The sequence below is a fragment of the Bradyrhizobium sp. KZN70725 genome (assembly GCF_055264925.1).
On record NZ_JBUYWT010000048.1, the window covers coordinates 1 to 55,441 of the forward strand.

At 63.0% G+C, this 55,441-nt stretch carries 54 protein-coding genes, 3 tRNA genes and 1 pseudogene (1 of these 58 cut by a window edge); 27 read left to right on the forward strand and 31 right to left on the reverse strand.

What is annotated here, in order from left to right:
- The 3 genes and pseudogenes from ACZBJS_RS32070 to ACZBJS_RS32080 form a co-directional block, all read left to right on the forward strand.
- Window positions 1-268, forward strand: a pseudogene (locus tag ACZBJS_RS32070) (hypothetical protein); the annotation flags it as partial.
- Window positions 269-629: 361 nt separating this feature from the next.
- Complete coding sequence (locus tag ACZBJS_RS32075) at window positions 630-1,346, forward strand: outer membrane protein (RefSeq protein ID WP_057019633.1); 717 nt, start codon at window positions 630-632, stop codon at window positions 1,344-1,346.
- Window positions 1,347-1,649: 303 nt separating this feature from the next.
- Window positions 1,650-1,889 (forward strand): DUF6719 family protein, encoded by a 240-nt coding sequence (locus ACZBJS_RS32080; protein ID WP_057019632.1) that lies wholly within the window; start codon window positions 1,650-1,652, stop codon window positions 1,887-1,889.
- A gap of 65 nt (window positions 1,890-1,954) precedes the next feature.
- Here ACZBJS_RS32080 and ACZBJS_RS32085 read toward each other — a convergent pair whose 3' ends face one another.
- Window positions 1,955-2,206 carry a hypothetical protein gene (locus ACZBJS_RS32085; protein WP_076831552.1) on the reverse strand — a complete coding sequence of 84 codons (252 nt, stop codon included), beginning with the start codon at window positions 2,204-2,206 and terminating at the stop codon, window positions 1,955-1,957.
- Window positions 2,207-2,716: 510 nt separating this feature from the next.
- Between ACZBJS_RS32085 and ACZBJS_RS32090 the strand changes: the two genes are divergently transcribed.
- The 3 genes from ACZBJS_RS32090 to ACZBJS_RS32100 all read left to right on the forward strand — a co-directional run bounded on the left by ACZBJS_RS32090 (window position 2,717) and on the right by ACZBJS_RS32100 (window position 5,192).
- Window positions 2,717-3,085, forward strand: coding sequence for a hypothetical protein (locus tag ACZBJS_RS32090; protein WP_063790153.1), 369 nt, complete (start codon window positions 2,717-2,719; stop codon window positions 3,083-3,085).
- Window positions 3,082-3,930 (forward strand): alpha/beta fold hydrolase, encoded by an 849-nt coding sequence (locus tag ACZBJS_RS32095; RefSeq protein WP_316397700.1) that lies wholly within the window; start codon window positions 3,082-3,084, stop codon window positions 3,928-3,930. Before ACZBJS_RS32090 ends, ACZBJS_RS32095 begins: the two co-directional genes overlap by 4 nt.
- 101 nt (window positions 3,931-4,031) lie before the next feature.
- Window positions 4,032-5,192 (forward strand): DUF2652 domain-containing protein, encoded by a 1,161-nt coding sequence (locus tag ACZBJS_RS32100; protein WP_168856713.1) that lies wholly within the window; start codon window positions 4,032-4,034, stop codon window positions 5,190-5,192.
- Window positions 5,193-5,228: 36 nt separating this feature from the next.
- Here the strand turns inward: ACZBJS_RS32100 and ACZBJS_RS32105 are convergent, their stop codons facing one another.
- The 10 genes from ACZBJS_RS32105 to ACZBJS_RS32150 all read right to left on the reverse strand — a co-directional run bounded on the left by ACZBJS_RS32105 (window position 5,229) and on the right by ACZBJS_RS32150 (window position 8,919).
- Window positions 5,229-5,762: a hypothetical protein gene (locus tag ACZBJS_RS32105; RefSeq protein ID WP_168856712.1), complete on the reverse strand. Its 534-nt coding sequence runs from the start codon at window positions 5,760-5,762 to the stop codon at window positions 5,229-5,231.
- 134 nt (window positions 5,763-5,896) lie between these two features.
- Window positions 5,897-6,205, reverse strand: a complete 309-nt coding sequence (locus ACZBJS_RS32110; RefSeq protein ID WP_229193507.1) for a hypothetical protein — start codon at window positions 6,203-6,205, stop codon at window positions 5,897-5,899.
- A gap of 48 nt (window positions 6,206-6,253) precedes the next feature.
- On the reverse strand, window positions 6,254-6,433 hold the full coding sequence (locus tag ACZBJS_RS32115; RefSeq protein ID WP_229193508.1) for a hypothetical protein: 180 nt from the start codon (window positions 6,431-6,433) through the stop codon (window positions 6,254-6,256).
- Window positions 6,434-6,488: 55 nt separating this feature from the next.
- Entirely contained in the window at window positions 6,489-6,677 is a 189-nt protein-coding gene (locus tag ACZBJS_RS32120; RefSeq protein WP_057019624.1) for a hypothetical protein, read from the reverse strand.
- Window positions 6,678-6,852: 175 nt separating this feature from the next.
- Entirely contained in the window at window positions 6,853-7,098 is a 246-nt protein-coding gene (locus tag ACZBJS_RS32125) for a hypothetical protein (RefSeq protein WP_076831538.1), read from the reverse strand.
- Window positions 7,099-7,165: 67 nt separating this feature from the next.
- Window positions 7,166-7,399, reverse strand: coding sequence for a hypothetical protein (locus ACZBJS_RS32130; RefSeq protein ID WP_168856709.1), 234 nt, complete (start codon window positions 7,397-7,399; stop codon window positions 7,166-7,168).
- 14 nt (window positions 7,400-7,413) lie between these two features.
- Complete coding sequence (locus tag ACZBJS_RS32135; protein WP_028335372.1) at window positions 7,414-7,671, reverse strand: hypothetical protein; 258 nt, start codon at window positions 7,669-7,671, stop codon at window positions 7,414-7,416.
- Between the two features lie 184 nt (window positions 7,672-7,855).
- Window positions 7,856-8,236 (reverse strand): hypothetical protein, encoded by a 381-nt coding sequence (locus tag ACZBJS_RS32140; protein ID WP_316397699.1) that lies wholly within the window; start codon window positions 8,234-8,236, stop codon window positions 7,856-7,858.
- A 6-nt stretch (window positions 8,237-8,242) separates the two neighbouring features.
- Window positions 8,243-8,317: transfer RNA gene (locus ACZBJS_RS32145), tRNA-Thr, on the reverse strand.
- A 161-nt stretch (window positions 8,318-8,478) separates the two neighbouring features.
- Window positions 8,479-8,919 carry a hypothetical protein gene (locus tag ACZBJS_RS32150; protein ID WP_316397698.1) on the reverse strand — a complete coding sequence of 147 codons (441 nt, stop codon included), beginning with the start codon at window positions 8,917-8,919 and terminating at the stop codon, window positions 8,479-8,481.
- Between the two features lie 194 nt (window positions 8,920-9,113).
- On the opposite strand from ACZBJS_RS32150, the gene ACZBJS_RS32155 reads away from it, so the two are divergent.
- The 3 genes from ACZBJS_RS32155 to ACZBJS_RS32165 all read left to right on the forward strand — a co-directional run bounded on the left by ACZBJS_RS32155 (window position 9,114) and on the right by ACZBJS_RS32165 (window position 11,211).
- Window positions 9,114-9,854, forward strand: coding sequence for a sulfite exporter TauE/SafE family protein (locus tag ACZBJS_RS32155; protein ID WP_057019619.1), 741 nt, complete (start codon window positions 9,114-9,116; stop codon window positions 9,852-9,854).
- A 365-nt stretch (window positions 9,855-10,219) separates the two neighbouring features.
- Complete coding sequence (locus ACZBJS_RS32160) at window positions 10,220-10,693, forward strand: hypothetical protein (RefSeq protein ID WP_057019618.1); 474 nt, start codon at window positions 10,220-10,222, stop codon at window positions 10,691-10,693.
- Window positions 10,694-10,788: 95 nt separating this feature from the next.
- Window positions 10,789-11,211, forward strand: coding sequence for a hypothetical protein (locus ACZBJS_RS32165; RefSeq protein ID WP_316397697.1), 423 nt, complete (start codon window positions 10,789-10,791; stop codon window positions 11,209-11,211).
- A gap of 60 nt (window positions 11,212-11,271) precedes the next feature.
- Here ACZBJS_RS32165 and rlmB read toward each other — a convergent pair whose 3' ends face one another.
- Entirely contained in the window at window positions 11,272-12,096 is an 825-nt protein-coding gene (gene rlmB / locus ACZBJS_RS32170; protein WP_168856706.1) for a 23S rRNA (guanosine(2251)-2'-O)-methyltransferase RlmB, read from the reverse strand.
- Window positions 12,097-12,405: 309 nt separating this feature from the next.
- Here rlmB and ACZBJS_RS32175 point away from each other — a divergent pair.
- Together ACZBJS_RS32175 and ACZBJS_RS32180 are read left to right on the forward strand one after the other, a co-directional pair.
- Window positions 12,406-12,491 (forward strand) — tRNA-Tyr (locus ACZBJS_RS32175).
- A gap of 495 nt (window positions 12,492-12,986) precedes the next feature.
- Complete coding sequence (locus ACZBJS_RS32180; protein WP_229189346.1) at window positions 12,987-14,057, forward strand: glycosyltransferase family 87 protein; 1,071 nt, start codon at window positions 12,987-12,989, stop codon at window positions 14,055-14,057.
- A 40-nt stretch (window positions 14,058-14,097) separates the two neighbouring features.
- Here the strand turns inward: ACZBJS_RS32180 and ACZBJS_RS32185 are convergent, their stop codons facing one another.
- A complete protein-coding gene (locus tag ACZBJS_RS32185) occupies window positions 14,098-14,958 on the reverse strand; it encodes a sterol desaturase family protein (RefSeq protein ID WP_246786611.1) in 861 nt (286 codons plus the stop codon).
- Window positions 14,959-15,122: 164 nt separating this feature from the next.
- Complete coding sequence (locus tag ACZBJS_RS32190; RefSeq protein WP_316397696.1) at window positions 15,123-16,049, reverse strand: LysR family transcriptional regulator; 927 nt, start codon at window positions 16,047-16,049, stop codon at window positions 15,123-15,125.
- Between the two features lie 118 nt (window positions 16,050-16,167).
- Between ACZBJS_RS32190 and ACZBJS_RS32195 the strand changes: the two genes are divergently transcribed.
- The 3 genes from ACZBJS_RS32195 (at window position 16,168) to ACZBJS_RS32205 (ending at window position 20,306) form a co-directional block, all read left to right on the forward strand.
- Entirely contained in the window at window positions 16,168-17,523 is a 1,356-nt protein-coding gene (locus ACZBJS_RS32195) for an MFS transporter (protein WP_057019613.1), read from the forward strand.
- Window positions 17,524-17,556: 33 nt separating this feature from the next.
- Window positions 17,557-18,801 (forward strand): metal-dependent hydrolase family protein, encoded by a 1,245-nt coding sequence (locus tag ACZBJS_RS32200; protein ID WP_141339679.1) that lies wholly within the window; start codon window positions 17,557-17,559, stop codon window positions 18,799-18,801.
- Between the two features lie 314 nt (window positions 18,802-19,115).
- Window positions 19,116-20,306 (forward strand): adenylate/guanylate cyclase domain-containing protein, encoded by a 1,191-nt coding sequence (locus ACZBJS_RS32205; protein WP_316397695.1) that lies wholly within the window; start codon window positions 19,116-19,118, stop codon window positions 20,304-20,306.
- Between the two features lie 72 nt (window positions 20,307-20,378).
- Here the strand turns inward: ACZBJS_RS32205 and ACZBJS_RS32210 are convergent, their stop codons facing one another.
- From ACZBJS_RS32210 to ACZBJS_RS32220, 3 genes are all read right to left on the reverse strand, one after another.
- Window positions 20,379-20,579: a hypothetical protein gene (locus ACZBJS_RS32210; RefSeq protein ID WP_057019610.1), complete on the reverse strand. Its 201-nt coding sequence runs from the start codon at window positions 20,577-20,579 to the stop codon at window positions 20,379-20,381.
- Window positions 20,580-20,916: 337 nt separating this feature from the next.
- Window positions 20,917-22,230: a chloride channel protein gene (locus ACZBJS_RS32215; protein WP_316397694.1), complete on the reverse strand. Its 1,314-nt coding sequence runs from the start codon at window positions 22,228-22,230 to the stop codon at window positions 20,917-20,919.
- Between the two features lie 1,155 nt (window positions 22,231-23,385).
- Window positions 23,386-23,781 (reverse strand): NUDIX hydrolase, encoded by a 396-nt coding sequence (locus ACZBJS_RS32220; RefSeq protein WP_026192922.1) that lies wholly within the window; start codon window positions 23,779-23,781, stop codon window positions 23,386-23,388.
- Between the two features lie 340 nt (window positions 23,782-24,121).
- On the opposite strand from ACZBJS_RS32220, the gene ACZBJS_RS32225 reads away from it, so the two are divergent.
- The 4 genes from ACZBJS_RS32225 (at window position 24,122) to ACZBJS_RS32240 (ending at window position 26,664) form a co-directional block, all read left to right on the forward strand.
- Window positions 24,122-24,418: a hypothetical protein gene (locus ACZBJS_RS32225; protein WP_028339395.1), complete on the forward strand. Its 297-nt coding sequence runs from the start codon at window positions 24,122-24,124 to the stop codon at window positions 24,416-24,418.
- A 63-nt stretch (window positions 24,419-24,481) separates the two neighbouring features.
- Window positions 24,482-24,709, forward strand: a complete 228-nt coding sequence (locus tag ACZBJS_RS32230; RefSeq protein WP_016843397.1) for a hypothetical protein — start codon at window positions 24,482-24,484, stop codon at window positions 24,707-24,709.
- A gap of 663 nt (window positions 24,710-25,372) precedes the next feature.
- A complete protein-coding gene (locus ACZBJS_RS32235) occupies window positions 25,373-26,170 on the forward strand; it encodes a lytic murein transglycosylase (protein WP_038383190.1) in 798 nt (265 codons plus the stop codon).
- Between the two features lie 86 nt (window positions 26,171-26,256).
- Window positions 26,257-26,664: a hypothetical protein gene (locus tag ACZBJS_RS32240; protein WP_463439734.1), complete on the forward strand. Its 408-nt coding sequence runs from the start codon at window positions 26,257-26,259 to the stop codon at window positions 26,662-26,664.
- Window positions 26,665-26,736: 72 nt separating this feature from the next.
- Here ACZBJS_RS32240 and ACZBJS_RS32245 read toward each other — a convergent pair whose 3' ends face one another.
- Entirely contained in the window at window positions 26,737-27,123 is a 387-nt protein-coding gene (locus ACZBJS_RS32245) for a YciI family protein (protein ID WP_076831500.1), read from the reverse strand.
- A 493-nt stretch (window positions 27,124-27,616) separates the two neighbouring features.
- Between ACZBJS_RS32245 and ACZBJS_RS32250 the strand changes: the two genes are divergently transcribed.
- Window positions 27,617-27,690, forward strand: a tRNA-Gly gene (locus tag ACZBJS_RS32250).
- Between the two features lie 72 nt (window positions 27,691-27,762).
- Here the strand turns inward: ACZBJS_RS32250 and ACZBJS_RS32255 are convergent.
- Window positions 27,763-28,047 (reverse strand): hypothetical protein, encoded by a 285-nt coding sequence (locus ACZBJS_RS32255; RefSeq protein ID WP_210263018.1) that lies wholly within the window; start codon window positions 28,045-28,047, stop codon window positions 27,763-27,765.
- A 123-nt stretch (window positions 28,048-28,170) separates the two neighbouring features.
- Between ACZBJS_RS32255 and ACZBJS_RS32260 the strand changes: the two genes are divergently transcribed.
- Window positions 28,171-29,106 (forward strand): hypothetical protein, encoded by a 936-nt coding sequence (locus ACZBJS_RS32260; RefSeq protein WP_168858779.1) that lies wholly within the window; start codon window positions 28,171-28,173, stop codon window positions 29,104-29,106.
- A 17-nt stretch (window positions 29,107-29,123) separates the two neighbouring features.
- Here ACZBJS_RS32260 and ACZBJS_RS32265 read toward each other — a convergent pair whose 3' ends face one another.
- The 3 genes from ACZBJS_RS32265 to ACZBJS_RS32275 form a co-directional block, all read right to left on the reverse strand.
- Window positions 29,124-30,506 (reverse strand): hypothetical protein, encoded by a 1,383-nt coding sequence (locus tag ACZBJS_RS32265; RefSeq protein ID WP_168858780.1) that lies wholly within the window; start codon window positions 30,504-30,506, stop codon window positions 29,124-29,126.
- Window positions 30,507-30,533: 27 nt separating this feature from the next.
- A complete protein-coding gene (locus ACZBJS_RS32270; protein WP_316397692.1) occupies window positions 30,534-31,655 on the reverse strand; it encodes a type II toxin-antitoxin system VapC family toxin in 1,122 nt (373 codons plus the stop codon).
- A 90-nt stretch (window positions 31,656-31,745) separates the two neighbouring features.
- Window positions 31,746-32,624, reverse strand: coding sequence for a hypothetical protein (locus tag ACZBJS_RS32275; protein WP_057019602.1), 879 nt, complete (start codon window positions 32,622-32,624; stop codon window positions 31,746-31,748).
- Window positions 32,625-32,753: 129 nt separating this feature from the next.
- Between ACZBJS_RS32275 and ACZBJS_RS32280 the strand changes: the two genes are divergently transcribed.
- Entirely contained in the window at window positions 32,754-33,383 is a 630-nt protein-coding gene (locus tag ACZBJS_RS32280; RefSeq protein ID WP_316397691.1) for a hypothetical protein, read from the forward strand.
- Window positions 33,384-33,439: 56 nt separating this feature from the next.
- Here the strand turns inward: ACZBJS_RS32280 and ACZBJS_RS32285 are convergent, their stop codons facing one another.
- The 9 genes from ACZBJS_RS32285 to ACZBJS_RS32325 all read right to left on the reverse strand — a co-directional run bounded on the left by ACZBJS_RS32285 (window position 33,440) and on the right by ACZBJS_RS32325 (window position 45,407).
- A complete protein-coding gene (locus ACZBJS_RS32285; protein WP_168858783.1) occupies window positions 33,440-35,026 on the reverse strand; it encodes a class I SAM-dependent methyltransferase in 1,587 nt (528 codons plus the stop codon).
- Window positions 35,027-35,031: 5 nt separating this feature from the next.
- Window positions 35,032-37,668, reverse strand: coding sequence for a type VI secretion system ATPase TssH (tssH, locus tag ACZBJS_RS32290; RefSeq protein ID WP_141339672.1), 2,637 nt, complete (start codon window positions 37,666-37,668; stop codon window positions 35,032-35,034).
- A 97-nt stretch (window positions 37,669-37,765) separates the two neighbouring features.
- A complete protein-coding gene (gene tssG / locus ACZBJS_RS32295) occupies window positions 37,766-38,830 on the reverse strand; it encodes a type VI secretion system baseplate subunit TssG (protein ID WP_316397690.1) in 1,065 nt (354 codons plus the stop codon).
- Window positions 38,794-40,761, reverse strand: coding sequence for a type VI secretion system baseplate subunit TssF (gene tssF, locus ACZBJS_RS32300; RefSeq protein ID WP_316397689.1), 1,968 nt, complete (start codon window positions 40,759-40,761; stop codon window positions 38,794-38,796). Before tssF ends, tssG begins: the two co-directional genes overlap by 37 nt.
- 1 nt (window position 40,762) lies before the next feature.
- Window positions 40,763-41,311 carry a type VI secretion system baseplate subunit TssE gene (tssE, locus tag ACZBJS_RS32305; protein ID WP_092082332.1) on the reverse strand — a complete coding sequence of 183 codons (549 nt, stop codon included), beginning with the start codon at window positions 41,309-41,311 and terminating at the stop codon, window positions 40,763-40,765.
- 68 nt (window positions 41,312-41,379) lie between these two features.
- Window positions 41,380-41,865 (reverse strand): Hcp family type VI secretion system effector, encoded by a 486-nt coding sequence (locus ACZBJS_RS32310; protein WP_016843423.1) that lies wholly within the window; start codon window positions 41,863-41,865, stop codon window positions 41,380-41,382.
- 52 nt (window positions 41,866-41,917) lie between these two features.
- Window positions 41,918-43,420: a type VI secretion system contractile sheath large subunit gene (gene tssC / locus ACZBJS_RS32315; protein WP_057019596.1), complete on the reverse strand. Its 1,503-nt coding sequence runs from the start codon at window positions 43,418-43,420 to the stop codon at window positions 41,918-41,920.
- Between the two features lie 17 nt (window positions 43,421-43,437).
- Entirely contained in the window at window positions 43,438-43,965 is a 528-nt protein-coding gene (tssB, locus tag ACZBJS_RS32320) for a type VI secretion system contractile sheath small subunit (protein ID WP_316397688.1), read from the reverse strand.
- Window positions 43,966-44,093: 128 nt separating this feature from the next.
- Window positions 44,094-45,407 carry a type VI secretion system protein TssA gene (locus ACZBJS_RS32325; protein WP_316397687.1) on the reverse strand — a complete coding sequence of 438 codons (1,314 nt, stop codon included), beginning with the start codon at window positions 45,405-45,407 and terminating at the stop codon, window positions 44,094-44,096.
- A 349-nt stretch (window positions 45,408-45,756) separates the two neighbouring features.
- Here ACZBJS_RS32325 and ACZBJS_RS32330 point away from each other — a divergent pair, with 349 nt between their 5' ends.
- From ACZBJS_RS32330 to tssM, 6 genes are all read left to right on the forward strand, one after another.
- Window positions 45,757-47,625, forward strand: coding sequence for a type VI secretion system Vgr family protein (locus ACZBJS_RS32330; protein WP_316397686.1), 1,869 nt, complete (start codon window positions 45,757-45,759; stop codon window positions 47,623-47,625).
- Between the two features lie 5 nt (window positions 47,626-47,630).
- On the forward strand, window positions 47,631-48,194 hold the full coding sequence (locus tag ACZBJS_RS32335; protein ID WP_057019592.1) for a DUF6931 family protein: 564 nt from the start codon (window positions 47,631-47,633) through the stop codon (window positions 48,192-48,194).
- A 12-nt stretch (window positions 48,195-48,206) separates the two neighbouring features.
- A complete protein-coding gene (gene tagH, locus ACZBJS_RS32340; RefSeq protein ID WP_463439735.1) occupies window positions 48,207-49,580 on the forward strand; it encodes a type VI secretion system-associated FHA domain protein TagH in 1,374 nt (457 codons plus the stop codon).
- A 48-nt stretch (window positions 49,581-49,628) separates the two neighbouring features.
- Window positions 49,629-50,966 carry a type VI secretion system baseplate subunit TssK gene (tssK, locus tag ACZBJS_RS32345; protein ID WP_316397684.1) on the forward strand — a complete coding sequence of 446 codons (1,338 nt, stop codon included), beginning with the start codon at window positions 49,629-49,631 and terminating at the stop codon, window positions 50,964-50,966.
- 287 nt (window positions 50,967-51,253) lie between these two features.
- Window positions 51,254-52,489: a type VI secretion system protein TssL, long form gene (gene tssL / locus ACZBJS_RS32350; RefSeq protein WP_256527869.1), complete on the forward strand. Its 1,236-nt coding sequence runs from the start codon at window positions 51,254-51,256 to the stop codon at window positions 52,487-52,489.
- 45 nt (window positions 52,490-52,534) lie between these two features.
- On the forward strand, window positions 52,535-55,441 hold the 5' portion of the coding sequence (gene tssM / locus ACZBJS_RS32355; protein ID WP_316397683.1) for a type VI secretion system membrane subunit TssM. Its footprint extends 645 nt past the window's final position; only the first 2,907 of its 3,552 coding nucleotides appear in the window; the start codon lies at window positions 52,535-52,537; the stop codon falls past the right edge of the window.

Here is a 55,441-nt window from a genome sequence, read left to right on the forward strand (position 1 = left end):
GGCCGCGTCGCTCAACACCAAACGCTCCATCACACCCAAGGCCGCCTCCCAAAAAGAAGCCTTGAATCTGATTTGCTCTCAAAAGGGAATCCTTAGAGTCCACACCACCTACAGCGCGAAGGATACCGACGGCAATTACCGCCCCGCCCGGGAGCGCGGTGTCCTGTTTGTCGACGGCCGGCTCGACCGCATCCTCGACAACCCCGCCGAGCCCTGCGCCGGCGCGTCCTACGCGGCATTTCCGGAACTGGAAAAGATGCCGCGCTAAGGCATGATCCGGAAAAGTGTGAAGCGGTTTTTCCGAAAGGATCATGCCCGAACAAGAAGCAGGAGCGCGATCTGATCTCGCTTCTGCGCGGCGGCTTGTCGCAAGCCTGATCGAAACGTTAGCGAACTCCGATCACTTTTCGGGGAGCGTTGAACTTCACTTTAGCCGTCTGCGACTTACATCCAGCCGAGATGCGGCTGCTTAACCGGTGAAAAAAATCTTCTGTGCCAGGGAACAAACGGGCGTTGTTGCGACCCTGTCACAGCTCGGAAACATCACGGGTGCGGCATTGCCCCAAAGCAACCTAATTGAGGTCACGTTGTTTGGCTTTACAGCGCAGCGTTAGTAACGGGGATCAGAAATGAAGAAGTTTTTGCTCGGCACAGTCGCGCTGGCCGCCCTTGCGGGCCCTGCGTTTGCGGCTGACATGCCGGCCCGCACCTATACCAAGGCACCGCCGCCCTATACCGCCCCCGCCGTCGTCTACAACTGGACCGGTTTCTATATCGGCGGCCATGTCGGCGGCGCGTTCACCGACGGCAACAACCTGATGGGCAGCGACGCGCGCTTCATGGGTGGCGTGCAGGGCGGCTTCGACTATCAGTTCGCCCCGAACTGGGTGATGGGCGCCGAGGCGCAGTATTCCTGGCTGCCCAGCTCCTCGAACAATGGCGTGCTGCTCCCGGGCGGAACGCTGGTGACCGGCAACACCGACCAGATCGGTTCGGTGACCGGCCGCCTCGGCTACACCTGGGGTCCGGCGCTGCTCTACGCCAAGGGCGGTTATGCCTGGCGCGACAACAACAACATCACCGCGTCGGTCGGCGGCGTGCCGGCGTCCTTCACCACCGATGGCGGCCACAAGGACGGCTACACGGTCGGCGCGGGCCTCGAATACATGTTCGCCCCGAACTGGTCGGCGAAGGCCGAGTACCAGTACTACAATTTCGGCAAGACCAACTTCACCAGCGGCCCGGCCGACCTCGTCGGGACGAGCTTCCGGAACGACGAACATACCGTCAAGCTCGGGGTCAACTACCGCTTCGGCTGGGGTGGCCCGGTCGGCTCCCGCTACTGATCGCGGCTTCATCGCATCAATGAAAGGCCGGCCTTCGGGTCGGCCTTTTTTGTTGGCCAGCCGCTCGCCCCGGAATGACGACGGATGCGGTGAACCCGTAGCCCGGATGGAGCGCAGTGTAATCCGGGGCAGCCGACCCGACGAAGGAAGTCTCGGATTTCGCTCCGCGCCATCCGGGCTACGACCCCACATTCACCTGATGTTCAGGCCTGATCGTGCAATGCAAAAAATAATTCCTGCATTGCACGGAACTTTCATCGTGCTGCGCTATTATGCGATCGCCGGGCTGGTGGACAAACGAACATGCGTAGTTTTGCGTTAGGGCTGATCCTCTCTGCGGTCTCCGTGCCGTGCCTTGCCCAGACTATCCTCAAATCCGAACCCCTGGCGCTCGCGCCCTATGAGGTCGTGTTCGTGCAGGATGCGTCCTGCTCGGCTGGCAAGGTGCTCAAGGTGACCGGCGCGATCCGGGGTCTGCATCGGCGGAAGATTTGCGTTTCGGTCGCCGCCGAACAGGCCTCGCTGGCGACGGCCACGCCGTAGGCGCGGGCGACCGCACCGATTGCATCCTCGGCCCGCCGCTGCGCGCCGGCCAGCCTGCCGTCTGATCAGTTCAACCGCGGCTCCAGGCGTGCTTCGCGATCGGCATCGGCCTTGTTCTTGGCCGGATCCTCGTTCGGCTCGAGCTGACAGGGCCGGATTTCGTAGTCGTTATCCAGCACCGGGCGCGGCGCGGACTCCTCCTCTCCGGAGATGGCATCCACCACCAGGCCGGATTTCCTGGCCAGTGTCCAGACATCCGCCTCGGTCGGGTAGGCCTTGCTCAGCTTGGCGTCCTGATAAAACAGCGCGTACGGCATTCGTCGTTCCCCAAACAACCGACAACGCCAGCCCCCGTTTTGGGTTTCAGGCAATATCGCCGTTCCGGTCACGGAACCGTGAGCGAGCATCCGCGGCAAGCATCTGAAAATATGAGTCATTTCGGTTCTTTCGCGGAAGGGCCTTGAGTCCTTAACGGGTGGTAAACCCCCGAAAAAAGAATCCCCGGGACTCTCCGGGTAGAATCGCCGGATGCTCCGGCCCATGAGAGCAATCCACCAGCCCCCTTACGAACGCGTGCAGCTCGCGCTTGCGGTTGCGCTGCTCGCGGCCTGCGCCGCCAATGTGGCGCTGGTCTGGTCCTGGCTTTAGATATCTTGGCTTTAGATCACCCGGCTCTCGCCAAAATCTGTATGTGGCGGCCACGCGAAAACGCCGGAGCCGCGCGGCGCCGCTGGCGATTGACGGCACCGGCATTCCTCCCATCATTGCCGGCAGAACAAGCGCCCGCCGCGCCCTGCGCGGACGGGCCGCGATCGGGGGGAGCTGATATGATCGACACGCTGAAGGAACGGGTCAACGGCGACGCCGGCCTGGTGCGGCGCGGCCGCTACCTCACCACGACATTCCTGCTCGAGATCGGCGCGGCCGCCTGGCTGATCGCGATCCATGAGGGCCGGATCGTCGCGGTGACGAAGGGCCCGTTCGTGATGCCCTCGTCGTCGTTTGCGCTGCGCACCTCGCAGGCGGAGTGGGACCGGTTCTGCGAAAAGCGGCCGCCGCCGGGCTCGAACGACCTGATGGCGCTGATCAAGCGCCGCGTGCTGAAGGCTGAGGGCGAGCTGCAGATCTTCATGGCGAACCTGCGCTACTTCAAGGAGGCGCTCGGCAAGCTGCGCCGCGAGGGAGTGGCCGCATGAGCGCCAGGTTCGAACCGATCGTCGGCCGTTACATGCATCTGGAGCTGTTCGGCCGGGCCCACCGCGTCTATGTCGAGGAGGCGGGCGAGGGCACGCCGCTGCTCTGCCTGCACACCGCGGGCGCGGACGGGCGGCAATATCGCGGCCTGATGAACGATGCGCGCGTCACGCGCAACCATCGCGTCATCGCCTTCGACATGCCCTGGCACGGCAAGTCGTCGCCGCCGCAGGGCTGGCACGACGAGGAGTACCAGCTCACCTCCGCGCAATATACGACCATGATCCTGGCGGTGATGGACGCGCTCGACCTCGACAGGCCGATCGTGATCGGCTGCTCGATCGGCGGCCGGATCGCGCTGCATCTCGCGCTCGAGCATCCCGAACGTTTCCGCGCCATCATCGGCCTGCAGGCCGGCGCGCATGTCGATCCCTATTACGACCTGAACTTCCTGCACCGGCCGGACGTGCATGGCGGCGAGGTCGCCGCCGCCATCGTCTCGGGCCTCGTCGGCCCCGACGCGCCCGACAAGGAGCGGTGGGAGACGCTGTGGCATTACATGCAGAGCGGGCCCGGCGTGTTCAAGGGCGACCTCTATTTCTACAAGATCGACGGCGACATCCGGGCCCGCGTCGCCGAGATCGACACCAGACGTTGCCCGCTGTTTCTGTTGTCGGGCGAGTACGACTATTCCTGCACGCCGGAAGAGACGCTGGCGGTGGCGAACAGCATTGCGGGAGCTGAGGCCACCATCATGAAGGGCCTCGGCCATTTCCCGATGAGCGAGAATCCGGGCGAGTTTCTCACGCACCTGCTGCCGGTGCTGGAGAAGATCGGCGGCCGCTAGCGCACGCCCAGGGTTGCTTTGGTCCTCGACCTCGGGCGGCGCGGTATGACAGACTGCGCGTCCGCCCGATTGGGCGTGAACCGGTTGCGCAGGAGGTCCCCATGCTTCCGAAGGCTGAAGCGGCCTATTTCGCGATTGCCGACATCTCCGGCTATACCAACTTCCTCGCGGCGGTCGAGCTCGACCATGCGCAGGATATCATCGCCGATTTCATGGATACGGTGGTGAAAGCGCTGCGCCCGCCGTTCCGCCTCGCCAAGTTCGAAGGCGACGCCGCGTTCGTCTACACCACCGCCGAGACGATCGACGGCTCGCTGCTGCAGGACGCGATCGAGGGCGCCTATTTCAAATTCCGCCGGCGCCTGCGCAGCGTGCGCCAGGCCTCGACTTGCGAGTGTCAGGCCTGCGTCGCGATGGGCGATCTCGATTTCAAGTTCGTTATCCATCATGGCGAGATGGTGAAGCAGAAGATGGGCGGCAGGGAGGAGCTCGCCGGGCGCGACGTCATTCTGGTCCACCGGCTGCTCAAGAACACGGTTGCTGAGAAGATCGGCGGGCGCGCCTACGCGCTCTACAGCGACGCGGCCATCCGCGCGATGGGTGTCGATCCGGTCGCGCAGGGTCTCATCGCCCATCGCGAAACCATCGACGTCATCGGCGACGTGACGCTGTGGGCGCGCGATCTGGAAGCGGCGTGGCGGCAGGAAGACGCGCAAACCCGGATGCAGGTGACGCGCGACGATGCCTACGTCATGCTGGAATTCGACATCGCCGCGCCGCGGCAGACGGTTTGGGAGTTTTTCACCGTGCCCGGGCAATGGCAGAAATGGTGGGACGCCGACACCATCGTCGAGGATTCCGGCAAGGGACGACGCGGTCCCGGCACCAGGAACCACTGCATGCACGGCAACCATACCGTCGTTGAGGAGATGCTCGATTGGCGCCCGCCCGATTATTTCACGGTGGGCATCACGCTTCCGATTCCCGGCGCGCCGCGGATCGTAATGACTCGCGCCGTTCTGGACGGTCCAAACGGAATGACGCATCTGGAGCTGCGGGTCGCCAAACCTAAGCCAAAGGATCGAGAGTTCGTCGACGGCGCCGCGGTGAAATACGCCGAACGCATGACCAAGGCGATCGCCGGATTGCGATCCATGCTGGAAGGGGAGCAGCCCGCCCTCGATGCAGTGGAGGAGCCGGCATTGACGCGATCGAGCGGACGCTTCCTGACCGAGCCGGTGAAGTCGGGCGCGCGCGGCTGATGCCCAACGCACAGTCCGGGGTCTAATGGGGCTGCGTTACTTGCCCGAGCGCGGCAGCTCGTCGATCGCAGCGCGGACCTTGGCCATGGTCGTGGTGCAATATTCCTCGCGCTCCTTCAGGAAGCGCTGCTGCTGTGCGCGGAAATTGGCAACCCGCTCCCGCACCTCGGATCCGAAGTCGCCGCTGATGTCGAGCCTGGCAAAGTGCGGCAGCTGCGCCGGTTGAGGCGGGACTTCGACGACCGTCACCGCCAAAGGCGACGGAGCGGGGGGCAGGCCCTCGATCACGGTCGGCGCCGGAAGCGGAGGCGGCACGACCGCAGCCCGCACCTCAGCCTTGACGCTGAGCGTGGCGACCGCCTCGGCCAAGGCCTGTTCAGCGGCGATCGGCAACGCGGCGGCGGGGGCAGGTGTAGCGGCAGGCGGCGTGGCGGCCGGCTGGGCGGCAGGCGCCGCCGCCGTCCGTGGGGCAGGCGCCGGCAGCTCGGCGTCGGGCAGCTTGCCCTTCACCGACTGTACGAAAGCCATTGTCTGCGCGATCAGGAGATCGCGTTCTTTCATCCACTTCATGGCGCACCCTGAGCGCGCGGATTCCAGCAAAGCAACCGCGCGGAATCAAGCGCTCGCCATCATGATGGTTGACGAAGACGCCTGTTTGGTAGGCGCGGTGACATAATTGTGACACGCCGCGCGGGCGTGGACGGTCAGCGTTGACGGGGATTGGTGTTCGGGACGAACGGGGTACCGACGATCCGGACCGGAGGCTGACCGTCCGCCGATGCTTGATTCGCGGCCGGCCGCGGTGCGGGGTTCGCCGGCGCGGGCGCCGGATCGAACAGGGCGACGAGGCCGGCAGCGGCCACGCTGAGCAGCGTGAACGTGCCCAGAAGCAGCAAATTGCGGTCGGATTCGCGGACCCTCATGCGAGGAAAATCGCGTGAAAGGGCATAACGTTCCGAACAAATCCTCAGGGCGTTGTCGAGCGGATTTGGCCTCACCTTGAGGACGAGCATCAGGAGAGGACGAACCGGTAAGCCGTCCGGAACGGGGCGGGGGCCAGCCTAATGGGCCGCTACCGCAGCGGGTACCCGCTCGATGCTGCGGGCCTCGATCAGGTCGGCGTAGCGGCCATATTCCTCGGCCATTTCGAGCAGCTTCTCGCGCACCGCGGCGTCGGTCACCTGCCGGGCCAGCCGTCGCGCCTGATCGGATTGGAAGCGGTAATGTGCTGTGTCGGACATGGTGGCGGCTCCTCACATATCTGTAAGGGCCACCCGGCAAAGGTTCATCAAAGCGTCATTGCAGCGTCGGTGGACGATCCGCCGGGGGAGCCGACGTGACCGGCGCCGTCTTGTCCTCGCGGACCTCGACTTCGAACCAGCCCATCTCCTTCAGCTCGCGAGCCTTCTTCTCGGCCGCGTCTTCGCTGTCGCGCTTCAGCACGATTCGGCTGGTGCCATCTCGGGCAAGGATCAAATAGGTCATTGGCAGAGTCCCACCCCGCATTCTGCATACCCCGTTTGGGGCCGCAAGGACAGAAGCAAGGCGAGGGATGGGTGATCCTACGGGAAGGATCCCACGATTCCTGCCAGGGGAGTGTCGCAGCGGCTTTCCGAACCGGCCCTGCGGCGCAGCGCCGGTTCGGAAAGGGCGAACTGCCTCAGCGCTTCACCACCACGTCGATGTGGCGATTCCTGTCGTCCCACCGGCCGCTCTGCAGGCAGCTCTCGCGGTAGCTGTCGCAGATGGCGAGGTCGCCGCCATGGGTGCGATTCCAGGTCTTGCAGGTCGACGCGATGTAGGTGCAGGTGCATTTGCCCGACGCGCATTGGCGCTCGACAGCGGTTTCGGCGGTGGCCGCCGAAATGGTGGCGGCGAAAGTTGCGAGCAAGATCAGCAATCTCATGGTGATTCCTCAAATGGTGAAGTCTGGTCGGCGATAATTTCAGGCCGATCAGGATTGGCGGTGTGCCTTAGCGTTGGGTGCAGACGAAGCGGGTGCCGATCTTCGTCGTGCCGGTGGCCCGGCTGCCCTTCTTCGCGACAGGATAGTTGTTGCCGTTCGGGAAGCCGGTGAGATGGATGTAGGCGCTATCGCCGCCATCATACGACCCGGAGATCAGACCCGGGGCGGAGCAGGTCCAGCCTGCGGCGCTTGCCGGGATGCAGCCGATGGCAAGGAAGGCAAGGGCGAGTCCGATTTTCATCTCACCCTCGAGCATCATCGATAGCCCGCGCTGAAGTTATGGTCGCGAATGCCGATCGCCTTGGCCTGTGCTGCGGACACCCGATCCCGACACTGGATGTATCTCAGGACCTGCGCGTCGGTGCCTGCGGAGTGCGCGCGCCACATATCGAGATTGAAGCCGTTCTTGGCCATGCAGGCCTGGGAGTGAGGGCTGTCATTGCGCTCCCTGGCGCTCGCCGGAGCGACGGCCAGTGTGGACAAGACAATCGCGGTGCAGAAAACAATCTTCATTTTGAAATTCCCAAAGATGAAAGTGCCGGAACAATAGCCAGCGGGAACAAAATCACAAGTAGTCGTTGCGAGATGACTCAACGTTCTCGCTAGCGCTTCCTGCAAAACATTGCGAAGCGCAGGGTCGTTGCATTGGCTAGCGGTGAGCGCGATCGACGACGTGGCACTCCCGGCGACCGGAATACTACGGCTCGCTCTGTACATTGTGGGCAATCAGGCGATGCGCTTTGATTGAATCGCGACGACGTGTCGAATCGCACCGGGAACGACGCGGCATAGGCCGCGCATATCTGATGGAGGACGCGATGCCCAGGCACTTCAGTTTGAAGGCAGCATCGGCCGCAGGACGGTCGGCGTTCACGGGGTCATCAAGGGATTTGCAGCAGCGGACTGCTTCGGCGTCGGCATCGAAGAAGCATGCTCTGGACAGCGCTGCAGCGTCGAAGCACGCTTCCCCATGCTCGGAACTGCCGTATTCGCCTGCGAGCTGGCGGGGCTGCTGCGGTCGACGGTCGATCTCGGCAGACTGAAGCTGTGTCGCGGCGGCCAGATGGCGGAAATCCAAGCCAATTGGTGCCGGCTGAGGGGATTGAACCCCCGACCTTCAGTTTACAAAACTGCTGCTCTACCGCTGAGCTAAGCCGGCGAATTGGGAATGATTTGCGCGCTCGCATAGCAGACTTGGCGCGCCAGAGCCAGAACCAAGGTTGAACCGAGCAGGCGAGAAGCGATCGCGCCCCCGTATCGGCCCGACAGCAAAAGGCGGCCCGCGGGCCGCCTTTTGCGCCGTCGGCCTAATCAGCTGAGCTACTGGCAGGGATGCTGGCGGCCGTCGCTGCCGCGGAACCAGGTGCCGGGGGTGCAGACAAAGCCGTTCTGCCGCGCATATTCGGCGCCGCCGATCGGGGCGCGGGCATAGTCGGGGCCGCCGAACGGGGCGGTGGCGACCGCAGCCGCCGTGCCGACCGCGCCGCCGACGACGCCACCGGCCACGCGGGCCGCGGCGTCGACAGGCGCGAACGGGCCGGGGTCATAGCGGTTGTAGCTGCCCTGCCAGCCTTGGTCCCGCCGATCGATGCGCTGGTGATAGGCGGTGCGGGTGGTGGCCGGTGCCATAGCCTGGCATCGGGCGTCCGGCCAGGCGTTCGAGCAGCGCGCGGGGGTGCCGATCGTCTGTTGCGCCATCGCCGGGCTCGCCAGCGCCGAGGCGAGCAGGGCTGCTGCGCCGAGGATTTTGAATTGTGTCATGCGAAATCTCCTCTCGTCGTCGAGAGCTAATTTCGCGGTGCCGTGCCTGTTCCAGCGCGGCCTTGCCCTGTGTTTAAAGCAGTGTGAAGTTCTGCAGGTTCGTGCGCATGATGCGTTCCGGAGCATGCTGCCTTTGACGAGAATTGCGTGTACAGCGGTGAACGGACTGATGTCGGTGCCGACGCGGGGGATTGATGTTCGGAATTTTGAGTCTTGGCTTTCTGCTCGGCATGCAGCATGCGCTGGAGCCGGATCATATCGCGGCGGTATCGAGCATCGCGGCCCGCCGCAGCCATGTCGGTGACATCGTCAAGCACGGGCTGACCTGGGGACTTGGCCACACGCTCACTTTGTTCATCTTTGCCGGCGCCGCGATCCTGCTCGGGCGCGCGATCCCGGAAACGGTCGCACAGCCGATCGAGACCGCGGTCGGTATCATGCTGGTCGGCCTCGGCGCGCATGTGTGGTGGCGGCTGTGGCGCGACCGCGTGCACTTCCACACCCATTCGCACGGCGACGGCACCACGCACTTCCACGCCCACAGCCATGCCGGTGAAGCCGCATCCACCGTGGCGCTTGCGTCCACCGTGGCGCGTGCGTCCACCGTGCCGCACGTCCGCGCCGCGCACAGCCATGCGCACGGCTTCCGCTGGCGCACGCTCCTGGTCGGCCTGATGCACGGCATGGCCGGCTCGGCGGCGCTCCTGGTGCTGACGGTGTCGCAGGCCCCAAGTCCGGTGATCGGGCTCGGCTATGTCGCGCTGTTCGGCATCGGCTCCATGATCGGCATGGGCGTGCTGTCCAGCGTGATCGCGGTGCCGCTCGCAGCCTCGGCGCGCTGGCTGACCTGGGCCAATCGCGGCCTGCAAATGGCGGTCGGCGCGGTCACGATCGCGATCGGCGTCCACGCGATCGTCGAGAACGCCTTCACCTGACGGGTCGGCGGCTTCCCGAAGCAAGATGACGTTGCGTCGATTTGAGCGACAGAGTCTGCGTCACCTCGCCCCGCGTGCGGGGAGAGGTCGGAACGCATCGTCAGATGCGTTCCGGGTGAGGGGGACTCTCCGTAAACGTAGCTATCACCGTATCCGCGGAGCCCCTCACCCCAACCCTCTCCCCGTAAGAACGGGGAGAGGCGGCACTTCGGCGCCCGTTAACGATTTCTGATTCCGCACGGCCGCATTGACCGGATGCCGATGCTTACGCGTTAGGCTTACCGGCAGTTTGGCCGGCGTCCTTAACCCTTCCGCCAAGCCGTTGGATTAGGTTGTGGTGGAACAATTCGGGACGCTGGGTGAACATGCGCGCAAGTCTTGCGCTGGCGATATTGGCTGCGATGAGCTCGACGGCGCTGGCCGGCGGCGGCTTCGACATTGTCGTGCCGGTGCGGCCCGGCGTGCCGATCATCATTAACGGCGTCGACGCCTCCTACGCCGTGGTCGAAAGCGCGATGGGGCTCGCTCGCAACGAGTCGATGGTGCCGACCGTCTATGGCGGCCGCCCGATCGATCCCCAGCCAAATGTCGGCCACTATTATCCGAGCCTCGGCCGCATGCCGGGTTACGGCCGCCTCGAGATCGAGCCGCCGGCCAACCGCCGCCTGCCCAAGCCGGCCGAGAGCTACCATCAATCGTGGGGGGCGGAATCGGCTCCGCTGCCGGCACAGTCCAACGTGCCGGTCGATCCGCCGCCGGTGATCTACGCGCCGGAGTTCAACGGGCCGCGGCCGCTGCCGCGCCCATTCCCGCGGCCACCGCGACCCCGAGGATTCTGACATCGACTGCCCGAAATCAAGAGCCCCGCGAAACGGGGGTTCTGAATAGCCATCAAGAGCTACGCGACGAACAGAGAGACCTACAGGAGAGAGTAATGCGTCAAATGATCAAAGGACTGATTGCGGCGGTGGCCGTCATGCTGAGCGCGCCCGCAATGGCGTGCGGTTTCAACCCTTGCGGCTATTCCGCGCCCGTCGTGAATTACGGCTGCGGTGGTTGCGGCGGTGGCTACTATGGCGGCTACGGCTACGGGACCGTCGAACGTCTGCCCGACCCGGATGCCGCTTATCCCAGCGCGGCGCAGCAGTACTATTACGTCAACCAGGGACCGACCTACACCGGTCCGGGCAACTGGGCGCCGCGCCCGTACTACCGCGAAGGTTACGGCCGCCCGTATTACGGCTATCGCCGCTATGGCTACCGTCACTACGGCTACCGCCATCACTACGGCTATCGTTCGCACTACGGCTATCGCTACGGCCGCTACGGCCATCCGGTGCTGCGCCGCTACTACTGATCCGATCGTCAGTTCGAGACATCAGCGCCCGTTCGCGTCACGCGAGCGGGCGTTTGTCGTTCACATCAGCCCGAGCCGGCTGGCGCCGATATAGAGCGCGAGCACACACGCGTTCGAGACGTTGAGGCTCTTGATCTCGCCGGGCATGTCGAGGCGGGCGACGACGCGGCAGGTCTCGCGCGTCAATTGCCGCAAGCCCTTGCCTTCGGCGCCGAGCACCAGCGCGAGCGGCGCTTGCAGCGCGGCCTTGCCGAGATCCTCGGTGCCCTCGCTGTCGAGGCCGACGGTCTGGAAGCCGCGCTCGTTCAACTCGTTCAGCGCGCGCGCCAGGTTCTGCACGGTGACAACAGGCACCAGCTCGAGCGCGCCGGAGGCGGACTTCGCCAGCACGCCGGTCGCCTCCGGGCTGTGACGGGCGGTGGTGACGATCGCCTTCACCGCGAACGCCGCGGCCGAGCGCAGGATGGCGCCGACATTGTGCGGATCGGTGATCTGGTCGAGCACCAGCACGATGCCCTCCAGCGCCAGCGTGTCGATGCCGGGCGAGGGCAGGGGATCGGCCTCCGCCAGGAGGCCCTGATGCACCGCATCGGGGGTGAGGCGCCGGTCGATCTCGCTGGGCCGGACGATCTCGGGGGTGACGCGGGTCGCGATGTCTTCGTCGGCGAGGCGCTTGGCCGCGTTCTCGGTGAGGTAAAGCTTGCGGATATGGCGGTCGGGGTTGGCAAGCGCCGCCGACACGGTGTGCCAGCCGTACAGAATCACCGGCCCGTCGGAACCGGATTCGCGTTCCCGCCGGGCCGGCGGGCGGCCGAATTTCGGCCCTTTTTGGAAGGGTTTACCGCCCTTGCCTCGGAAATTGGGTTTGCGGTCGCGATCGCTCATGTGAGGCTTGTGTCACGGCTCCTGAATATTGGCAATTTTACACAGCGTTTTCGAGCGAAGTGGGGGTCCGGTTCGCGTGAAGAAAGCGCGACAAAACAAGAATCTAGCCGCAAGACTCGCTACTTTGGAACAGAGATCGCCCGAGCCTGCAAAAGTATCCCAATTAGATGGCTGGCTTGGTTGACTTTGGGGACCGCCTTCCCCCATAAACGCGCCCGACCGCGCACCCGCTTCGGGTCGGCCGGTTATCAGCGTCATTTCGATGACCGGTCCGCCGCCACTCGCGCGGCCGGTCTGATGCTGTTGGACGGGGGAGTGTCCCGAGTGGCAAAGGGAGCTGACTGTAAATCAGCCGCCTCATGGCTTCGCAGGTTCGAGTCCTGCCTCCCCCACCAGCCTTCGCTCGCTTCGCGAGCTACGGCTCGGCAGGCCGGGAAAACTCCATCGTAGCGAAGTGAGTGAAGGCTGCCACGCCATAGCCCGAAGGGCGACGGCGGGCTGTATCGGCGAGGCATGAGGCGCTTCGCGACCCACGGCTCGGCAAGCCCGGAAAACTCCATCGTAGCGACGTGAGCGAAGCTAGGCCACAGCCCGCTCATCCATTCGACACCCGCTTCTTCACCCTATCCGCGCAAACAGCTCCAGCCGCCGCCGGCGTTCCGTTGCTCGGCCCGCGAGTGCAATGGTAGATTGCGCCATTTCATGATTGAGCCGTTTCAGAGGATATGAAGAAAATTTTGCACTGGGACGCTTCTGCAGGAGATGACCCGGCGCTGATGGTTGCCTGCGCTGTCTTGCTCGGGGTCTCGATCCTGGTTTCGATACCGGCATTTGTCGGTGGTGGCGGCCAGGCCGGAATCGATTTTTCATGTTTCTGGGGCGCGGGCGCGATGGCGCTCGAAGGCCATGCGGCGGCGGCCTACGATTGGGAGCAGCTGCATCAGCAACTTGTTCTCCGGCTGCAATCCCTCAATCACGCTCCGTATCCTTACGATCAGGTACCGGTTCCGTTCTTTTATCCGCCGGTGTTTTTCCTGGTTGTGGCGCCGCTGGCGCTGCTGCCGTTTCCGATCGCGTTCTGGGTCTGGAGCGCAGCGAAGCTGTCTTGCTGGCTGCTCGTCGTTCATGCCATCCGGCCGCGCTCCGCCGCGCTGCTGCTGGCACTCGCTGCTCCGCCAGTATTCTACGACTTCATTTCCGGCCAAAGCGCACTGCTCGCCGCATCGCTGCTCGGCGGCATCCTGCTGACATTGGACAGGCGTCCGCTTCTCAGTGGAATCCTGATCGCGCTGCTCATCTTCAAACCTCAGTATGGCGTGCTGCTTCCCTTCGTGCTGATCGCCACCGGACGTTGGCGCGTCGTCATCACCGCCGCTCTGGTGATTCCGGTCCTCCTGCTGCTCGCCGGGCTGATCTTCGGTTGGGATACCTTCGATGGATTCCGCGCCGCCGCCACCTTCGCCACGACGCAATTCCACCTCAGTGGCGCGCTGCCATGGTACAAACTGCAGAGTGTGTACGGGCTCTTGAGAGACGCCGGCCTTGGCTACGGTTTGGCGATGGCGGTCCACGTCGCCATCGCATCGGTCGTTGCGATCGGGGTGCTGATCATTTGGCGCAGCCATGTCAGCTTCGCCGTAAAGGCCGCGAGCCTCCTGGCGGCAACGCCGCTGATTTCTCCTTACTTCGCGATCTACGATATGCCGATCCTGGTGGTCGCGTTGCTCTTTCTCATGAACGCCAGCGCGGGCCGCCTCGCGTCGCGTTCGGGTCGAAGCGCCTTCCGGATCGCTGTCAGCGTCGTCTTCGTATTGGGATACGCTTTCCCGTTCGTGCGCACGCCTCTCGGCCCCATGATGTGCGCAACCGTGATCGCGCTGATCTGGACGAGATACCGGCAAGAGGCCGGCGAGACAGCTACAGGCGAGGGATTGCGAAAATCTGCAACCGTTGGAGGCTAGTGTCCTGATCGCGAACAGTCCGCGGCGAAGATCATCACGATCAGCCGTCCTGGTGCGCCGGCGGCGTTGCCGTGCCGGGCACAGCCTCCGCGCCAACCGGGCGCCTGGTGCCCGACGGATCGTCGCGCTTGAGCATCGAGGCCCATGCGAAAAATGGATAGGCCAAAAGCGCCAGGTATCTCGTGGGCATCGGATGATCGACGCCGAATGCCGTCGGCTTCTGCCCTTCCGGAAGATAGAGGCTGCCGAACAGCACATCGTAGAACGAGAACAGCCCGGCGTAGTTCTTGTCCCTGGCTTCCCGCTCGCTGCTGTGGTGCCAGTGATGAAACTCCGGCGATACCAGGACGTGGCGTAGCGGGCCGTAGCCCAGGCGCACGTTGGCGTGCGCGAGCCAGGACTGCCAGTAGTAGATCGCAAGATAGGTCCCGATCGCCTCCGCGGAGAAACCGAGCGCGAACAGCGGAAACAGCGAACCAACCTTCATGAAGGTCACGTCAAGCGGGTGCTGGTGGATCGCGGCGAGCCAGTCCAGCTCTTCGACGGCGTGATGAACGGCATGGATGCGCCACATGGCGGGCACGACATGCAGGATGCGGTGGGTCCAGTAGACGCCGAGATCCCCGATCACGATCGCGATGGGCGCCTGAGCCCAATACGGGAGATCGCTGACCGCCTGCTTGACGGCCGAGGGCAGGATCGATTGATTGACCAGCGTCGCCAGTGCGATGATCGCGGTCACGCCGACGAACACCAGCCAGCCGTTGAGAAACAGGAAGGCCATATCGGTCGAAAGACCACGCCTGAAGATCTTCTGCTGCCTCGCTGCAAAGAGTTGCTCGAACGGCACGAAGATCAAGGGCGCCAGCAAAAGCTGATATTGTTCCAATAACTCGCGCATTCAAATGGCCACATGAAATGGCGACAACCTACCACCCCGGTCCCCGATGCCGTCAATCGGAAACCAAACCCGGGTTGTGGGAGCGTTAATCAGCATCCCGTGCCGCTACGGGGATCACCGGTGTCCGGGAGCCGGGTTCGTCCGCATGCCCCAATCCCACCGCGTCACTCCATCCTTGCGAACATCTCCACCAGCGTCTCGCGCAGCCAGCGTTGCGCGGGGACGGTGTCGTTGCGCTGGTGCCAGAACAGGCTGACGATGCGCGGCGGCGCCGGCAGTGGCACCGGCATGGCGTGCAGATGGGGCGCGTGGCGGGACTGGGCGCTGAGATCGCGCGGCAGCACGGCGATCAGGTCGGACTGGCGCACGATCTCGTAGGCGGCATTGTAGTGGTTGACGGTCGCGACCAGATTGCGCGACAGCCCGCGCGAGGCGAGAAACTGGTCGTAGGTCGGCAGCGTCTTGCCGGCGAGGCTGACATCGACATGCTTGGCGGCAAGGAAGCTCCGCGTGTTGAGCCGCTTCTGCCTGGCCAGCGGATGGTCCCGCCGCATCGTGCAGGCATATTCGACGGTCCACAGCGAGCGTGAGCGGATCACGGCCGGCGGCTGCTGCGCCTCGTTGACATAGACGCTCAGCACGCAATCGACGCGGTTGTCCTCGAGCCGGTCGCCGATCTCCAGGATGGTGTTGGGCACGGTGTGGATGCGCGCGGACGGCGCCACTTCACTGAAGCGGTTGAGCAGCCGCGGCATCACCAGCGAGGCCACGTAGTCGGACATCGACAGGATGAATTCGGCCTGGGTCTGTCGCGGATCGAAGGCGTCCTCATCGAGGGCGTGGCGGACATGTTCAAGGGCATCGCCGATCGGCTGCCACAGCGCCACGGCGCGCTGCGTCGGGCGGATCCCGCTCGAGCTGCGCACGAACAGGGGATCGCCCAGCGCGTCGCGCAGCCGCGCGAGCGCGTTGCTGACCGCGGGCTGCGTCATGGTCAGCGCGCTGGCGGCGCGCGTGACGCTGCCCTCGGTCATCAGCGCCTCGAAGACTTTCAGCAGGTTGAGATCGAGCGTGCGGAAGGACACGAGCAATATTCACAAGGGTGATGTGCCAGATAACGATTATAAATTATTCGGATAATATTGGTTTGTCTATCATTCCCCGGCTGCCCCTGTGGCGCGTGCCGCCGCGGGGCGAGGGGGGACTTTCATGTCGATGATCTCGGCGCGCATCGAGCGCCTGCCGTTCGCGCGGTTCCACGTGCACCTGCTGCTGATGGGCGGCCTCGGCTATCTCTTTGACGCGATGGATGCCGCCGTGCTGGCGTTCATCCTGCCGGTGCTCCGCACCGCCTGGGGACTGACCAATGTGGAGACCGGCGTGCTCGGCAGCAGCACCTTCGTCGGTTATCTGTTCGGCGCGCTGCTCGCGGGGACGCTGGGCGACCTGATCGGCCGCCGCGCGGTGATGATGTCGGCGCTCGCGCTCTACAGCGCGGCCTCGCTGGTCAGCGCGGCGGTGGATAGCTGGCCGGCGTTCTTTGCCGCCCGCGTCGTCGCCGGCATGGGCACCGGCGCGGAGAGCGCGATCATAGCGCCTTACCTCGCCGAGTTCGTGGCGCGGCGTTACCGCGGCGCCTTCACCGGCGCGCTGGCGGGCTTCTTCTCGTTCGGCTTCGTCGCCGCCGCCTTGCTCGGCTATTTCATCGTGCCCGCCTATGAGAACGGCTGGCGCATCGTGCTCGTCATCACGGCTATACCGGTCGTGATGCTGCTGTGGTGGCGGAGATCGCTGCCGGAATCGCCGCGCTGGCTGGAAAGCCGGGGCAGGGCGAAGGAGGCCGAAGCGGTGCTCGACCGGATCGAGGCCGGCTTCGCGCGCGAGGGCCGCGCGCTGCCGCCGGCGGTAGCCGAGCCAGCCGCGCCAGTCGCCTCGTCGGGAACGCTGGTGAGCAATTTTGCCGCGCTGCTCGCCGGCCGGCAGGCGCGCATCACCACCATGACCTGGATCATGTGGCTGTCGATCACCTTCAGCTACTATTCCTTCTTCGTCTGGATTCCCGGCCTGCTGGTGCAGAACGGCATGAGCATCACCAAGAGTTTTGGCTATTCGCTCGCGATGTATTGCGCGCAGGTGCCGGGCTATTTCACCGCCGCTTTTTTCAATGAGCGGATCGGACGGCAGGCGACGATTGCGACCTATATGCTGCTCGGCGGCGCCAGCGCGCTCGGGCTCGCCTTTGCCAAGAGCGATGCGGAGATCATGGCGGCCGGCCTGCTGCTGTCGTTCTTCATGAACGGCACCTATGCCGGCGTCTATGCCTACACGGCCGAAGTGTTTCCGACATCGATCCGGACCACGGGGGCGGGGCTCGCATCCGCGATCGGCCGGATCGGCGCGATCGCAGCGCCGATCCTGGTCGGCTACCTCTATCCGAATTTCGGCTTTGCCGGTGTGTTCGGCGTCACCACGTCCGTTCTCCTGATTGGCGCGCTGACCGTCGTGCTGATGGGCGTGCCGACGCGCGGCCGGTCGCTGGAAGACATCGCAAGCGAAGCCGCGTGATCATACGAGCTACGCGCTGACAGGAGACCTTTCATGTCCACCATCCTCTTCAAGAATGCCGCGCTGCTCGATCCCCTGCGCTCCGATCTGCTCGAAGGACACCACGTGCTGGTCGAGGACCGCTTGATCAAGGAAGTGTCCGATCGGCCGATCGAGGCTTCCGCCGATCGGGTCATCGACCTCAAGGGCAAGACGCTGATGCCCGGCCTGATCGACCTGCATGTGCATGCGGTCGCGGTCGAGCTCGATTTGTCGCAGCAGGCGCGGATGGCCAACGTGCTGGTGACGCTGCGCTCGACCATGCTGTTGCGCGGCATGCTGAAGCGCGGCTTCACCACCGTGCGCGATGCCGGCGGCGCCGGCTATGCGCTGAAGCAGGCGATCGACACCGGTCTCACTGATGGCCCGCGGCTGTTCGTCTCCGGCCGCGCGCTCAGCCAGACCGGCGGCCACGGCGACGGGCGCGCCCGCTCGGACTATCTGGCCGACCCGACCTGCTCCTGCTGCGTGCGGGTCGGCGCCATCGCGCGCGTCGTCGACGGCGTCGATGCGGTGCGCAAGGCGGTGCGCGAGGAGCTGCAGATGGGCGCCGACCAGATCAAGATCATGGCGTCCGGCGGCGTTGCGTCGCCGACCGATCCGATCGGCGCCTACGGCTATTCCGAGGACGAGATCCGCGCCATCGTCGCGGAGGCGAGAGCGCGGCACACCTATGTGCTGGCGCATGCCTACACGGCGGAGGCGATCGAGCGGGCAATACGCTGCGGCGTGCGCACCATCGAGCACGGCAATCTCATCGACCTTCCGACCGCGCGGTTGATGGCCGAGCAGGGCGCCTATGTGGTGCCGACCCTGGTCACCTACGAGGCGCTGGCCAATGAGGGCGCGAAGTACGGCCTGCCTGCGGCGAGCGTCGCCAAGATCGCCGACGTTCGCGACGCTGGGCTACGCTCGCTTGCGATCTATCGCGAGGCCGGGGTCAAGATGGGATTTGGCACCGATCTGCTCGGACCGTCGCAGCGGCTGCAGAGCGACGAGTTCCGGATCCGCGCCGAGCTGATCGGCCCGCAGGCAGTGATCGCCAGCGCGACCATCATCGGCGCCGAGGTGCTCGGCATGGAAGGCAAGCTCGGCCGCATCGCGCCGGAGGCGTTCGCCGACCTGCTGGTAGTCGAGGGCAACCCGCTGCGCGACGTGGGTTGCCTGCTCGGCCAAGGCGAGCACATCCCGCTGGTGATGAAGGCCGGCAAGGCCGAGGTCGACCGGCTGGACGGCTAGGGCGGGAAGGGGGGTAGGCTGAATCGATACGATTTCTGAATAATGGAATCGTACCGCTGATTTGCCCGACGAGTCAAGTTGCGGTGTCGCCGGACAGTTGCCGTGTCCGCCGGCACCTTTGCATGGGGTTGTTTTCGATATTTTGGCAGTGCGGCGTCCGTCCTCACCACACCACGCGCAGTGCAGGACAGGGCGGGCATTCAGAGCCCTGACCACCGGTACGCCCGATCACGTTACCGCTGGTGGCGTTGACGTTGCCGGGCAGAAGCACGACATATCGCGTGCCGATCCCACCTGCCGCTCCGGAGCAAGCCATGAACGCCCCCAACATCGAGTCCGTCACGCCGCAGTCTGGCGGCGACGTGGTGGCCTGGCTGACCAACGAGACCCGCGACGAGCGCTTCATCGACAATATCTTCGCCGAGCTTTGCATCCGGTTGCAGGGCAGGGGCATCCCGCTCAAGCGGGCGACGATGAATCTGCTGATCCAGCATCCGCAATGGCTCGGCGCCCGGATCATCTGGGGCGACGGCAAGCGCGAGGCCGAGATCACGCGGGTCGACTACGAGGTCAGGGAGCGCTCGGAATATATCGGCAGCCCGGTCTACGAAATCCACCAGGGCGCTGGCGAAGTGCGCGAGCGGCTCGAACGGGCGCCTGGCCGCACGCATGCGCTCTTTGACGAGATGCGCGCGCAAGGCCTGACCGACTATGTGGCGTGGCCGCTGCTGCATACGCTCGGCAAGCGGCATGTCGTGACCTTCGCGACCGACCGGTCCGGCGGTTTCGATGACGCTGACATCGCCGAGCTGCGCAAGGTGCTGCCGGTGCTGGCGCTGGTCAGCGAAATCCGGATGAAGAACCGCCTGGCGCGGACGCTGCTCGAGACCTATGTCGGCACCCATGCTGGCGAGATGATCCTGGCGGGTGCGACGCGGCGGGGCAGCGGCACCACGGTCCGCGCCGCGATCATGATCTGCGACCTCAGGGACTTCACCCGGATCTCGGACTCCTGGCCGCGCGACGATGTCATCGATCTCCTCAACGACTATTTCGACGCGATGTCGGAGCCGATTGCGCGGCACGGCGGGGAAATCCTGAAATTCATCGGCGACGGTCTGCTTGCGATTTTCCCGCTCAGCGATCCCGGGGCCTGCGCCAAACTGCTGCACGCGGTGTCCGAGGCGCGGCAGGCGATGGCGGCGCTGAGCGAAAAGAACAGCATGATGGGCCGGGCGCCGATGAATTACGGCATCGGCGTCCATGTCGGCGACGTCATGTACGGCAATATCGGATCGCGCAGTCGGCTCGACTTCACGGTGATCGGCCCCGCGGTGAACATGGCCTCGCGGCTCGAGGCTCTGACCAAGCAGTTGGGACGAAACGTGCTGCTGTCGCGCGCCTTCGCCGATCTGGTCTCGCACGATTTCGCGCTCGAGCATGTCGGCGAGCATTTGGTGCGCGGTTTCAGCGAGCCGATCGAGCTGTTTGCCTATCGGGGCTGAGGCTCGATTGGCCAGCGTGACGTGCGGCGCACGCACCGGCTAAGACGGCCCAATGTCCAAAGGCTCCTGCCGTTAAGGAGATCGGCCGGACAGGTTTACTCTCGGTGCGCGCAGTAATTGCTGCTCGGCATAGTTGGCCAGACGATCGTACTCTTCGGCGATCTTCAGAAGATTCGCACGTGAGTTTTGGTATCTGAACAACTCCGCCTTGGCACGTGTCTTGGCGGCTCGATCCCGCCAATAGCCGGCGTTGGTCATGACGTTCTCGACCATGGTGCTTCCCCCTTTCTCAGGGATTGCCCATAGACCAACGTCGCCGCGACAAGTCCGCTCCCCGAGGAACCCCGGAACTCCGTTCACGCATGAAGAGTCACTGAAACATTCCGTTTGTCCCAGACGAAATTTATTCAAGCTGGATTCACACCCGTTATTTTCCGAAACGCCGGATCGCGCGAATTCGGATGCTGGGCAGGCTTTTTCATTAAGGAAATTTTTCAAGGCCCAGAGGGTCCGCCCTGATTATCGACACCGGCGGTTCGCCGTGAGCATGGGAATAGGACGGCCCCGGCAACGCGAGATGCCGGGGCCGTTTTCCCTTGGTGCCGGGAATTCAGATCGAGGTGATCTTCTGCGCCGGCGCAGCGCGCTCGACGAAGCCCTTGGCGAGGGCGTGATAGACGCCTTCCTTGCAGATCAGGCGCGAACTCGCGTGCGCAATCAGGGCCGCGGTCATCAAGGGCACGACCATCGCGTGATTGTCGGTCATCTCGGTGACGATCACGAAGGCGGTGATCGGTGCCTGAACCACGCCGGCGAAATAGGAGACCATGCCGAGCAGCATGATGGCCGACAGCGGCGCGCCGTGAAACAGCGGCGCGATGTTGGAGCCGAGCCCGGCACCGACCGCGAGCGAGGGCGCGAAGATGCCGCCCGGCATGCCGCTGATCGAGGCGAACGTGGTCGCCAGGAATTTCCAGACGCTGAAGCTCGCCGGCAATTGTGTTCCGGCTTCGAGCGCGGATTTGACCTGCTGATATCCCGTGCCATAGATCGCGCCGTCGGACGCAATCCCGCAAATCGCAGCCGCTAATCCGCAGATTGCGGCAAAACCGACTGGATAACGCTTGATCGCGCTTCCGACCGGATTGGCAAACCCGCGTGCCATTGTGATCAGGATGCGACTGAACAGGCCGCCCGCAAGACCTCCGGCAACGCCGCAGAGCGGGACCGCGAGCCAGTCGGTGCCGTTGCGCAGCGCCGTCGCGCTGGTGCCGAAATACGTATAGTTGCCCATCAGCGCGAGCGAGGTCAGGCCGGCGGCGATCACCGCGCCGATGATCAGGCTGCTGGTTCTCGTCTCGAAGGCACGGCTCATTTCCTCGATGCCGAACACGATCCCGGCCAGCGGGGTGTTGAAAGCGGCCGCGACACCAGCGGCCGCGCCGGCAAGGATCAGGCCGGGCTGGCGCCGCGGCGAGAAGCGGCCGAGCGCGAACATGATCGAGGCGCCGATCTGCACCGTCGGTCCCTCGCGCCCGACCGACGCGCCACACAACAGGCCAAACAGCGTCAGCAGGATCTTGCCGGCGGCAACGCGCAGCGAAACCAGGCTTTCGCGCGCGGTCTGGTCGGTCAGATGGCGTGCGGCGATCGCCTGCGGGATTCCGCTGCCTTGCGCGTTCTGAAAGAAGCGGTTGGTCAGAAACACCGACAGCGCGAACCCGGCCGGCGTCAGCACCAGCGAGGCATAATGGAAACGGGATACCACCGCGCCGAACGCGATCTGTGCCAGATCGGCGAGCTGTGCCAGCGCGACGGCCGCCGCGCCGACCGCAATGCCGCCCAGCAAGAACAGGGCGCGGCGCTGCCAACGCGCGGAGACCAGTCTGAACAGCCGCCTCTGGCGGTTGGAGGGGAAGGTCATTCTGACGAGTTCTGGCTCATGTCGTGGTCCGATACGCAGCGGATCACGTCATTCCTAGCACGCGTCGGCGGTATGCGAAGCTGAAGAAATCAGCACGGTGTGCCGGCGCAGCCGCCAAACTCCACGGCCGAAATCCGCGATACCGCCTGAGGCCTCAATCTTCGGCGATCTCCGGGAGGCTCGCGCGTGAGTTTTGGTGTCTGAACGACTCCGCCTTGGCGCGTACTTTCCCGCCGTGACGCATGGTTGAGGGACGCGGAAAATCGGGCACAAACTGCACTTTGCGCTGCTTCCGCTGCGGCGTATTTTGATCGCCCCATTGAAGGGCGCATGTCATGTCCGAAGTGATTGTTCGAGCGGGCATCGTCGTATTGGGACTTTGCCCAATCGCAATGGTTGCCGTTGCTCTGTTCATTTGATGGAAGCTCACCTGGCCCGACCGCGCCAACCGGGCCGGTAGACGGCCCCAGCGCCTGCCCTCCCAGGCCCCCATAGGTTGCTGGGGCCACTCAACAAGGAGGCCGCCGGTTGGCGGCCTCGTTCTTTGCCTGGTACCGATTTGGGTGCGTCACCGGGATCGTTTGCCGCGCGAAGACATGGGGCACTGAATCGAAAAGGGCCGTCGCATCGGCGGCCCTTTTCTGCCGGTCATAATAGGTCTGTAAAAACTCAGTCGTGAAAAAAATGCTCTGCAAAGAACGGTAACGCCGGCAGGGTTGGTATTACGACCGTCCTATCTGTCCAGAAATCCGGATCAGTACGGTGTTCCTGCGGTGGAACTCTTGGTCTGCGGATGCGTATCCGACGATCATGATGGGGCACCAGAAAGGGTGCCGCACCCATCAGGACATTCGCCTTGGGGAATCAGGACATCCCATGTCGCCGCGCTTCGCCAAGCATCATGTTGAGCATCGAGATGTGCTCGGCCGTGAGCTGCCGCTGCATGAGGCTCACGGCCCATCCTTCCGGGATCGCGTCCAGGCGCGCCGTCGAGGAACGGACGCGGCGGAGCATGATTGTCACAGGTTCGGTGCTGTCCCTGCCGGCAGCGCCTGGACGATCAAGGTAAACTCGCGGCCCCAGCTTGTACCCCCTCGCTGGGGCCGTTTCTTTGGGGTGGAAGCGCGGCGCTTTCAAGCAGCGATGATCCCGCCGCTATCTCCGGCGGCGCTGCTTTCTCGGAAACAGCCGGTCGCGGATGTAGCGCGAGGTCGGTGTCAGGCGAAGGCCCCGCGGCTTCTGCCAGGCGGCGCGGTCGATCTCCTTCTTGTCGCCGATCGCCAGTCGGCCCTTGGCGTTCTTGGCGATGAAGATCGCGTCGCTCATCCTGCGGCCGGAACGCTTGTTCCTGGCCGTCACTTCCTTCCACAGGCTCAGCCTGCCGAGCTTGAGCTTCGGCAGCTCCTCCTTGATCTCGCGCTTGAGGCAATCCTTCCCGGTTTCTCGCGCGCGCCTGCGCCCGCCGGGAAACATCCACAGCCCGTCAGATCGGCGTCTAACCAGAAGAACCTTGCCGCGCTTCGCGGCTACCAGCTTGGAGGACTTGGGCATTAGAGTACTTGGGCATTTGCTGCGCAATGATCGAAATAGAATCGACCTATTTTAACTTGTCTATTTGTGTAGACAAGTTCGATGCCGCATTGTTCCACAGTCGTATGTCGGCCGTTTGTCTTTGACGGCTGCGATCCTCGCCGCGCGCGGTCGGCCGCGGCTTCTTGATCTCGCTTGATGTCCGGTACCTCACGTTGAATTCATGAAAGCTGTTACGGCCGGTGACTGCAACTCACCCGGTTGCGTCGTGATAACGATACCCATGACGGACGGCTTTCGCTGCTTGACTCAATGTTCTTGTTTTGTTCTAATTGCCCTCCACCGGGAATTGGAGGACGCCATGGACAACCGCATCAGCGAAATTCGCAGGCAGATCAGGGCGCTGCGCGTCAGCATGCTCGAGGCCGAAGCCATCATGCGCCAGCAGATCAACCGCGATGAGGACTGCGCCTTCGTCGCCGGGGATCTCCTGAAGATGCGGCTGGTCATGAGCCGCCTGGTCGAGGAGCGGGAGGTCCTGGGCGACCGCGATCCGATCATCGTGCATGCGAGCGTTGCACCGCGCCGTCGCGCCGCGACGCCGGCCTTCATTCGCCCGGCGAAGCGAGAGCTGGCCGCCGGCGAAGCGCGTGCATGACGGCGCGCCCGGGATGCGGCGGCTGTGCGCCGAACTGCAAGACGTGATGTGCCGGAGGAAAAGATGAGAGAGCCGCTTCGGTATTTCCACGACAGCGATGATCACGCGCCCTGGATCAAGGCGCTGGCCGAGGTCCGGCACATGGCGACGCGGGAAGGCTGGTGCTTTCACCACGTGCAGGCGATCATCGTGGCGATCGACCAGTATGCCGAGGCCGCGCTCGGCAACCGCGAGTTCTTCCTCAACCGGCCGCAGACCGTCGGTCCAGTGAGAAGAGGCGACGTGCCCTAACACGCGGACCGGCAGGCATACGCATTCGACGTCGCGGTAGCTCGACGTGCTGTCCGCGGCGGTGAAAAGCCTCGCTCGGGAAGTGCCGACTATTTCGTGTAGCCTTGACTGCTGCAGTACCACCAGGATTCGGCGGGCGATGCGCCATGCTCGATCACGTATTTCCGGCAGGCTTCGTAGCTGACCGCATACCGCTTCCCGCACGGTACTGCAGAGATGCCGAAATTGCTGGTCGAGCATGTGGATGCGGCGTGGCCCGTCGACATCGACAGGACGCCCGATAAAGGGCAGGACCGCTAGAAGTGACAGGGTCTTCATCATAGCCATCGCCTCCCAAGTTGGAGGATAGCGGGGCCGCCGTCCCCGCGGAGAACCTACTACATCGCACGCCGTTCACCACCGGATTTCGCGGGTCTCATGCGCGATCCGCATCGTCACGCACGCCGTGTTCGTCGTCTTGCCGGGCGCGTGACGCCTTCCGGGCGTAGGGGCCAAATGTCCCGGCCTGCCTGAGGCGGGCGGGATGGCCAATCCGCTGCCAGCGACATATCGTGACGGTCCGAGGCCGAATCTGAGGCGGGCCGTTCATCGCCGGGTCATGTCCATCCGGCCATCGTCAGCGCCGCGCCCGCGAGGGCGGCATATTTGCGGAGGAGGTTTCGGATGATCAGGGGCTGGCAGGTTGCGACGTCGGCGCTCGCCATCGTCGTGATGGTTGCAACGCTGGGGGCTGAGGCGAACGCGGCGCAGTGCGGCAACGGGCCCGGCGGGTTCGAAGCCTGGAAGCAGCAGTTCTCGGGCGAGGCGAGCGCCAAGGGCATCGGCGCCACCGCGATCGCCGCGCTGATGCAGACCCATTACGCCAGCGCGACGATTGCCGCGGATCGCGGCCAGCGCAGCTTCGGCCTGTCGCTCGAGCAGTTCATGGCCAAGCGGGGATCTGCGACCATCGTGGCGCGCGGCCGATCGCTGAAGCAGTCGCAAGCCGCGCTGTTCGCCTCGATCCAGCAGCGCTATGGCGTGCCGCCGGGACCGTTGATCGCGATCTGGGGCATGGAGAGCGGCTTTGGCAGCCAGCGCGGCAACCAGAACATGCTGTCCTCGATCGCAACGCTTGCCTATGACTGCCGCCGTCCGGAGTTCTTCACCGACCAGCTCTATGCGGCGCTGAAGCTCGTCGACCGCGGCACGTTGTCTGGAAGCACGCGCGGCTCGATGCATGGCGAGATCGGCCAGACCCAGTTCATGCCGAAGAACGTCCTCGCCTACGGCACCGGCAATCTCGACGTCGCGGCCAACGCGCTGAGCTCGACGGCGAACTTCCTGCGCGCCCATGGCTGGCGCGCCGGCGCCGGCTATCAGCCCGGGGAACCCAACTTCGCCGCGATCGAGGCGTGGAACGCGGCAGGCGTTTACCAGAAGGCGATCGCCATCATGGGGCGGCAGATCGACGGCCAATGAGCGTAGGCGCGAGTTCCTTCATCGCCTGTTAACGCAACGGTGCCCAGATCGTGCGCTGTGAAACGGAGCAGATGGAGACCGGCTCCATGCTCAAGAACGGCACCTACGCGGCGTGGTTTCGAACGTCGCTTGCGGACGGCACCGGCATCGTGCACGTCGCCGATGGCAGGCTGTGGGGCAGCGACGCGGTCATGCTCTACAGCGGCACCTATGAGGTCGACGGCGAGTGCTTCTCCGCCGTGCTCACCACGCAGCGGCACTCGAGAGACGGCACGACCGTGTTCGGCACCGACGACCTCGTGGTGCGGCTCGAGGGCACCTGCACCGGCGCGATCGCGACCTGCACGGGCAGGGTGGATGCCGTGCCCGATCTCGCCTTCGAGGTGACGCTGATTCCGAGCCAGGAGGTGGCACCCGAGCCGCCGCCGGATCTGCCGCTGCCGAAGTTCGACCCGAGCAAACTCCCGAAGCTGCCGAAGCGCTCCAGCCGCTAAGGCATGATCCGGAAACGTGCGAAGCGGTTTCCCTCGCGACAAGCGCCAAAGCCGTTTGCGCGGGGACACGCGCTACGCGTCTCGCGGGCCCGCGGTCTCCGGAAATGGCGCGCCGGGGATGTAGAGCTTCAGCGCGCGGATCTCGTAGACCGCCGACGGGTTGACGCTGCGCAGGTCGCGCGCCGCGGCGATCGCCTCCGCCTCATCGGTGCAATCGATCACGTAGAAGCCGAGCAATTGCTCCTTGGTTTCGGAGAACGGCCCGTCGATCACCATGCCGTGGCCGGGCCCACGCAGCGTGCTGGCATTGCGGGTATCGCCGAGCCGCGCAGCCGGACCGAGCTTGCCCTTCAGCCGTTGATGGACCTCGCGCAGACCCGTCATCACGGCAGCGTCCTCCTCGGCGTTCCACGATTTGACCTCGGCTTCGACGTGATAGGCCAGGATGGCATAAAGCATCTGATGTGCTCCTTATTTCTGATGCGACTGGCCCAAGGACGTCTCGCGGCGATCCGAGCCGACATTTCATCTGTAGCGGATCGGACGGTCTCTGTGTTGCGACAAGGTATCCCGCCGTCCGGCATGGCGGCGGCGAATCGCACAGGCCAAGACAGCAAAAAGGCGCGGCGGATGAGCTTCCGCCGCGCCCCCGATTTTGATGTCTCGCTGGTCCAGGGCTGAGAGCGCCCCGATGCCAGGCTGATTGCTCAGGGCCTAGCGGGCGATCCCAGCGAGGTGACAGCGCTTGAGACAAGACACTAGATCACCTCCTTTCTTTGTTGATGGGACTTCGAATATAGGTGCCGAATCCGCCGCTGTTAAGGCCGCCTCCGGCCCCAGCCGCGCCAGGAAACCGGCCGGATTGCGGCGAAATGGTTTCGTTTGCCGGAGAACACAACGCACGCCGGGGCAGTTGAGGCCGCCGCCCGGCCGTGTTAGGTGAACCCGAGATGCGGGTGTAGCTCAATGGTAGAGCAGCAGCCTTCCAAGCTGAATACGAGGGTTCGATTCCCTTCACCCGCTCCAATAATTTCAGGTACTTATCGGAATATTTGATTTCCGTTCCGACAACAGCGCCGAATCCATTCCGATAACCGTTCACTTTCTGGCCGCCTGCTTGCGCCGCTTGATCTGTGCGTGCTTGGCCTCGTCGTCATGATGAAGGTCGTGCTCCATCGCTTTGGTCGATGACCATTGGCCGTTCTTCATCAGTCGCGTTCTTGTGGGGCCGGACGTGCTCGCCTCGGTGGTCCCGCCATGCCGGCCAAACGACGTGAAGGTCAGCTCAGGGCGCAAGCCCGCAGCCGGAAAGATATTCTTCGAAATGCGCTCCACTTGAGTCGGCATTCGCCCTTGCTGCTCAACGACACCAAGCGAAATCAACTGCCTCGCAAGGCCAATTTCCGCTATCTTGCGCGCTCAACCGGACGCGATCCCGGATGGATATGCTCGGCGCGATGGACCGGGCGAGATCCCGTCCGTGGATTAGGAGGGGTGGGGGAAGCCATGCCGAGCTTCGTTCAGTTCCTGCAGAATTCGGGTGTGTACGCTACGCAAAATTTCATGATCGTTCCTCGGGGAGGCTTCAACCTGGTCTGCCTCCGCGACAGCAAGGACGTTGGCCTGTCGTATGATCGCAATCGACTCCTGGTCGAGGATGTGCGGCTCGATGACGTCGAACGTGTCGCTCAGGAATACATCAAGACCCGCTTCAGGGAGCAAAAAGGCCAGGAGCGCGACGACCAGTTGCTGCGTCTGCGTACAGCGCTGTATGCCACTGCACGGCCGGACGGCCCTGCGCGCGGCCTCAAGGTCTCGCCCAAGGATAAAGGCATTCCCGAGCTTAAAGCCGTACGCGGCAGCACAAGCATCAAGTTGGATGTCGCCATTCTGCCGCGCAAGGATTTCACGATCGCGTTCAAATTCCTCAAGTACCTCGATCAATCCGGCAATCTGATCAACGCCACGAAATGGACGCCGGACGACGTGCCCTGGTTCCTCACCAAGCTGAACTGGACGTTCGGGGCTCAGGCAAATATCTTCTTCACCCCGGCAGAGGCGACTTGGATGACGGTCCGGAAAGCCCTGGGGCCAAAAATCTCGCGGGATGTTTTCCGCAAGGAGATCGTCCCGTTCAAGGTGCGCGGCGCCGATCTCACGTGTTTTCTCGTCGGCGACTATGACGCAATGGATAACGAGGCGGCTGGAGAGTATCTGCCCGACGAGCAGGCCTTCGTGGTTGTCGATCAGGGCAATCCACCCGTGTTCGACTATGGCGAGGCGTTCATTGGCGTCATGGCGCACGAGGTCGGTCACTTCCTGCACCACAAGCGGAACATTCCCGGGAGTGGGCACCATAATCGAAGCGGCATTTTGCTTTCCAGCGGCATGGAAAGCTTGTCCCTGGACAAGCAACTCGTCACCGACCTCAACGCGTGGTGAGAGCGCTTGTTCTCCACTCACGCTTTGGCAGCAATGTACCCGTAATAATTCATAAGGAAGTCCCCAATCGAGAGAGGCTTCTGAGCGCCACCCTTGCCCGGATGCGGGATCGCGTAATCTCCTTTGCCCCATGTGAAGATCGTTGTCGTCACGTTTCCGTTCGACACTTGTATCCTGTCACGCAAGACGACCCAGTGCCGCGTCAACACCGAGCCTTCATCCGACTGGTCGTCATATTCGATCATGTTGGCGCTTATGAACAGGCATACGCGGTATCCACTGGCGAGCAGGGCGTTGGCTTCGTTGACGCTGTCGATGCCTTTGCTGAATTTCAGATTGGTCTCCTCGCGTACGTCCTGGTATCCGGCCTTGCGGAACCATTGCTCCATTTCGCTCGGCAAGGTGATCCCCGCGACATCGCTTATTCTGCCGGTGTCGTCAAAATCGAGGAACCAATTTTCCGAGTCGCGAATGGAGGCGCAAGTCAGCCAATCGACGTGGTCCAGCGAGTAGGGCGGCGTGTAGTTTTTCACGTCCTTTCCCGGCTTGATCAGCAGGCGGCCGAGGTTCGCCTGCCCCTTCTGATACAGATCGATGGCGAACCGCGCATATTGCCCCGGCTTGTCGGATGCGTAGCTGAACATCAGCGCGGAGGGGCCGCACATGCTCGCTTGATCCTGATCTATGAGGCTCGGCTTCGCAATTCGCCTGAGAATGCCGATCCCGACGCGGTGCGGGTCGAGCTTCGGAAAGAATGTGGTCCTCGTGTTCTTGAGGAAATCGCAGACCATCTCCGCGGCGAGCTTCTTTTGATCCGAGTTGAGGTCGTACGGTCCAACCCCGAGCCACTTCTTCTTTTCGTCGCCGACGAAGAGCGTGATGAGCTTCTTCGAAGTCGGAGAAAGCGTTCTGGAGGTGTTTGCAATGGTGGTCAGGTCGTCCAGCTCGAATGCGGTGACCATGCCATCCGTGACGGTCGCCCTGATAATGTCGACGACTTCCCCATAGTCCAGCTTGGAATCGTCGAGCAGACCCTTGCGAAGTGCGGCATCGACGGATGGCGTCGCGATCCCGTCCCATTGACCCTTGGGAGGAGGAGGCTTGGCGGCTGCCTTGGTCGCGAGATCAACGAGCCGAGTGAATGTTGGCCCACCAGGCCGGATATAGCCGTCCGGCGTGCCCGGGAAGTTCTTCTGCTGGAAATACAGGATCGAGTTGTAGAGGCTGTCGCTGGCGTGACCCGTCACGACCATTTGCGGTTTGAGCGTGGTCTCGGCTCCTCCGTCGGAAATGGCGATCTTGTTGAGCAGCGAGATGACCAGTTCCTGGTCCTGCTTCCAGTTTTGGCAGCTGCGACCCGTGGCGGCAAACCGTCCTACTTTGTCTTTCAATTGCGGCATGAGCAATCACCAGCAATATGATCGTTTTCAGTGGCGGATTGTGGGCTCAACTATCGCATTGGTGGTCGGCTGAAGCGTCCACGCTAGCTTGTCGATGAACTCGTACTCAAATAGCGCCTGCGGATCGGTTCCGAAATAATATCCATACTGATGCAGAATCTTGGAGCCCTTGGCGACCATCTCGCGCTTCCATTTCAGGTCCTTGGCAGAGCTGAACTGAAATCCAATCACCACCGCATAGTTTTCGTACGCTTCGGCCACTTGCAGAATGGTCGCGCGCGTCAGGATGCCAGCAGGGTCTTCCAGACCTTGAACTCTGAACGCGGTGATGCGGTTCATCAGATTTGATGCAACTTCCTCCTCGGACCAACCCATGACGCCCGCTGCAACGCCCTTTGCAAACCCCTCCTTGATGAACTTGACTTGAATGTTCTTGAGTGCCTCTCGGGCCGCGACCTTGTCAGCCACCATAAGGACCAGATCGGGGATCATCGCAGCGATGTTCTCGGCCTTGAAAGCCTCCTTTAAACCCGCCTTGAAGCCGGCCTTGGCCGCGCTCCAAAATCCTTCGCCAGCGACGGAGCCTGCCGGCGGCGGCGGGACCTCTGGCGGGGTCGGTGTGTTCCGCGGGACCTTCAGTCTCACCTCCGGTGCCCGGAAGTCGAGCGCTTGAACGCCTCTCCTGCGCATCGCAATGAGCGTTCCTCCGCTGTCCCTGGTCAGCAACACCGGATTCTTGATGCCGCGAGCCACTCCGCCTGCCCTGACCTGGGCGACAACATCGGAATCGAACGCGGAAAGCCCGTGATTCAAACCCTCATTGCCCCACTTCCAAACTTGCGCGCGGGGCACCTGGGTCATCATTTTGTCTTCGACGATCCGCAAGTCAGTGAGCAATTTTTCGCCGGACTGAGCACGCGCTCCCTTTAGAAATTCAAACTTGACCCGCGGTGAGATCAGAACCTCGTGACCGTCCTTGGCCAGATTGAGAATTTCATTCTCGAAGCGTCGGCTGAGCGCTTTCTCGGCGGTGCTCGCCGCAGCTCTTTGCCCGTTCTGTATGTCTATAAGAATATTGGTATCGAGCCAGACGGGGGGCTTTAAGGGCGCCATTGCAACAACACCATTGGCATAAACTGTAGGACGCATTTTGCGTCGGCGAGCCTATCCCTCAGTCGCGTCTGCTGAAGCGCCGGTTCAAGCGGCTCTGCCGCACCCTCGATCGCAGACATGCGATCGTCAGCGCGCGCCTTTCGGCTTGGAGCCAAGCAGATCATGCGTTCCACTGACGCTTAACGTTCCCGAGCACTCGAATCCTCCGAAAATGCCGCAGGAGCCGGTGACGGTGACGCGCAAGTCCTTGCGTTGATACAGGTCGACCGAAACGCCAAATCGCGAAAAATCGTTGGCGCTGTTCGGCAGGATCAGGTCGATGTGATCGATCGCCCAGCGCGGCAGGTGAGGATTGCTCTTCCAGAACAGTTCATTGACGGCGTGGTGGCCGAAATTCGGTCCGACCGTGAGGGCGCCGTCTGCGCCCTCAAACACGAAGCCGGTCTCGTCGATGTGAACATTGACCCGGTCCGGCGCTACCGCGAAATGCAGCGACGTGATGTCCTGCGGCTGCGGGTCCTTGCCGAACTGCGCGCTATAGTCGTCGCTCCATTGCCCTCGGCCGCGCCCGAGCCCGAAGCCGTGCCGGCCCGGAAGGTCTCGCGTCGAGAGCGGCCGGTCGGATAGTTTTGGGCGCCAGATCTCCCGGAATCCCTTGCCGATTGTGGCTGCCATCGACAGATCGAGGGCCCAATGCGACGGCTTCTCCGGGCTTTTGCCTTCGGCGAAGGCGTCGAATCCGTCCGACGTCTTGGCAATGCGCAGCGTCTTGATCAGGTCTTCCCAGTCCTTGGGCAGGAACGTGACGCCGTCGAGCGTGCTCGTCGCGGCCGCGACGCCATACTTCTCCAATTGGCGTCGGATATAGGCCTTCTCGTCATAGAGGCGGACATTGGGATTCGGCCCCGCGAAATATTTCGACAGATCGATCTGCGGCCGGAGCATGGTCAGCCGCGCCGCGATCTTGCGGTAAGTGTCGGTCGTGGTCGGGTCGGTGGTCGTCACGGGGCTGCCCTCCGAGTGAAAGCCAGTCCCCGATTTGTCTGATCCGGCCGGGGCCGGGTTCAACTGAACCTCCTAACCGGAAACGCCGACCACCATTCGTGGAGCAGTGTCAACAGCAAGGACGATCCGATGTCACTTCGGAGCAGGGTGCTAGACGTACTCAATGGCCCGGCGGTCGCACGCATTCGCTTCCGGTTTCCGATCCGTGGCAGCCACGTGACGATTGCACCGCAAACGTTCCATCACGTCGCTCGCGCGATCCGGTTGGGACAGGTCAGCGTCAGAGTTCCGACGGACCTCGCGGCAAATGTTGCGGCACAATATAACGACGTCGCGCGGACCCGGGCGGACGGTACGGTCGTCGCGGCGAATACGCTGGAGGTCGTGTCGGCGACGGGGCGAATGGACGAAGCCTATATCGTCCACGAGGCCTTGCATGCGGCTTACGATCTGCTGCGTACCGGCCTTGACGGCAATGCGGAGGAGGCGTCCGCCTATGTCTGTACCGCGCTCTACTGCCGCATGACGGGCCTGCCGCGACCCCGCTGGGCGAACGGCACGATCTACGCCAATGCCGCGGAAGTCGCCCGAACGTTGCTGTCGCAATACCAGAAGGGTGATCCCGGCATTCCCTGGGTCGGCGAGCATGAATGGCAGATGCTGCGCGCCGGTGTCGGCCTTAGCGCGGTCTATGCCAGCGGACCCGGCGGCATTCTCACCGGGTGGCTGCTCGGCCAACAATACACCCACGACGGCTGATGGGACGTGGGGCGTCCGCTCCACAAAATGACGGGCCGGCTCCTTGCCGCCCGTCCTCAGGCCACCAGCAAACCCAGTTTGCCGACCGTCGCCAGCGAACGGTCAACGCTTTGTCGGGTTGACAGCAGCAACGGCTCGGCGGGCTGCCCGGCATCATCCAATTGCTTGACCTGGATGGTCGGTCCGAAGATTTCAGTCATTTCGGCTGTGATTTGCTCGATCGTCCGGGAGCCGTCGAGCAGTTGCAGAAAGTGGCGCGTCCTGTCGTCCTCCAACTGCACGGTTTGGTGAAGCAGATTGGTGACCAGCGGGCCGCTCTGCGCCTGTCTGCGGGCGAGCAGACTCGCCTGCGGACAATCCGTGACTTCCTTCACGAGAAACGGCCGTGATTTCAGAAAGGAGACCTCGCCGCTGCAGGCCAGGATATAGAGCGCTTCCGTCAATATCCGTTGGTCATCGGCTGTTTGCCGGCCGTCCAGCAGCGTCCGGGCGCCATCGAGCAGTTCAGTGAACGAGAGTGCGCGCGGCCAGGCCCGGCCGAGACAAAGATGTGCGGCCTTCAGGAGCGGATTGGTCACGGTGATTCGGCTGCCGTCCTGATTTTCAAATTCCATCTCGGAATCGTCGGTCAGGCAGGCGTCGGGGCGACGTGGGCTGGTGGTGCTCAGCAGATAGAAGGCGGTGATGAAGTCGAGATCGACCTTGCGGTCAAGGGAGATGCCTTCGTGGCAGAGCAACGTACGCCGAAACCCGTTGCCGTCGATGAAGTCCTGATACTGATCGCGCGCCATGAACTCGCTTTCGGGAAAGCGCTGCAGCGTGGCGCGGACCTCTTCGGTGTAACCGGCAAGATAGCGTCGTGAGAAATCGGCGTCGCTCAGATATTGCAGCCCATGTCGGCCGGCGTCTTCGACGACTTCGTGCAGCAGGAACGCCGTCGCGCCAGAATCGAGATCGTCGTGAAAAAGCAACTCGTCCGGAGCCTTGAGCACGCGGTTGCACTGGTCACGCATGACTGTACCGTGCACCGAGCTGGACTTCGATCCTTCGCTGAGAAATTTCACGATCGCGCGAGCTTGTCCGACTTTCTCCTTCATCCCGGTGATGCGCCGGGTGTGGTAGCGCATCATGTCGCGGACCATGTCGCGAAGATGCGAGAACGGGTGCGCGTTGTAACTGACATAGCAGAGCCCCCGTGGCGCCAAATTCCGTTTGAAGATGGACATCATCTTCTCGCGCACGACCGGTGGCACCCATGAATACACGCCATGGGCGATGATGTAGTCGAACTGTCCGAAGGCAGCGTCGACATCCATGATGTCGCAATGCAGAAGCCTGATGTTGCCCAAGCCCAACGCGGCGATGTTCCGCTGTCCGCGTTCGATCGTAACGCCGCTCAGGTCGATACCGATGAACTCGCTGTCCGGATATTGAAAAGCCATCGGCAACAGATTGCCGCCAACGCCGCAGCCGAGCTCCAGGACCCTGCAGCGCTCGACCGGAGCCGGCTGCATGCCGTAGACCGTAGCGATCGTTGCCAGATGGTTCGGGTGAGTGAGCCCGTAGACATGCCCGGGATAATACACCTCATCGTATGCTGTGGTGCCGGTGGTCGGCTGGCGGTGCTCGGTCTGGATGTTCATCGCAGTCAGTTCCACGAATATGCAAACTTGTCGTTCACGATCGAGACGCGCGTCTGCTTGACCTCCTCCTTGGCGAGAGACTTGCTGAGGAATTCACGCGACAGTTCGGGCAGCAGCGTGTTGGTGATGATGTTGTCGATCATCCGCCCGCCGGAGTCCGGATCGTTGCAGCGGGATACGATGTGCTCGACGACTGCATCGTCGTAGCCGAAGGCAGCCTTGTGATTATCGCGGAGGCGCTGTCCGATCCGGTCGAGCTGCAATCTGACGATGCCGGCAAGCATCTCGTCCGAAAGCGGAAAGTAGGGGATCGAGACGATGCGCCCAAGCAAGGCGGCAGGGAACACCTTCAGCAATTCCGGCCGCAGCAGCCTGGCGAGTTCTTCCGGCTCGTTGCGATACTTCGGATCGCGCGCCAGGCTCATGATGAGATCGGTGCCGACGTTCGTGGTCAGAATGATCAATGTGTTCTTGAAATCGATTCGCCGACCGTTGCCGTCCTCCATGACTCCCTTGTCGAACACCTGGAAGAAGATCTCATGGACGTCGGGATGGGCCTTCTCCACCTCGTCGAGCAGGATAACGCTGTAGGGCTTGCGCCGGACCGCTTCGGTGAGCCGGCCGCCTTCACCATAGCCGACGTAACCCGGAGGTGCGCCCTTCAAGGTCGAGACCGTATGGGCCTCCTGGAACTCCGACATGTTGATCGTGATCATGTTCTGCTCGCCGCCATAAAGGGTTTCGGCAAGCGCGAGGGCGGTTTCTGTCTTGCCCACGCCGGACGGTCCGGCCAGCATGAAAACGCCAATCGGCTTGGACGGGTTGTCCAACTTGGCGCGGCTGGTCTCGATTCGTTTCGCAATCATCGTCAGCCCGTGGGACTGGCCGACCACGCGGCGATTGAGAATTTCGGGTAGCTTCAGGACGGTTTCGATCTCGTCGCGCATCATTCTGCCGGTCGGGATACCGGTCCAGTCGGACACGACAGAGGCCACCGACTGCTGGTCGACATGGGCGTAGATCATCCGCTTTTCCGGATTGATGCCTTCCAGTGTCTCGAACTTGCCGCGCAACTCGACGCGCTTCGTCGCTCGATCTTCGTCGCCGTTCTCGGAGAGGATTTCGCGAATGCTGCGGATGTCCTTGACGAGCTCCTGTTCCTTGGCCCAGTCGGCCTCCAGGCCGGACAGCTTGGCCTTCAGCGTCGCGATGTCGCCGTCGATTGTGGTGATGCGCTCGCTGTTCTCGTCCCCGAGATCGCCGTCGCTGACCAGCGCTGATCGTTCGGCCTCGCGGGCCGCGATCGCGACGCGAGCGTCCTCGATCAGGGCCGGCGTCGCGCTTTGACTGATGGCTACCCGTGCTGAAGCTGTGTCCAGCAGGCTGACCGCCTTGTCCGGCAGCTGTCGGGACGGAATGTAGCGATGCGACAGGTTGACCGCGGTCACGATCGCGGCGTCCGAAATGCGAACGCCGTGGTGCTTCTCCATCGGGCCCAGGAGACCGCGCAGCATGATGCAACAGGTCTCTACATCCGGCTCATCGACCTGGATCGGCTGAAAGCGCCGTGTGAGTGCGGGGTCCTTTTCGATGTACTGGCGATACTCTGCCCAGGTGGTGGCGGCGATGGTCCGCAGCGTGCCGCGGGCGAGGGGAGGCTTGAGGAGATTGGCCGCGTCGCCGGTGCCGGCGGCGCCACCGGCCCCGATCAGCGTGTGCGCTTCGTCGATGAACAGGATAATCGGGGTAGGCGAGTTCTGTACCTCGTCGATCACCGAGCGCAGGCGCTGCTCGAACTCGCCCTTCATCGAGGCACCGGCCTGCATCAGGCCGATATCCAGCGCGCAGAGCCTGACGTTGCGCAGCGGCGGCGGCACCTCGCCGGCGGCAATGCGCTGGGCAAATCCCTCGACCACGGCAGTCTTGCCGACGCCGGCCTCGCCGGTGAGGATCGGATTGTTTTGCCTCCGGCGCATCAGCACGTCGATCAATTGGCGGATTTCGTCGTCTCGACCGAGGATCGGGTCCATCTGGCCCGATCTGGCCTTGGCGGTCAGATCCTGGGAGAACCGGTCGAGCGGCGTCGTCCCCTTGGGATTCGCCCGGTCCGTACCGTCAGTACCGGCACCGGCCAATCCGGAGCCGTCCATCGGACGCATGGTCTCCTCCTCGGAGCCTGCCCAGATGGCGCGGTGCTCCGCAGCCAATGCGTCGACATTTATCTTGGCGAATTCCTGCGAGATGTTGTTGAGCGCACGACGGATCTCGTTCGATTTCAATCCGGCGACCAGGAGATGTCCGGTGCGGATCTGGGTCTCGCCGAAGAACAGCGTGGCGTAGTGCCAGCCACGGTCGAGAATATCGATGACCGAATTGGCGACGCCCGGCATGTCGGTTTCGTTCTTGCGGAAACCGTTGATGACGCCTGCGAGGTCCGACAGCAGCCGCGCGCGGTCGAGCTTGTAGTGATCCACCGACAGGCTGAGGTCGGTCCGCTCCTGTTGCAGGATGTGAAACAGCCAGTGCGCAAGCTCCACGTTACGGTTGCTGACGCTCTTGGCGTGGCGCAGGGCCTGTATGAAGGCATCGTAGCCGGCCCGGTTCAGTTTGCCAGTCACGGCCTCAAGGCTGATATCGGTCACGATGGCGCCTCCTGCTCAATCCCCGGGCGATGCCGGGTCGTCGCGGAAATCGGCTCGAATTCCCATGATGTTAGGACAATCGGAGCGATGCTTAGGTTCAAATCGGCTGCTGATCAGTCGCAGCGTTGCGCCGGGCTCTGAGACGCTCGGCAAGGTGAAAGCGTGCATCGCGCCGATACTCCTCGGTCGAGGCCCAGTTCGGCGAAACCCAGCTGGTCCATCCAAGGCGTCCGCTCTGCCCGAGCTTCATCGGGACAACCGCTCCCGCCGGAATGGCAAGTTCCACCTCCCACTCGAGTTCGTCGCCGATGTAGAAGTAGACGGCGTCAGCCAGGGGCTCGGACAGGTTCGGCGCTTCGGTGGGCAGGAACTGCTCGTATTGAGCAAAATCCTTCACGAACACGCGAACCCTGATCTTGTCTTCGACGCTGAACACACGCGAGCCCAGGAGCGCGTCGTGACCAAGCTTGGCGTGCGTCCCGCCGAGCCGGCTGCAATGGCTTGGGTCGAATGGGAGCCACGTGCCGACGAACTCGTCGATCTCGACCCTGACATCGAACAGCCCTTGCAGCAGCCGCGCCAGTCGTGATGCGGATTTCGCTCTCGGTGAAACCAGCCCGGCGAAGCTCAGCTTCGCCATGTCAGGCACGGTATCCCGATTGGCAAAAATATCGGAGCCGAGGCCGGCGAAGGAGCCGACATAAGCGATGAAGCGGTCGTCGGATGGCCGATCATGCTGGGCGATCGGCCGTGCGTCTGCCCAGGCTCGAAAGAACAACTGCAGAAAGCGTCCGTTCAGCAGGTCGAGAAAACGGGGGAAAGCGTCGTCCCGCATCAACTGCCAGCCGACGCTCTCATCGGTGGTAGCCAGCGGCAGCGCGCCCTGCGGTCCGAGCAGGCCGAGGAATTTGACCAGAATTTTGAGCCTGCCATCACGATCGTCGACCGAGCTCAGATTGGAGGCGGGAAATTCCAGATAGGGGGTTTGACCGAGGTCGACAAACTCCTCGCGACGCGCTGCATTGTCGCCGATCCGCGGTCGATCCGGATTGCATCGCTCGAGCTGGCGGAGCGTCTGAAAGAAATCGAACCGCCAGGGCTCGGCCTTCATCTGGTCGATCAGCGTCACAGCGGCCTCCGGGTGCCCATGCGGGCCGGCCAACGCATGATCTCGCCGCGCTCCGGGGTCGAGATGACGGTCTGGGTGAAGGTGTTGAAGCCTGAATAGTCGGCGAAGAAGCGTTCCAGCACAGCTCCGAGCAGGAACACGCCGCTGCCCTCGAATGCCTTCTCGTCAAGCGTGACCGTGATCTCCAGGCCGCGCGCCGCGCCGCTGCCGGTACGCTCACGCACCCGCCGCACCACGGGCCTGCTCTCGACGCTGCGCACGCCACGAATCTTTCGCTCCGTCGCGTCGTCGAACTGGTCGGCGAACAATGACAGCATCTCCCGCAGTGCTCCGGCGTTCTTGCCGCCGCTGCGTTCCACGAGGCCGAGATAGTTCAAACTCAGCATGTTGATCAGGCGCCAGCTGACGACGCCGCTATTGGCGATTTCGCTGCGGCTGCGCAACTGCGCCACCACCGGCTCGCGTGGTCGGGTGGGGCCGGCGATGCACATCAGCTCGAGCGAGGTGTCGTCCAGCAGGCGAAAGTCGGCTCCGCCCTGGCCGACCGGCAGATGTTCCGTGAGATGCCGGTTGGAGCACAGCGCGCGGACGCTCAGCTCGGCGGCGGATCCGTCGCCGCTCGGGTCGCCGGGCTCGAGCAGCGAGAGGAACATGTCGGTTCCGGTATAGTCCGAGGCCGCGCCATAGGTCTTCTCTTCGACGGTGCGCCGCCGCGGCAGCCGACGAACCGTGTAATAAAGTCCCTCGACCGATCCGGCCGTCCTGTCGACGGCGGCGGAGTACAGCGGACGCACGCGCCGCTTGTCCTTTTCCGCCGGAAAGTGCGCGTAAACCTCCAGCACCTGGTGCGGCTCGTATTCGAGGTAGCGGCTTCGGTCGGGCACCACGTGGTATTCGTAGGTATTCGACTTGATCGGGATGCGATCGCTGGTCTTCTCGAACAGGTTGATCGCCGGGGCGGTGTAGAGACTGAACGTATCCGCCCGGACCGAGGCGGCGAGACGCGAGTTGTGTTCATCGAACGCGAAGACGATATCGATGGATTTGCTGCGTAACCGCGGCATCACAGCGCGAAGCTGCGTCAGATTGACGCCAAGGAACTTGCGCGGAAACACGAAATATTCCCGCAACAACTCCGACCCGCGAAAGACCCGGTTGTCGTTCGGAAACAGGGATTCGTTCTCGCTGAAGCCGACTTGCTGCACACAGTCGTTCGGAGCCCGGATGACGACCGGATCGCCGAAATCGTCGAGATAGCGAAAATAGAGCCCGACGCAGTTCGAGGTCAGTTGTTCGTAAAGTGCGATGGCGTCCGACTCGGCGCCGGTCAGATAGATGGGCAGTTCGCTGGTGCGGCAACCAGCGAACCAGGTCTCCGGTTTGTTGCGAGTCTCCGCGTCCGCCGGCTCCTCGTCGAGCCGCGCGGCGGTACGGTGTGTCAAGGAGACCCTGAGCCCGGCGATGACCTCTCCGCCGACTGGAATCCCGAGGGCCTGCAACGCGCCCGCGGTCGCAAAATATTCGGCGCCGGTGACGTCAAAAGGCCAAAGCACGATATCGCGGCAAAGCCGGAACCGGCAGGCGAGGCTCCGTTCCCTTTCGCGATAGCTCGCGTCGAAATAGGCGCCTCGCGCGATCTTCTTGCCGTCGCGCAACGCCGGATCGGCGTAGGTCGGCTGAATCTTGACCAGCATGGCGGACGGAGTCGGCGCGAGATAATTCGGAACCAACTGCTCAAGCAGGTTCGCGGTGAATTCCGGAAACTCGTGCTTGAGCTTGAGCTGGACACGCGCGGCGAGAAATGCAGCGCCCTCTAGCAGGCCTGAGATCATCGGATCCGAGCGGTCGCGGACCAGACCGCCGAGGCGCTCGGCGATACCAGGATATTCCTCGGCAAAACCTTCCGCGTGCTCGTACAGCAGCGACAGTTCACGATTGTAGAAGTCGAGGAATTCGCGGTTCATGCTATAATCGGTTGATCTGTATATCGCCGCTGTCGAGGTCGACGTCTGCGACGAATTCCACGGGCACGTTGAGCGGTTCGCATTTCAGGTCGGAATGCACGACAAAGCGCAGTTTGAGCTGCTCGGCGCCCACGGAGGTGTCGCGCCGCACCCGGATGGACTTGCGATCGAGTCTCGGCTCGTAGGTCGTGAGCGACATGCGCAGGGCATCGCTAAGCTCCTCGTCGGTGACTTCGTCGATCGAACGGTTTGCGATATCGGGGAAACCATAGTTCAGGATCGAGGTGCGGACGCAGCCGCGACCGGTCAGGTCAAGCGTCGATTCGAGGGCAATGGTATTGAGGAGTGTTTCGACGTCCTGCGAAACCTCGCGCCTTAGCAGCGTCTCCGAGATCGGGAAACGACCAGCGCTGCGCCGTCCCGCTATCACTCGCTCGCCGAACTGATCGCGCAGTTCGAGTGCCTTGCGCGCATCGCGAGCATCATGAGCCGCACGAAAGGCCAGCATCAATGGCGGAGAGAGCCGGTCCTTCCTTGGCGTAACGGTCATTGACGGTCCCCGTACAGCCGGCGCCGATTGCCGCTATTGGCAACCGGCGCCGGGCAGGAAGCCTGCGATCAGGCCCATTCCTTGTTGGCCGCAACGTCCCATCCGAACACCGGAGACGCGCCGGCGCCGCCTTTTTCGGTCTGGGTCTTGTAGGTCATTTTGACCTTCTGGAAGTTCAGGCTGACGTTTTCGGTGAGGCGATCCTCGCCGTGCGATCCGCCCGTCGAGACGCTGGAAACCAGAACGTGCTTCATCTCGATCTTGAGATATTCGAGCGGGTGTTCACCGGCCTTGCGTACCGTGAGGATGGCGCTGTCGATGTGCTTTCCATTGGCGCAGACCTTGAAAAGCTCGGGTGTCGCCTTGTCCACGAAGTGCGTGAAGTGGAGGTCTTGAACCGCGACCTTGCCGGCGCCGCCGCCCGACCCGCTGTGGAACGTGCCGCTTTGGCTCTCGCCGAACGACCAGCTCAAAATGTCGATTTCGTCCTTGTGTTTGTCGTCGAGCGACTCGCCCTTGATCGGATCGAGTTTCAAAAAGATGTCGACAGCCATAGCATAGCCCTTTCAAAATTCTCTGATGAGTGACGGTTGCAATAGCGCGGCGTCAGGAGCTCGGGCCTGGCAGGCGCGAAACGAGACTGAGACCGACGTCCATCGCTTCCAGTTGAAAGTGTGGACGGAGAAAGAAGCGCGCGTTGTAATATCCCGGGTTCTCCTCGTTTGCTATGACCTCAACCTTCGCAGCGGCCAGCGGCTTGCGCGCTTTCTGAGCTTCTGACGACAAGGCCGGATTGGCATCAACGTATTCGTTGATCCAGGTCTGCAGCCAGACCGTCAGCTCATCCTTTTCCTTCATGGATCCGATCTTGTCGCGAACCATGCACTTCAGATAATGCGCAAAGCGGGATACTGCGAACATGTAGGGCAGGCGTGACGACAGGTTGTCGGACGCGGTTGCATCCACGCCCTTGTCGCCGAAATACTTCTTCGGCTTATAGAGCGACTGGGCGCCGATGAAGGCGGCCTTGTCGGTGTTCTTGCGATGGATCAGCGGGATCAGTCCCGCCTTTGCAAGCTCGTGCTCGCGACGATCGCTGATGGCGATCTCGGTCGGGCATTTCAGGTCGACGCCACCGTCGTCGGTCGGGAACGTATGCGTCGGCAGGTTGATGACCTCGCCGCCGGACTGGACGCCGCGGATGCGCGTGCACCAGCCGAACTCCTTGAAGGCGCGGTTGATGTTGACCGCCATCGCATAGGCGGCGTTGATCCAGCCGTATTTGTCACCGGTGTGCCCGTCCGTCTCCTCTTCGAAGGCGAACTCTTCCACCGGCTCCGATTTGGCGCCGTAGGGGAGGCGGCCCAGTGCGCGCGGCATGCACAGACCGAGATAGCGCGAGTCGTCCTGATCGCGCAGTCCCTTCCATGCGGCGTATTCCGGCGTGTCGAACACCTTGCCGATGTCGCGAGGGTTGGACAGTTCGGTCCACGAGTCCATTCCCATCAGCGTAGGCTCGGCGCCGCTGAAGAAGGGGGCGTGCGCGGCGCCGGCGATCTTGCTGAGATCGCGGAGCAACTGCACGTCGGTGGGGAGGTGGCTGAAATAGTAGTCGCCGATCAGGCAGCCAAACGGCTCGCCGCCCAACTGGCCAAATTCGTACTCGTAGATCTGCTTGAACAGCGGGCTCTGGTCCCAGCGCGCATCGGGATAGAGCCGCAGGTTCCGATACAGCTCGTTCTTGGAGACGTTCATCACCCGGATCTTGAGGTTGGCGTCGGTCTCGGAGTTGAAGACGAGGTAGTGGAGGCCGCGCCAGGCACTTTCGATCGCCTGGAATTCGGGCGCGTGCAGGATCTCGTTCATCTGCGCGGTCAGCTTCTGATCGATCCGCGCGATCATCTCCTCGATGGTGTCGAGCACGTCCGACTTGATGACGCTCGTATCCTTAAGCGCTTCCTGAACGAGCGTGGACACCGCGTTCTCGACTTCGGTCGCCGCACGTTCGGTGCGCGGCTTGAAGCTTTGCTTCAGCAGGGCGGCGAACTCGTCAGCCTCGACGGTCCCGACCTTGGCGGTGGTCTCTTTGTGGATTGCTTCTTTTGCCATGGTCCCCATTCCTTCCCTTAGCTGTTGCTGTCGGATTCGGTGGACTGGCTGGTCGCGCGCTCGCGCAGTGCGGCCATCAGTTGAGGATCGGCGAGGAGCCTCTTCAGCTGGTCCTCGGCACCCACCTTGCCATCCATGTAGCGCAGCAGGTTGGCGAGCTGTTCACGCGCTTCGAGCAGCTTGGCCGTCGCCGGCACCTGGCGGGCGACCGCCACCGGCGTGAAGTCGGATATCTTGTTGAAGCGCAGGTTGACGGAGATCTTTTCGTCGGACCCGTCGCTGAGACGGTTGGCGACGCGCGCCGTCACGCCGGGCTGGATCGCCGCCATGCGGTTGTCGAAATTGTCCATGTCGAACTCGAGGAACTTGCGCTCCTCGACCTTCGTCTTCTCGATGCCGGGGTTGTTGCCGGAAAGATCGGACAGGACGCCCATGACGAACGGCAGTTCGATCAGCCGCTCGGCGTCGTAGGGATCTTCGTAAGTGATGTGCACGCGCGGTGCGCGGTTTCGGCGAATGAATTTTTGACCGCTGTCGGTTGCCATTGGGTTGCCCTCTTCACAAAAAAATCTCTGCGGAAGCCGACTTGCGCGACGCAGGCAGGGAAGTGCCTCGGTGTTTCGTCGGCGGAGCTTCCTTCCGTTCAGTTAGTCCCGTCGAACGGAAGGCGGGTTCAATTCGATTTATCGATCGCCTTCAGAGCGCCCTCCGGCAGCACTTCGTTCAGCAGGCTGAGGAAGTCTCGCTGTGCGAGTTCACGTGCGCGATCGACCAGGAACGGGATCGGGCTGGACGGCTCCGCGGCCCGGAAGAACGACGCGACTTTGCTCAGCAAGTCCAACGCCTGGGCTCTGTTTTCGGCTGCAAAAACAGTACCTTGAGCCTCATTTTCGGCCGCGGATGGGAGCGAGGTGGCGAATTCCGCCATGCGCTCGATCGGCAGGTCGAAGACTTTGTCGCGACCGATATTGATGGCGGCGGTTTCCACGTGGGCCGGCATCAGCATCCGCATCACTTCGATAAACGATTTGCCAACCATGTCCTGCGCCTGCCGCACCAGCAACAGCGCCGGGCTCGACGGTTCCTTCCGAGCGAAGTAGTCGGCAGCCGCCGCCAGCGCCGCGGATGCCTGTCCGGGTGACGTGACTGCGCCGGCGATTTCGATCGGAGGCTGTGGGCCGTCTTGGGCGGTCTCCTCCGGGGATGAGGCAGCTGCGGCCGGATCGCGTGCGGTCACCAGAGCTGCGAGCCAGCTGGACAAGCCGTTCGCGACGCCCGCCAGCCTGTCGAGACTGATGGGTTGCCCCGAGTTCAACTTTTCGTGCCAAACCGATTTGATGCCGGCAATCTCGGCAGCGACCGCCGAACAGCGGGCGCTCACCGCCTTGAGGGTGTCGAGATCGGTCTCGGCGACGATGCGCTCGATGGTTCCGAGATCTGGCATGTCGACATCGGCATCGCCGGCGGGAATTTCGCCCTTGGCAATCTGATAGGCTCGGTAGTTGAGGCTGCCGTGCCGTCGATTTTCGATCAGGGGAAGGAATTGGAGCGGGTTGATCACCGTCGGAAACACGTCGATCGCCTCGATGGTGACCGCACGAAAGGCATAGTCCCCGTCCTCGCCCCTCGGGTGAACCGCTTCCCATTGTTCGCGGAGCAGCAGGCTGGTTGCCCGCAGGCAGCTGAGGAAGCCGTCGAGATCGCGGTTCAGGATGGAAAATTTGGCGAGCAGCATGGTCAGGCGCAGATCGCGGGTGCGAGCCAACAGGGGCTGCGCAGCGGCGAACTGGCCGGCAATATCGATGGCCTTCGGGTCGAAGCGTCCGCGCTCTCCATTCGCGTTGACGACCTCGAAATACGACATCGGCAGCAGCGATTCCGCAGCTGCGAAGAAGTTCAGGTACTGGACGTCGCCGGCCGCATCGAGGTCGGGCCCGCAGGGATCGTCGGGGCCGATGGGCTGGGTCAGGGATGCGACGTCGAGCATGCAAAGAGGATCCGTCTGCGAGGCCCTGGCCCCTCGACCAGGTCCATGACATCTGGCGGATCACGCGGGGGATCATGATCCGATTGACTGGTAGGTCAGATCAACGCCGGCCTCGGTTCATTCCCGCGATGGTGGCGGTTTCCCGTGAACCAGCAAGCGCTTGGAACCGACTACATGAGTGCCGCAGTGGCTTCCCCGGGCGGGTGCGTTGCCGCGTCAGGAGAGTGACACCGAGCGGACTTGCCGGCCATCCCACCGATGGACGGCTCGGATTTCGGTCGTTCGTGCTTGACCGCCTGATGCGCCGATTGCGCAGCTCGTGCGGTCAACGAGGGAGTTTAACGCCCACATGGGCCAGCTTACCCAGGATACCCGCCTCTGCGAGCTCAAGACCCCCCTTGGCAAGGACGTTCTGGTTTTTGCCCGGTTCGAGGCCGCCGAAGGTCTGAGTGAACTGTTCGAATACCGCATTGAATGTCTCAGCGAGGAAGCCGATCTCGACTTCGATCGGGCCATCGGCAAGCAGTGCACCCTCACCATCAAATTGCACGAGAAGGAACGCGAGTTCAGCGGCATTCTCACGGAAGCCCAATGGCTGGGGGTGAAGAACGACTATTTCAGTTACCGGATCGTGCTGAGGCCCTGGTTGTGGCTGCTGTCGCGGACCACCGATTGCCGGATCTTTCAGGACAAGAAGGCGCCCGACATCATCAAGGAGGTCTTCAACGAGCGCGGCTTCACGGATTATGAGTCCAAGCTTACCGAAGAGGGCTCATGTCCAAAGCTCGAATACTGCGTTCAATATCGCGAGACCGATCTGGATTTCGTGTGCCGGTTGATGGAGCAGCACGGGATCTACTACTTCTTCAAGCATGAAGGCGGCAAGCACACGCTGGTGCTGGCCGATTCCAAGTCCTCGCACAGTCCAATCAACGGTCTCGCGAAGATCCCCTACATCCCGCTTACCGGCTCCGATCGTCGCGGCGAGCAGCATATTTATGAATGGGCGTCCGAGCGCCGGTTCCGCACCGGGAAGATCGAGCTCAACGATTACAACTACCAGAAGCCCAACGCACAGATGATCAGCGACGCCAAGGGCTCCGAGCACTACACACGATCCGAGATGGAGTTCTACGACTATCCCGGCAAGTTCAAGGAAAAATCCGACGGCGAGCGATACGCGAAGATCCAGCTCCAGGCCGAGCAGGCGATGGATCGGCGCCGCCGGGGCAACGGCGACGCCGTCAATCTGTTTCCGGGCGGACTAACCAAGCTCGAGAAGCACTCGAAAGACTCGCAGAACGTCGAATATCTCGTGGTACGGGCAGCTCACTCGTTTTCCATCGAATCCTATCGCACTGGCGGCCACGGCGACGCCGGGCAGCACGTCTACTTCGGCAGCTACGAATTTCTGCCGAGCGATCGGCCGTTTCGATCTCCCATGACGACGCCGAAGCCGAGGATCAACGGCATTCAGACAGCCAAGGTGGTGACCAAGGACGACAATTCGAGCGAGGAAATCGACGTCGAGTCGCTGGGCGAAATCTATGTTCGCTTTTTCTGGGATCGAAAGAAGAAGCGGTCGTGCCGGTTGCGCGTGGCGCAAGTCTGGTCCGGCAAGCGCTGGGGCGGTCAGATCATCCCGCGCGTCGGGCAGGAGGTGGTGGTGGAATTCCTGGAGGGGGATCCCGACCGGCCCTTGGTGATAGGGACCGTATATAACGATGAGTACAAGCTGCCTTACGACCTGCCGTCCAAGAAGACGATTGCGGGTCTGAAGTCCGATTCGACCAAGGGGGGAGGCGGCTACAACGAATGGAACTTCGAGGACAAGAAGGGGTCCGAGAAGATCACCCTGCACGCCGAGAAGGACTACGACGTCACGGTCCGCGACACCGAGACCAGGACCATCGGTGAGGCGGCGTTCGGCGGCGATACCCGTAAGACCACGCTCAAGAACGGCAACGACAAGCTTGATATCGAATTGGGCGGTCAGCACGTCAAGCTGGCGATGGATCAGTCCGTCGATGCGGGCCTGAGCATCACCCTTTCGGCCAACGTCAATATCACCCTGCAGGTTGGTCCAAGCCAGATCATCCTGTCTCCAGCCGGCATCGTCATCAACGCGCCAACCATCACCATGACCGCGCAGGCCGCCATGGCGCTCGCCGCCGGCGGACCATTGGTTGCCCACGGCACGCCAACCATTGTCGGCTGACAGCCATGAATCAGGTTCGGTTCAGCACAGTCCGCGATCTCTTCGAAGCCTATCCGCTGGCGCGCTACGACGTCGGCAAAGCCGCTCCGGACAAACTCTCGTTGGATTTCCTGCAGGAGGCGGCCGATGCGGGCAACTGGCACCAGGCTGTATCCTTCTGCGCGTATCTGCTCCCCAGGCGTGTGGCCGTCGCCTGGGGCTGTCGCTCGTTGCGGCAGATGTTCGATCATTTCGACGGCAATGAAGGCAGGTCGCTCAATTTTGCCGAAACCTGGGTCCGGCAACCGGACGAGCAATCGCGTAACAAGGCTTTGGCGGTCGGCAATGCCAACGATCCCGAGCAGCCGGCGACCTGGCTGGCGCTGGCGGCGGGTTGGTCCGGCGGAAGCGTGGTTCCGGCGGAATTTGCGCCGGTCGAAGCCAAGCCGGATCAGACGGCGCGTGCGGTTCGCGCAGCCCTTTTGATCGGCCTCTGCCGGCTTACCCGTGAGTCCAGGGACCGGATAATGACGGCCTGCCTGGAGGATGGTATTCAATTGGCACGCGGCGAACCGCGCCCTCCACGCTGACGAGACGATGTGATGGTGCTTCGCTTTAACATCGAGAACGAGCCGAACCTTCCAGACGGCGGCCCTGTGTCATTTACCGTCACCGGAAGGCGTTCGGTCGACATTGGCCGGGACCGCCATCTCGATTGGACATTGCCCGACCCGGCACGGATGATTTCGGGGAAGCATTGCGAGGTCCATTATCGCGACGGCGGCTACTGGCTGCACGACGTCTCGACCAACGGCACCTTTCTCAATGGTGCCGACCAGCGTATGCGGGGAGCGCATCGGCTGCGCAACGGCGATCGGCTCGTCATCGGCCACTATGTCATTGGCGTTTCGCTGGACCTGGATGAGCCTGCCGAGGACACTCCGAGCCATGGTGCGCAGCAGCAAGCTCCGCTCGCTCAGCAGCACGCGGATTACCACGAACTGTGGGCTCCCGGTCGCGACGTGCCGCCGCCAATCGACCCGCAGCAGTTGCGAAAACCGCGCGAGGCCGCGCGGCCCGTCAATCCAGAATTCCTGGACTGGGCAGCGAGCGTTCCCGCGGCGGGTGTGGATCCTGTCCGGTATTCGCCGCAGATGCCTCAACGCGAGCCGCCGCTGCACGACGACATGAGCTGGGCAGCCGGTCCGGTCGCCACGCCAAAACCGCCGGTCGACGTGCTGCACGCGATGCCGACGCCGCGCCGACCGTCGGTATGGGCCGACGACGAAGCGGCTGCCCCGCCGCCGCCGCCTTCACCGACAGGGCATGTGGAAGCGCCGCGGCCGCAACTGGCCGAGCCGGCACCGGCCACGGCCGCGTCGATCGGCAATCCCGAGTTTGCGCGCCTGATCGCACGTGCTGCCGGGCTACCGGACGGTTTCTTTGCCGACAAGACCGAAGCTGAACTTGCGGAACAGCTCGGCGTCATCCTGCGCATGACGGTGGAAAACTTGATGGCCCTGCTGCAGGCGCGCACCCAGGCCAAGCAGCTGACGCGCAGCACCAGCCAAACCACCATCCAGGCCATCGAGAACAATCCGCTGAAATTCTCGCCGACCGCGGAAGACGCGATGCGTATCCTATTCGGGCCGCCGACCCGCAGTTACCTCGATGCGCCGCATGCCTTCGCCCAGGGCTTCAAGGACCTCAAATCCCATCAATTGAAGACCTATGCGGCAATGCAGCATGCCGTCCGGGGACTGATCGCCAGTATCGATCCGACGCTGATGGCGCGCGAGCTCGAGCTTCAGCGCGGCGCAAGATCCTTGTTTGGCTCGAACAAGAGCAAGCTCTGGGATGAATTTTTGACGCGCTGGAACGCGCATCTCGGTCGCGACGAGAGCGCGCCGATCGATACCTTCATGCTGCATTTCTCCGAATATTACGACCGCGCAGACAAGTCGGGGTCAAAGTGAACTGTCGGTGACGATGCAGTCGCCGATCATTGCCAAGTGGATGTAGGAATGTCTTGGTACAGCAAAGTTTTCTGGTCGGAGGGTCTGTTCCTGCGGCCGCATCATCTGCAGCAGAACGATCGCTATCTCGAGCATCTGCTGGAAAAGCGCGTTCGTTACACGACACCGTACCCCTGGGGCTTTGCCCAGCTCGAGATCGATAACGATCTTACCCAGCAGAGCAAATTCGCCGTGCGCAGTGCGACCGGCGTCATGCCGGATGGAACGCCGTTCGATATTCCTGCCGACAGTCCGATCCCGGAAGCCATCGAAGTGCCGGATTCGGCCGCAGGCCAGATCGTCTGGCTGATGATGCCGGTCGCGGCTCCCAATACGCGGGAGGTGGATGAGGATCGCACCGACAGCGCAAGTCGCTACGTTCGGACTGCCGAAACGTTTATCGATTCAACCTCGGCGCTGCGCATCGAAGAAGAAATTGACGTTGTCTATCCACGCCTGTCGTTCGAGCTGCGCAAGACGAGCAAGCCGGGATACATGGGTCTCGGCATCGCTCGCATCCTCGAAGTGCGCGACAAGAACATCCTGTTCGACGACAAGTTTGTGCCGCCGATGCTGGTCTGCGCCGCGCATCCGGTTGTCGATGGCTGGCTCAATCGAATCATCGGCTGGGTCGAGACCAAGCTCGACGAGCTTGCGCGCTACGCAGTCGATCCGTCGTCCGGCGGCGGTTTGCAGAGCGTCGACTATCTGGTGCTGCAGGTACTGAACCGGGCCATTCCGGTGCTGACTCATTTCAAACGATCCGGCAGTGTACATCCGGAACGGCTCTACGAGGAATTGCTGAGGTTTGCCGGTGAGCTTGCGACCTTCGCGACCACCGAACGACGCGCACGGGACTACCCGACATACGATCACGACAACCTCGAATACGTCTTCACGCCCCTGGTCCGCGACATCCAGGATTTCCTGAGCGCGCGGCTGGGCAGGCGGGCGATTCGTCTGGAGATCATCGAACGCGCCCAGAACGCATTTGTATCGCCGATCCGCGATCGCGCGTTGTTCCGAAATGCGACCTTGGTGCTGGAGGTCGCCGCGCGGCGGCCTCTCGTGGAGATTCAGAATGAATTCCCGCACCTGTTCAAGGTCGGGCCCAACACAAAAATGACCGAGATCGTGCACGCAAACCTGCCGGGTTTGACCCTGGTGCATCTGCCGACGCCGCCACCGCACATCCGAGCCATCACAGACCACGTCTATTTCTATCTCGATCGCAAGTCGCCGCTGTGGCCCGAGTTCAGCACCGCGGCCTCGATCGGGATGCATTTTTCCGGCGACTGGCCGGAGCTTGAGTTGTACCTTTGGGCCATCCTGGAAGAGCGGCCATGACCGACAGGGACAAGCCGGTTAATCCTTTCGGTCGGGGTGAGCGGACCATCATCCGTCCGAACCCTGGCGGGAAGATGCCGCCGGCTCCGGCCCCTCAACCTCCAGCAGGCGAGGGACCTGCCAGCCGTCCGGCGTACTCGCCATCGCCCATGGCTTCGCCGGGTGGCCCTTCGCCACCGCCCTCGTTTTCTCCCACACCGCAGGGCGCAAGCTACGCCGCCCCGCCGACCAGCCAGCCCTCGGAGGAATGGATTTCGACACCGGCGCAGGCTCAGGCGCCGCAACCGATGCTGCCGCCCGGACCGCCGTTGCGTGTCGACGATCTGGTTGCGCCAAACGCCAATCCGGTAATGCGCGCCGGCGGCCCTTTGCTGCAGTTGCTCGGCCGGCTGCGCGTCGCGCTGATGCGGGCGTCATTCGCGAGCCTGATGGAGCAGGTCGCCGACGCCATCAAGTTCTTCGAGAAGGATATCCGCTCGGCGGGCATTTCCGAGCACCAGGCCAATACGGCGAAGTATATCTTGTGCGCGACCGCCGACGATATTGTGCAGCACATTCCGACCGACGACCGGCACGTCTGGGCCCAATACTCGATGCTCAGCCGGTTCTTCGGCGAGCGCGTGGGCGGCGTACGCTTCTTCGAGATTCTCGACCATTTGAAGACTGATCCGCTCGTCAACTATCCGGTGCTCGAGCTTCAGCACGCCTGCCTTGCGCTCGGATTCCAGGGAATCCACCGGACGTCGCCGGGCGGACTTGCGAACCTCCAGGTGATCCAGCGCAACCTCTATGAAACGCTGCGCCGGGTTCGGCCCAAGCCGACCAACGATCTGTCGCCGCACTGGCGCGGACAGGCCTTGGCCGGTCGGCGGAAGCACTTGCGCATTCCGGTTTGGCTGGTGGCGGCGGTGGTCGCTGCGCTGTTAACCGGATCCTATTTCGTTCTGCGAACGTTGCTGGCTGGCCGTGCGGAGAATGCTGCGCAAGTCGCGCTGGCACTGCATCCCGGCGATCCGATCGAGCTCAAGCGCCGCGTCGTTGCGCCGCCGCCACCACCGCCTCCGCCGCCACCGCCGGACCGCATCACCCAGCTGCAGCGCATTCGCAACGCGCTTGCACAGGAGAAGACGGCGTGCGCCATGACCGCGGATCAGACGGCGAGCTTCATCGTGATCAGGGTGTGCGATCTCGCACTGTTTGCCTCGGGCCAGGCAACCATCCTGGATGGTTTCAAGCCGATCGCGGCCCGCGTCGCGGCGACGCTCGACAAGGAGCCGGGGCGAATCCGGGTGGTTGGCCATACCGACAGCTCGCCGATCCGCACCGTGCGTTTCCCCTCGAATTTCGAATTGTCGGTCGAGCGCGCCAAGGCGGTTGCCGCCGCGCTGAAGCCCGGCTTGGCCGATGGTTCGCGCGTCGATGTCGACGGCAAGGGGTCGGATTCACCAATTGCCAGCAATTCGACACCCGAGGGGCGTGCCAAAAACCGTCGGGTCGAAATCTTCATCGAACGTAGCGAATAGGCGGACGCCAGAAGCTCACGCGATAAGCGACAGGTACCGGTCAATATGCTCGCCAAGGACATTCTACGCATCGTTCTCTATGGAGTCGGGCTCAGCTCGCTTGGAGCAGTGATCTACCTTGCCGGTCCCTTCGTTGCTTTCGGCGACTGGCATCCGTTGGAAAATCACATCGTTCGCCAGATCGCGATCCTGCTGCTCGGCGCGGCGGCGGCAGGCATCACCGGCCTTCATTTCTTCAAGCGACGCAAGAATGCCAAAGAGATCGCCGACGGCGTCAGCGCTGCGGACCAGGCTGTCAGCGACGAGCCGGTGCTCAAGGAGCGCATGAAGGATGCGCTCGCAACGCTCAAGACCGCGAGCGGCAACAAGTCCGGATATCTCTACGATCTACCCTGGTACGTCATTATCGGCCCGCCCGGTGCGGGAAAGACCACCGCGCTGGTCAATTCGGGACTCAAGTTTCCGCTCGCGCGCGGGGCGACGCCGGCGGCGATCGCCGGCGTCGGCGGGACTCGCTACTGCGATTGGTGGTTTACCGAGGAAGCGGTGCTGATCGATACCGCCGGTCGCTACACGACCCAGGATTCGAACAGCAAAGCCGACAAGGAAAGCTGGCTGTCCTTCCTGGACATCCTGAAAAAAAATCGGTCGCGCCAGCCGATCAACGGCGTTCTCGTCGCGATCAGTCTGGAGGACGTGCTGACGCTGCCGAAGCAGGAACTCGCGCTTCATGCCGATGCCATCAGAATGCGGCTCCTCGAACTGCATCAAAGGCTGAAAGTGAGCTTCCCGGTCTACGCGCTGTTCACCAAGGCCGATCTCGTTGCCGGTTTCACCGAATATTTCGCCTATCTCGGCGAGGCCGGCCGGCGCCAGGTCTGGGGGGCCACGTTCCAGACCGCCGACAAGACCCAGAATCTGGTGGGGCAGGTCCCGGTCGAGTTCGATCGCCTGCTGGAGCGTCTGAGCGAGGAAACGCTCGATCGTCTGCAGGACGAGCCGACGCCGCAGCACCGGGTGCAGTTGTTCGGCTTCCCGGCGCAGATGGCGCGGCTCAAGCCGCAAATCCACGATTTCCTCAACCAGATTTTTGAGCCGACACGGTATCACGTGAATGCCAATCTGCGTGGGTTCTATTTCACGTCGGGCACCCAGCAGGGTACGCCGATCGATCAATTGATCGGATCGTTGGCGCGTACGTTCGGCGCGGAGGAAGTCGGTGCCGGATCGTACTCCGGAACCGGCAAGAGCTTTTTCCTTGCCGATTTGATTTCGAAGGTCATCATCGGCGAGGCCGACTGGGTCTCGACTGACCGCGCTGCGGTGCGTCGCGCCTTGATCCTCAAGACCGCGGCGCTGTCGCTGATAGGTTTGGTGGCGATCGGACTGGTCGGTGCGTGGCTGACCAGCTACAAGCGCAACTCCGACCTGATCGAGCAGAGCTTGCAGGCGGACAACGAGTATGCGGCCGCCGGGGCGCCGCTCATCAAGCAAACGCTGATCGCCGATCACGATCTCGACAAGGTGCTGCCGCTGCTCTATCGGCTGCGGAACGCCCCGGCCGGCTATGCCTCACGGAATGAGCCGGTAGCACTGTCGGCGCGCTACGGGCTCAGTCAGCACGCGCGCCTGTTGTCGCCCGCGAAGGCGGCCTATCACACCGCGCTTGAGCGCATGTTCCGGCCTCGCTTGCTGTACCGGTTGGAGGAGCAGCTCAATGCGCGCATCAACGAGCCTGCCTTCGTCTATGAGGCGCTGAAGGTCTACCTGATGCTCGGCGGCCTGCAATCCCCGGACCGCGAGCTCATCCGTTCCTGGATGCAGCGCGACTGGGCGGACAACCTCTATCCCGGCGCGACCAACGCGGAGGGACGGCGTCTGCTCGATGAAAATCTCGTCGCCATGTTCGACCTCGAAACCGAGCAGCCGCCGCTGGTCGAGCTTGACGGACGCCTGATCAAGCAGGCCCAGAATTCATTGGCGCGCCTCAGCGTGTCGCAACGCGCCTACGAGTTCCTGAAGTCGGAGGCTCGTGGATCGACCGCCGGCGACTGGATCGCCAGCCGCCGAGGTGGTCCGGACGTGGCAGTTGTCTTCGAAACCACGACTGGGCAGCCCCTGGACAATGTGCGGGTGCCCGAGTTCTTCACCTACAACGGCTTCAATCAGAAGTTCATCGCTCGACTGCCCGGATTGTCAGAGCGCATGAAGCGGGAGCGCTGGGTCTTGGGTGACGCCGGCCAGCAGTCGGCAATCGACCAGCAGTATGACAATCTGGCTGGCGATCTGCTCAGCATCTACTCCAATGAGTTCGTGACGACGTGGCGGACCGCGCTCGGCAGTCTGCGTCTGAAGAAATTGCTCGCGGACAAGCCGAAATACGAGGTGCTGAGGGCGCTTTCGGCGCCGACTTCGCCGATGCGGCAAATCCTGGAGTCGGTGCGCGATGAGACGATGCTGACCAAGGAACGCCCGAAGCCGGCGAGCGGCAGCACGCCGGCCGCGCCGCCCGCGGTGACCGCGCCGGCGCTGTTCAACAACGCCCAGGATGGTACGCCCGGTGCGGCGATCGAGTCGCAGTTCAAACCCTACCATGCAGTGCTTGAAGGGGAGAGCACCCGCCGGCCGATCGACTCGACGATCGCAAACCTGAACGACATCGCGCAGAATCTGACGCTGATGGTCGAGAATCCGCAGCTGACGGCGCAAGCAACGGCGGGGCTTCAGACCCAGGTTGCGGCGCTGCGCAACAATGCCTCGCGTATGCCGCCACCATTTTCCGATATGCTGCGGGCGGCGGCTGGGGAGTTCGAAGGCAGCATCGCCGCCTCCACGGCCGGTCAGATCCTGCAGTCGTTGCGCGATCAGGTCACGCCGGTCTGTCAGCAGACGGTGACCAACCGCTACCCGTTCGTACGGAGCAGCGGTCAGGAAGTCCCGCTCGCGGACTTT

Bases quoted from the DNA above. Each gene is read 5' to 3' on its own strand.
- ACZBJS_RS32135 (WP_028335372.1), bottom strand. From the start codon at position 7,671: ATGAAGATTGTTTTCTGCACCGCGATTGTCTTGTCCACACTGGCCGTC.
- ACZBJS_RS32220 (WP_026192922.1), bottom strand. From the start codon at position 23,781: ATGCCCAAGTCCTCCAAGCTGGTAGCCGCGAAGCGCGGCAAGGTTCTT.
- ACZBJS_RS32270 (WP_316397692.1), bottom strand. From the start codon at position 31,655: ATGCGTCCTACAGTTTATGCCAATGGTGTTGTTGCAATGGCGCCCTTA.
- ACZBJS_RS32215 (WP_316397694.1), bottom strand. From the start codon at position 22,230: ATGACCTTCCCCTCCAACCGCCAGAGGCGGCTGTTCAGACTGGTCTCC.
- ACZBJS_RS32090 (WP_063790153.1), top strand. From the start codon at position 2,717: ATGATCGACACGCTGAAGGAACGGGTCAACGGCGACGCCGGCCTGGTG.
- tssF (WP_316397689.1), bottom strand. From the start codon at position 40,761: ATGAACCGCGAATTCCTCGACTTCTACAATCGTGAACTGTCGCTGCTG.
- tssE (WP_092082332.1), bottom strand. From the start codon at position 41,311: ATGACCGTTACGCCAAGGAAGGACCGGCTCTCTCCGCCATTGATGCTG.
- ACZBJS_RS32160 (WP_057019618.1), top strand. From the start codon at position 10,220: ATGCGCGCAAGTCTTGCGCTGGCGATATTGGCTGCGATGAGCTCGACG.
- ACZBJS_RS32195 (WP_057019613.1), top strand. From the start codon at position 16,168: ATGTCGATGATCTCGGCGCGCATCGAGCGCCTGCCGTTCGCGCGGTTC.
- ACZBJS_RS32130 (WP_168856709.1), bottom strand. From the start codon at position 7,399: ATGAAAATCGGACTCGCCCTTGCCTTCCTTGCCATCGGCTGCATCCCG.
- ACZBJS_RS32180 (WP_229189346.1), top strand. From the start codon at position 12,987: ATGGCGCTCGAAGGCCATGCGGCGGCGGCCTACGATTGGGAGCAGCTG.
- ACZBJS_RS32155 (WP_057019619.1), top strand. From the start codon at position 9,114: ATGTTCGGAATTTTGAGTCTTGGCTTTCTGCTCGGCATGCAGCATGCG.
- ACZBJS_RS32165 (WP_316397697.1), top strand. From the start codon at position 10,789: ATGCGTCAAATGATCAAAGGACTGATTGCGGCGGTGGCCGTCATGCTG.
- ACZBJS_RS32285 (WP_168858783.1), bottom strand. From the start codon at position 35,026: ATGAACATCCAGACCGAGCACCGCCAGCCGACCACCGGCACCACAGCA.
- ACZBJS_RS32125 (WP_076831538.1), bottom strand. From the start codon at position 7,098: ATGAGATTGCTGATCTTGCTCGCAACTTTCGCCGCCACCATTTCGGCG.
- ACZBJS_RS32185 (WP_246786611.1), bottom strand. From the start codon at position 14,958: ATGCGCGAGTTATTGGAACAATATCAGCTTTTGCTGGCGCCCTTGATC.
- ACZBJS_RS32325 (WP_316397687.1), bottom strand. From the start codon at position 45,407: ATGCTCGACGTCGCATCCCTGACCCAGCCCATCGGCCCCGACGATCCC.
- ACZBJS_RS32335 (WP_057019592.1), top strand. From the start codon at position 47,631: ATGAATCAGGTTCGGTTCAGCACAGTCCGCGATCTCTTCGAAGCCTAT.
- rlmB (WP_168856706.1), bottom strand. From the start codon at position 12,096: ATGAGCGATCGCGACCGCAAACCCAATTTCCGAGGCAAGGGCGGTAAA.
- ACZBJS_RS32150 (WP_316397698.1), bottom strand. From the start codon at position 8,919: ATGACACAATTCAAAATCCTCGGCGCAGCAGCCCTGCTCGCCTCGGCG.
- ACZBJS_RS32280 (WP_316397691.1), top strand. From the start codon at position 32,754: ATGTCACTTCGGAGCAGGGTGCTAGACGTACTCAATGGCCCGGCGGTC.
- ACZBJS_RS32105 (WP_168856712.1), bottom strand. From the start codon at position 5,762: ATGAAGTGGATGAAAGAACGCGATCTCCTGATCGCGCAGACAATGGCT.
- ACZBJS_RS32240 (WP_463439734.1), top strand. From the start codon at position 26,257: ATGCTCAAGAACGGCACCTACGCGGCGTGGTTTCGAACGTCGCTTGCG.
- ACZBJS_RS32095 (WP_316397700.1), top strand. From the start codon at position 3,082: ATGAGCGCCAGGTTCGAACCGATCGTCGGCCGTTACATGCATCTGGAG.
- ACZBJS_RS32080 (WP_057019632.1), top strand. From the start codon at position 1,650: ATGCGTAGTTTTGCGTTAGGGCTGATCCTCTCTGCGGTCTCCGTGCCG.
- ACZBJS_RS32075 (WP_057019633.1), top strand. From the start codon at position 630: ATGAAGAAGTTTTTGCTCGGCACAGTCGCGCTGGCCGCCCTTGCGGGC.
- ACZBJS_RS32310 (WP_016843423.1), bottom strand. From the start codon at position 41,865: ATGGCTGTCGACATCTTTTTGAAACTCGATCCGATCAAGGGCGAGTCG.
- ACZBJS_RS32225 (WP_028339395.1), top strand. From the start codon at position 24,122: ATGGACAACCGCATCAGCGAAATTCGCAGGCAGATCAGGGCGCTGCGC.
- ACZBJS_RS32205 (WP_316397695.1), top strand. From the start codon at position 19,116: ATGAACGCCCCCAACATCGAGTCCGTCACGCCGCAGTCTGGCGGCGAC.
- ACZBJS_RS32260 (WP_168858779.1), top strand. From the start codon at position 28,171: ATGCCGAGCTTCGTTCAGTTCCTGCAGAATTCGGGTGTGTACGCTACG.
- tagH (WP_463439735.1), top strand. From the start codon at position 48,207: ATGGTGCTTCGCTTTAACATCGAGAACGAGCCGAACCTTCCAGACGGC.
- ACZBJS_RS32085 (WP_076831552.1), bottom strand. From the start codon at position 2,206: ATGCCGTACGCGCTGTTTTATCAGGACGCCAAGCTGAGCAAGGCCTAC.
- tssB (WP_316397688.1), bottom strand. From the start codon at position 43,965: ATGGCAACCGACAGCGGTCAAAAATTCATTCGCCGAAACCGCGCACCG.
- ACZBJS_RS32245 (WP_076831500.1), bottom strand. From the start codon at position 27,123: ATGCTTTATGCCATCCTGGCCTATCACGTCGAAGCCGAGGTCAAATCG.
- ACZBJS_RS32330 (WP_316397686.1), top strand. From the start codon at position 45,757: ATGGGCCAGCTTACCCAGGATACCCGCCTCTGCGAGCTCAAGACCCCC.
- ACZBJS_RS32210 (WP_057019610.1), bottom strand. From the start codon at position 20,579: ATGGTCGAGAACGTCATGACCAACGCCGGCTATTGGCGGGATCGAGCC.
- tssL (WP_256527869.1), top strand. From the start codon at position 51,254: ATGCTGCCGCCCGGACCGCCGTTGCGTGTCGACGATCTGGTTGCGCCA.
- ACZBJS_RS32120 (WP_057019624.1), bottom strand. From the start codon at position 6,677: ATGACCTATTTGATCCTTGCCCGAGATGGCACCAGCCGAATCGTGCTG.
- ACZBJS_RS32265 (WP_168858780.1), bottom strand. From the start codon at position 30,506: ATGCCGCAATTGAAAGACAAAGTAGGACGGTTTGCCGCCACGGGTCGC.
- ACZBJS_RS32230 (WP_016843397.1), top strand. From the start codon at position 24,482: ATGAGAGAGCCGCTTCGGTATTTCCACGACAGCGATGATCACGCGCCC.
- ACZBJS_RS32115 (WP_229193508.1), bottom strand. From the start codon at position 6,433: ATGTCCGACACAGCACATTACCGCTTCCAATCCGATCAGGCGCGACGG.
- tssC (WP_057019596.1), bottom strand. From the start codon at position 43,420: ATGGCAAAAGAAGCAATCCACAAAGAGACCACCGCCAAGGTCGGGACC.
- ACZBJS_RS32200 (WP_141339679.1), top strand. From the start codon at position 17,557: ATGTCCACCATCCTCTTCAAGAATGCCGCGCTGCTCGATCCCCTGCGC.
- tssK (WP_316397684.1), top strand. From the start codon at position 49,629: ATGTCTTGGTACAGCAAAGTTTTCTGGTCGGAGGGTCTGTTCCTGCGG.
- ACZBJS_RS32110 (WP_229193507.1), bottom strand. From the start codon at position 6,205: ATGCTCGTCCTCAAGGTGAGGCCAAATCCGCTCGACAACGCCCTGAGG.
- ACZBJS_RS32235 (WP_038383190.1), top strand. From the start codon at position 25,373: ATGATCAGGGGCTGGCAGGTTGCGACGTCGGCGCTCGCCATCGTCGTG.
- ACZBJS_RS32100 (WP_168856713.1), top strand. From the start codon at position 4,032: ATGCTTCCGAAGGCTGAAGCGGCCTATTTCGCGATTGCCGACATCTCC.